Genomic DNA, 46347 nt, shown 5'->3' on the forward strand with positions numbered 1-46347 from the left:
GCCTCGATGTGACCGGGCTCACGATCCGCGACCGCGACGGCAACATCGCGCTTTCGGTGCCCGATGCCCGCGCCTCCCTCTCGTGGAGTTCGCTCATGCGGGGCAGGCCCGCGCTGGCGAGCCTCGTCGTCGAGCACCCCGATGTGCTCGTGACGCGCGCGACAGACGGCTCCATCACCGTCGCGGGCGTGCAGGTGCCGACCACTCACACCGGCAGCGACACCACGTTTTCGAATTGGGTGCTCACGCAGCGCGCCATCGTGCTGCGCGACGGCACGCTGCGCTGGCGCGACAACCAGCGTAAAGCCCCCGAGCTTGCCCTGCGCCACATCCGGGCGGCCATCTTCAACGGAGCCTTCGAACACCGCGTAGCGTTGCAGGCTCCGCCCGAAGGCACCGTGCTCAAGGGAGCGCTCGATTTTCGCGCGCGTTTTCGTCATCTGCCGCTGGCGGAAGTCGGCAAGCCCGCGAATTGGAATGGACAGGCCTATTTGTCGACGGGACCCGTCGAGCTGCCCGCGCTCGCGCGTTACCTGAAGATTCCGATGAAGCTCCATGGCGGGCGCATCGACAACGAAATCTGGGCGAACTTTTCGGGCGGCGCACTGCGTTCGGCGCGCGGACGGCTGCAAGGCGCCGATGTCGTCTTGCAGGTTCGGCCCGCGCAGCCACGGCTCGACCTGCCCGTCGCCCAATTCGAGTGGGCCGCCGATATCGAGCCGCAGCGCGACTACCGCCTGCGCTTGTCGAATCTGCATGCGGAACTCGGACAGCCGCCGCTCGCCGATGGCACGCCGGTCTCGCGCACGCTCTCGCTCGCCACGCTCACGGGCCGCTATCGCGTGCCCGATGTGGAGCACGGTCAGTTGATGAGCGTGGCGGGCGATCGCGTCGATCTGGGCGTGCTTGCGGAATTCACTCGCGCGCTGCCTGTGCCGGAGCGTTTTCGCGACGAACTCGTACGGTTCGACCCGCGCGGACTCGTCGCCAACTACGTGATCGAAGTGGAGCGCGCGCGCCCCGACAACGCGCTGGCTGCCAGCGAGCAGCGCGTCTCCGGCACCGCCCCGATCGTGCGCTACCGGTTCAAGGGCGACCTCGAAGGGATCAGCTTCGCGGCGCAGGAGCCGCCACCGGGGCTTTCGCCGGCCGGGCATCCGCGTGCGGGCCTGCCCGGCGTCGAAAACCTCTGGGGCTCGATCGATGCCGACGAAGCCCATGGCAGCGTCACCGTCGACACCGCCGATACGACGCTCACGCTGCCCGGCGAATTCGACGATCCGCGCCTCGCGTTCGATCGGGTGCGCGGCCGCGGCCAATGGACCGTCACCGCTGCGCCCGGCCAGCCGCACAAGGCCTTCGCGATCACCGTTCCCGAACTCAGCGTCGAAAACGCCGATGCGGCCGGCAGCGTCGTCGCGAGTTACACCAATCCGGGCCATGGGCGCGGCACCCTCGATCTCTCCGCGAAAATCGAACGCGCCAAAGTCCCTTCCATCCCGCGTTATTTGCCGACGAGCATCGGCGAACATTTGCGCCATTACCTCGGACATGGATTGCAAGACGGCATCGCCCGCAACGCGACCATCGAGGTCCATGGCGGGCTCGATCAGTTCCCCTACTCGCGCGATCCGAAAGCCGGCATCTTCCGCATCGTTGCGCCGTTCACGGGCGCGCGGTTCGATCCCTCGCCGTTCCCCGCCAAGACGCTCGCCAACGGCGCGCCCGATGTCTGGCCGGCGCTCGACGGCATCGATGGCGTCTTTTCGCTCGCCGAAAACGTGCTGCGTTTCGATATCGGTCGGGCGCGCTACAAGCGCGTCACGCTGGACCGGGTGACCGGACGCATCGACGATCTCGGCAACCACGGCTCGGACCTCGTCATCGAGGGCAAAGCGCACGGGCCTCTCGCCGATTTCCTCGACTATCTGAACGAAAGCGCGGCCGCCAGCCTGACTGATCATGCGACGCAAAAGCTGCGTGGGACGGGCCCGGCGACGCTCGCGCTCACGCTCACCGTACCGCGCGGACCCGAGCCTCACGTAAGCGTGGACGGCACGGTCGGGCTCGAGGGGAACAGCCTCGCACGCGAACAATGGCCACCGCTCGATGCGCTGACCGGGCGGGTGCGTTTCACCGGGCACACGCTCGCCGTCGAACGCGTGGCGGGACGCTGGCTCGGCGGAGAGATACGTGCAAACGGCGCGCTCGACGCCAAGGGCGCCTATACATTCGATATCGCGGGACGCATCGCCGCCGACAGCGCCCGCGAACTCGGCATAGAGGGTCCCGCCGGAACACTGCTCGGCCACCTACATGGCACAGCGCCTTATACGATCTCGGTGCGCGGCACGAGGAGTGGTCTACCGCAGATCGAAGCCCGTTCCGACCTGAGCGGACTCGGGCTCGACTTCCCGGCGCCGTTCGACAAGCCGCTCGGCACGCCGATGCCGTTTTCGCTCTCGGTCGACGCGGCGAAAACCGACGCCGACGTGCAGACCGGGGCGTTGGCCCGCGCCGAGCTGCAGTTGGGACCCGCGAGCGCGACTTACCTGCTGCGGCGCGGTGCCCGCGAACCGGGCGATCCGCAGGCGTTGGAGGTGGTGCGCGGCGCAATCGGCATCGGTACGGCCGCGCGCATGCCGGCCCAAGGCGTCAGTACGACGGCCGAGCTTGCGTCGCTCGACGGCGATGGCTGGCGCGCAATCGCTGCCGAGCTGCGCGCCGCCGCCAGGCCGATCCAAACGCCGCCTTCGGCACGAACCGCATCGCCGAAGGCGGCCGGCGGCCTCGCGAGCCAGTTCATGCCGACTCGCCTGACGGCGCATGTGGACACCCTCAAGCTGCTCGAGCGCGAGTGGACCCACGTCGCCTTCGATGGCACGGGCTCCGACGAGGACTGGCGGGCGCAACTCGCATCGGATCAGGTGACGGGCACGCTGTCGTGGCAACCCGGCACGCCGGCCAACCCCAACGGGCTGCTGACGGCGCGCCTCTCGAAGGCGGCCGTTCCCGTCACGGTGGGCAACGATCTCGTGCGGCAGATATCTTCGTCGACAACAGAACGGATGCCGGCGATCGATCTCGTCGTCGACGAACTCAGCGTGCGCGGGCGCGGCTTCGGCCGGCTCGCCATCCAGGCGCACAATACCGATGAAGACGGCGTGCCCGTCTGGCAACTCGACAAGCTCGATCTCGCGAATCCGGCCGCGCACCTGTCGGCGACCGCGAATTGGCGCACACTGCGCCGGCTCGGCGACGACATCGATCGGAATTCGCCGCGCCGCACGGCGATCGATTTCAAGCTCGACATCGCCAACGCCGGTGCGCTACTCGATCAGTTCGGCCTGCCGCGCACGGTGAAGGGCGGGGCCGGCACGTTGTCGGGCAAGGTGGGCTGGCGCGGCGGTCCGACGGCCATCGACTATCCGACGCTGCGCGGCCAGATGGCGCTCGATCTCCATCATGGGCAGATCCTCAAGGTCGACCCCGGCGTCGCGAAACTGCTTGGCGTGCTGAGCCTGCAAAGCCTCGCGCGCGTCGTCACGCTCAACTTCAGGGACGTCATCGGCGAAGGGCTGCCGTTCGAGCGCGTGACGGGCACAGGCCGCATCGCCGACGGCATCGGTCGAACGGACGACTTCCATCTCGTCACGGCGCCGGCGCGAGCGGACCTCTCGGGCACGGTCGATCTCGCGAAGGAAACGCAGGACCTGCGTGTGCAGGTGACCCCGACGGTCAATGCGGGCTCGGCCGTGATCGCGGCGACGATCGTCAATCCGTTGCTGGGGCTCGGCGCCTTCTTCGCCAATCTCGCCCTCTCGCAGTCGATCGCCCACGCGTTTGCCACGCACTACGCAATAACGGGGTCATGGTCGCAACCGCACGTCGAGCGGCTCACGGGCGATCGGGGTAAGATGGCTGCTCCAGCCGAAGCAACGGAATCGACAGGCAAGTGACGCACGCCGTGCGCCAGGCCCACCGGACCCCCATGAGCGATCCACACGCATTCCCGGCGCCTTTTCGCGTCGCAGCCGTCCAGATGGTCAGCACGCCCGAGCGCGAGCGCAATCTGCACGACGCCGGCCGTCTCATCGCCGAGGCGGCCGACAACGGTGCGCGGCTCGTCCTGCTGCCCGAGTACTTCTGCTTCATGGGCTTTCGCGACGCCGACAAGCTGGCCGTGCGCGAGCCTTACGGCGATGGGCCGATCCAGCGGTTTCTGGCCGATGCGGCACGCCGGCACGGTATCTGGATCATCGGCGGCACGCTTCCGCTCGCCGTCACGGATCCGGCGCCCGACGCCGAGCGCGTGCTGAACACGACGCTCGTGTTCGATCCCGAGGGCAACGAGGCCGCGCGCTACGACAAGATCCACCTTTTCAACTTCGAAAAGGGCGCCGAATCGTTCGACGAAGCACGCACGATCCGCCCGGGCCGCGACGTACGCACGTTCGAAGCGCCGTTCGGACGCGTGGGGCTCTCGGTCTGCTACGATTTGCGCTTTCCCGAGCTTTACCGGCGCATGGGCGATATGGCGCTCATCGTCGTGCCGTCTGCGTTCACCTATACGACGGGGCGCGCGCATTGGGAGACGCTGCTGCGCGCACGCGCCGTCGAAAATCAGTGCTACGTGCTCGCCGCGGCGCAAGGCGGCACGCATGAAAACGGCCGCCGCACCTGGGGCCACAGCATGCTGATCGATCCATGGGGCGAGATCGTCGACGTGCGCACCGACGAAGGCGCCGGCATCGTCGCGGGCGAAATCGACGGCGCGCGCATCGACGAAGTGCGGCGCAGCCTCCCCGCGTGGCGCCACCGCGTCCTCTCCTAGCCGCCATGCCCGACCGACCCATCGTTCGAACCCGGCCAGCCATTCCGACATTCACAGCCTCCTTTCTCGAACTATCCGCATGAATATCATCGAACCCGGCATTCGCAATCTCGCGACCGCGAAGGAAGTCTTGTTGGCCCCCTACGGTCTCGACGAGGCGCTGCTCACACGTACGCTCGCCGATATCTTCACGCACCGCGTCGACTATGCGGACCTCTACTTCCAGGCCACGCGCAGCGAAGCATGGAGCCTCGAGGAAGGCATCGTGAAGTCGGGGAGTTTCAGCATCGACCAGGGCGTCGGCGTGCGCGCCGTCGCGGGCGACCGTACGGCATTCGCCTACTCCGACGACCTCTCGCCCGAAGCGTTGCGTCAGGCCGCCGAGGCCACGCGCTCGATCGCCAAGGCAGGCGGCGGCAAGCAAAAGATCCAGGCGGCGAGTGTCCTGAAGGGCATCGCGGGCCGCGATCTCTATCTGCCCGCCGACCCGCTCGCCTCGCTCGACGCCACGGCGAAGGTCAAGCTGCTCGAGCGTGTCGAAAAGATGGCGCGCGGGCGCGATCCGCGCATCACGCAAGTCATGGCGGGGCTCGCAGGCGAGTACGACATCGTGCTCGTCGCGCGCAGCGATGGCGTGCTCGCCGCGGACGTGCGGCCGCTGGTGCGCGTCTCGGTCACCGTGATCGCGGAGCAAAACGGCCGGCGCGAGATCGGCTCGGGCGGCGGCGGCGGCCGCTTCGACTACGGCTATTTCTCCGACGACGTGCTCTCGAGCTATGTCGACGATGCCGTCAATGCGGCGCTGGTCAATCTCGATGCGCGGCCGGCGCCGGCAGGCACCATGACCGTCGTGCTCGGGCCGGGCTGGCCGGGCGTACTGCTGCACGAAGCCATCGGCCACGGGCTCGAGGGAGACTTCAACCGCAAGGGGTCGTCCGCGTTCGCCGGACGCATCGGCGAGCGCGTGGCGGCCAAGGGCGTCACGGTCGTCGACGACGGCACGCTACCGAACCGGCGCGGCTCGCTCAACATCGACGACGAGGGTAACGCCACGCAATGCACGACGCTGATCGAAGACGGCGTGCTCAAGGGTTATATCCAGGATTCGCTCAACGCGCGGCTCATGAAAATGCCGGTGACGGGCAACGCGCGGCGCGAATCGTACGCGGCGCTGCCGATGCCGCGCATGACGAACACCTACATGCTCAACGGCGACAAAGACCCGGCCGAAATCATCGCATCGGTCAAGAACGGGCTTTACGCCGTGAACTTCGGCGGCGGGCAAGTCGACATCACGAACGGCAAGTTCGTGTTCTCGGCCTCCGAGGCGTACATGATCGAAAACGGCAAGGTCACCTACCCTGTGAAGGGGGCGACGCTGATCGGCAGCGGTCCCGAATCGCTTAAGTACGTGACGATGATCGGCAACGACATGTCGCTCGATACCGGTGTCGGCGTGTGCGGCAAGGAAGGACAGAGCGTGCCCGTCGGCGTCGGCCAGCCGACGCTGCGCATCGAGAAGATGACGGTGGGCGGCACGCTTTGAACCGGCTTCGAATCCGCGCGGGCGCGCGAAAAATATCCGTTGTTCGGTCGCCCCGCGTGGATTTTTCGCTTTTTTCCCCTCCGACGGCTTGTCAGCCGTGCCGGCAGAGCGTATAAAGCCCGGATACCCGTTTCCAACGCGCTTTCCCCACTCATGAGCCCGAAGTTTTACTTTTACTTCTTTTGGCATCTCAGTCCGCCGGCGGATCGAGAGGGGTGTTAGCGCGTGACGCGAACCTGAATTCCCGAAAAACCGCCGGCGAGTCCGGCGGTTTTTTTTTCGCCGCGACCCGCCAGCCCTGCACCTTCACTGTTCGTCCGTCGTATCCGGAACCACGCGGAACCACGCCGAACGGAACGAGAGGTGCGCCCCACACCGAATCGACAAGGAGAAATACAGCATGGCCCCGCACAATACCGACGATGTCCGCATTCGCGAACTCAAAGAGCTCACGCCGCCCGCTCACTTGATTCGCGAATTTCCGTGCACAGAGCCGGTCGCCGATCTGATCTACGGCGCGCGCACGGCGATGCATCGCATCCTGCACGGCATGGACGATCGTCTGATCGTCATCGTCGGGCCTTGCTCGATCCACGATCCCGCGGCCGCGCTCGACTACGCGCGCCGGCTCGTGCACGAGCGCAAGCGCTTCGCGAGCGAGCTCGAGGTGGTCATGCGCGTCTACTTCGAAAAGCCGCGGACGACGGTCGGCTGGAAGGGGCTCATCAACGACCCCTACCTCGATAACAGCTTCAAGATCAACGACGGCCTGCGCGCCGCGCGCGAATTGCTCGTCGGCATCAACGAACTCGGCATGCCCGCGGGGACTGAATACCTCGATATGATCAGCCCGCAATACATCGCGGACCTCGTCTCCTGGGGCGCGATCGGCGCACGCACGACCGAGTCGCAAGTCCATCGCGAGCTCGCGTCGGGGCTCTCGTGCCCGGTCGGTTTCAAGAACGGCACGGACGGCAACGTCAAGATCGCGGTGGATGCGATCAAGGCGGCCTCGCAACCGCACCACTTCCTCTCGGTGACGAAGGGCGGCCACTCGGCCATCGTTTCGACGGCAGGCAACGAGGACTGCCATGTGATTCTGCGCGGCGGCACCACCCCGAACTACGATGCGCAAAGCGTCGATGCGGCGTGCTCCGCCATCGGCAAAGCAGGCCTCGCGGCGCGGCTCATGATCGATGCGAGTCACGCCAACAGCTCGAAAAAGCACGAGAACCAGATTCCCGTGTGCGCCGAGATCGGAAGGCAGATCGCGGGCGGCGACGAGCGCATCGTCGGCGTGATGGTCGAATCGCATCTGGTCGCGGGGCGCCAGGATCTGCAGGAGGGTTGTACGCTGACCTACGGCCAAAGCATCACCGATGCATGCATCGGCTGGGACGAAAGCGTCGGCGTGCTGGAGGGGTTGGCGGAGAGCGTCAAGCAGCGGCGCATCGTCCGCGGCGGCGGCAACTGAAGCATCGATGCGCCAATGCGGTTCCGGCCTCCGGTTCAGATCGCGCCGGAGCCGAACACCTCGGTGTGAATGCGTGCCGCGTCCACACCGAGCGCAATCAGCGCTTCGCGCTGCTGCTGCATGAACGGAACCGGCCCGCACAGGTAGTAGTCCGCATCGGGCAGAATCGCTCGATGGGCGATGCGCGAGAAATCGATGCGGCCCGTGAGGTCGTAATCGACACCTTCGCGGTCGGTCTCCGACACTTCTTCGTAAAACACTGCCCGCGAAACGTTCGCATGTGTCGCCATCGTCTGTGCAAGCCAGCTCTTGAACGCATGCACGCGACCGTTGCGGCAGGCGTGCACGAACGCGATGCGGCGCGGGCTCGCGGCGGCCACGAGCGTGGAGATCATCGACATCATCGGGGTCACGCCGACACCGCCCGAGACCAGCACGACCGGCGTCGTTTTTTCGAGATCGAGGCGGAACTCGCCCATCGGCGCCGTGACTTCGACGATCGAGCCGACCTCGACACCCTCATGCAGTAATGTCGAAAGGCGCCCGGCCGGCACGTCTTCCCGCCCCGCTTCACGCTTGACCGAAATGCGCAGCCATTTGCCGTGCGGCGCATCGGAGAGGCTGTACTGCCGCGGCTGGTCGACACCGAGGTCGCCGACATAGCGTTTGACCGAGACGAACTGGCCCGGCACGAACCCGCACGCAGCGCCGCCGTCAGCGGGCGTCAGGTAGAACGAGGTGATCTCGTCGCTCTCGACTTCCTTGCGCGAGACGACGAACGGGCGATAGCCGCTCCAGGGCGCGGCGCCGTAGAGCTTCGCCTCGGCGCCGATCATGATTCCCGCCAGTTGCGCATAGGCGGCGCGCCACGCCTCGAGCGTTTGCTCGTCGACCGCATCGCCCAATACTTCGACGACCGACGCGAGCAGGTTTTCACCGACGATCGGATAGTGCTCGGGGCGGATATTGAGGCTCGCATGCTTGTTCGCGATCCGGCCGACGGCCGAACCCAGCGCACCGAGATTGTCGATATTCGCGGCATAGGCGTAGACCGCATGGGCGAGCGTATGAGCCTGCGTGCCGCTCGCCTGGTGCGTCTGGTTGAACAGATTGCGCAGCTCAGGGCGGTTCGCGAACATCCGGCGGTAAAAATGCTTGGTGATCGTTGCGCCGTGCTCGGCGAATACGGGCGCGGTCGCCTTGACGCGTGCGATCTGGTCTGCGGTGAGGGGGGTCGTCATGTCGGGAGGGCTCCTTCTAAACATGGATCAAGAATACATCTTACGAGAGTGTATCCGACATACGACACTTTGTCGCACCGCAGCATGCTGCGAGCGCCCGCTGACCGGGTGGATCGGCGAGACTGCGTGGGCTATTTTTCGGGGCGCTGACGTTGCCACAAGACATCGCCCGTACCGCCGGCGCGGTTCAGCACCCGGGCGAGCACGAACAACAGATCGGAGAGGCGATTGACATATCGGCGGGGCGCGGCTTCCAGCGTCACCGTTGCGCCGAGCGCTACGATCGAGCGCTCCGCGCGGCGGCAGACCGTCCGGCACACATGCGCGAGCGCCGCCGCGCGGGTGCCCCCCGGCAGAATGAATTCGGTGAGCGGCGGCAACGCGGCGTTGTAGTGCGCGAGCCAGCCGTCGACACGGGCCAGATGTTCGTCGCCGATCATCGTATGGCCCGGAATGCAAAGCTCGCCGCCGAGATCGAACAGGTCGTGCTGCACGGCCGTCAGTACCTCGCGCAAGTCCTCGGGCAACGGCTCGGCCAGCAGCACGCCGAGCTGCGAATTCAACTCGTCGACGTCGCCGATCGCCTGGATTCGTGCATCGTCCTTGCGTATGCGGCTGCCGTCGCCGAGGCCAGTCGTGCCGTCATCGCCGGTGCGCGTGGCGATCTTGCTCAAGCGGTGTCCCATCGAGGTCTCCTTCGTAGTCGCTGCTCGTCGGCTCGCCGCCCTGGCGGCGGCCGAAACGGCCTCATTATAGGAGCCGGCTGAACGGCACGCTCCACCGGTCACCTCGGCACGTGCCTGTGCCGCGGCGGCGTAGAATGGCCAAAAACGATATCGGAGATGATATGGACCGTCCTCCCGCCGACGTTCATCCGCTGCATCCCCAAGAAGGACGTCCTGGCGCCGCTGCGCCGCGCCCGCGCCGGCCGTTTGCTCCCGAACTGTTCGCCGCGCTCGCGAGCGCTTTCGGTCAACGTGTTTCAACGGCCGAGGCGGTACGCGCACACCACGGCCGCGACGAGTCGCCGTTCGATCCTCAACCGCCCGATGCGGTGGTCTTCGCCGAATCCACCGAGGACGTGCGCACGACGATCGAGCTCTGCGCGCGCTACGGCGTGCCCGTCATTCCGTATGGCAACGGCTCGTCGTTGGAAGGGCATCTGCTTGCGGTGGAAGGCGGTGTATCGATCGATCTTTCCGGCATGAATCGCGTCCTGTCGATCGATGCGGAAGATCTGACGGCCACCGTCGAGGCCGGCGTGTCGCGCAAGGCGCTCAACGAAGCGTTGCGCGACACGGGGCTCTTCTTTCCGATCGATCCTGGCGCGGATGCGAGCATCGGCGGCATGTCGGCCACGCGGGCCTCGGGCACCAACGCCGTGCGCTATGGGACGATGCGAGAAAACGTGCTCGGCCTCACGGCGGTGCTCGCAGACGGTCGCGTCATCAAGACGGGCACGCGGGCGCGCAAATCGTCGGCCGGCTACGATCTGACCCGGCTCTTCGTGGGCTCGGAGGGCACGCTCGGCGTCATCACCGAAATCACGGTTCGGCTTTATCCGCAGCCGGAAGCCGTTTCGGCCGCCGTCTGCGCCTTTCCGTCGATGGGCGAGGCCGTGCGCACCGTCATCGAAACGATTCAACTCGGCGTGCCCGTCGCTCGCGTGGAATTCGTCGATATGCTCGCGATCCGCGCGATCAACCGTCACTCGAATCTGACACTTGCCGAATCGCCGACGCTCTTTTTCGAGTTCCACGGCACCGAGGCGAGCGTCAAGGAGCAAGCCGAGACGGTACAGGCGCTCGCCGCCGAACATGCGGGCAGCGGTTTCGCCTGGGCCACGCGCCCCGAGGAACGCAGCCGGCTCTGGAACGCACGCCACAACGCCTATTTCGCGATGCTGCAACTCAAGCCGGGCTGTCGCGCCGTCACGACCGATGTCTGTGTGCCGATCTCGCGGCTGGCCGAATGCGTGGTCGAAACGGAAGACGATCTACGCGGCTCGCCGCTGCCCTGCCCCATCGTAGGACACGTCGGCGATGGCAACTTCCACGTCGCGATCCTGATCGACCCGGCCCGGCCCGAGGAATTCAGCGAAGCCGAACGCCTGAACCGGCGTATCGTCGAGCGCGCGCTGCGCATGGGTGGAACCTGCACGGGCGAGCATGGCATCGGTCTGCACAAAATGGATTTCCTCATCGACGAGCATGGCAGCGATGCCGTCGATGTGATGCGCGCGCTCAAGCATGCGCTCGATCCGCGCAATCTGATGAATCCGGGCAAGATCTTCACGTACACGGCCTGAGACAGGCGAGGAAACCGATGGCAACCGCAGCCCAAACCGATCCGGCGATGTCAGCGGCGCTGCGCGAAGAGCGCCAGCGCGAAGTGGTCCAGGCGCTGATGGCCACGCTGCCCGCGCGCTGTCTGCTTTATCGTGATGAAGAGACCGCCCCATATGAATGCGACGGGCTCAGCGCCTATCGGCAACTGCCGCTCGCGGTAGCTCTGCCGGAAACCGAGGCGCAGGTGCTGCGTATCGTGCAGATATGCAAGCGCCTTGGCGTGCCGATCGTACCGCGCGGCGCGGGCACCGGACTGTCGGGCGGCGCCACGCCGATCTCGAACGGCATCGTCGTTTCGCTCGCGCGCTTCACGAGAATCATCGATGTCGACTCGTATGCGCGCACCGCCACCGTCCAGCCCGGCGTGCGCAACCTCGCCGTCTCCGAAGCGGCCGCGCCCTATGGGCTTTACTACGCGCCCGATCCGTCTTCCCAGATCGCCTGCACGATCGGCGGCAACGTGTCGGAAAACTCGGGCGGCGTGCATTGTCTGAAGTACGGACTGACCGTGCATAACGTCTTGCGCGTGCGCGCCGTCACGCTGGAAGGCGAAATCGTCGAATTCGGTTCGCTCGCGCCCGATACGCCCGGGCTCGATCTGCTTGCCGTCATGATCGGCAGCGAAGGCATGTTCGCGATCGTCACGGAAGTGACCGTCAAGCTGATCCCGAAGCCGCCGACGGCGCAAGTCGTCATGGCGAGCTTCGACGATGTCGTCAAAGGCGGCAACGCGGTGGCGGCCATCATCGCGGCGGGGATCATTCCGGCCGGGCTCGAGATGATGGACAATCCCGCGACGTGCGCGGTGGAGGCGTTCGTCGGCGCCGGCTACGATCGCGATGCCGCGGCCATCCTGCTTTGCGAGTCGGACGGCACGCCCGAGGAAGTCGCCGAAGAAATCGCACGAGTGACCGCCGTGCTGCGCGAACACGGCGCCACCCGGTTGCAGATCTCCCGCACCGAGGCCGAGCGCCTCAAATTCTGGTCCGGCCGCAAGAACGCCTTTCCGGCCGCGGGCAGGCTTGCGCCCGATTACTACTGCATGGACGGCACGGTGCCGCGCCGCAGCATCGGACCGCTGCTCGCGCGCATCGAGAAGATGGAAAGCACTTACGGTCTGCGCTGCATCAATGTCTTTCACGCCGGGGACGGCAACATGCATCCGCTCATTCTGTTCGACGGCAACGATCCCGACCAACTGCATCGCGCGGAGGCGTTCGGCGCCGAGATTCTCGAGGCCTGCGTGGAGCTGGGCGGCACCGTGACGGGCGAACACGGCGTAGGCATCGAAAAAATCAATTCGATGTGCGTCCAGTTTTCGCCGGCCGAATGCGATGCGTTCTTCGCAGTCAAGCGCGCGTTCGATCCGGACGGGCTGCTGAACCCGACCAAGGGCATTCCGACGCGCGCGCGCTGCGCCGAGTACGGAAAGATGCATGTGCGCGGCGGCCTTTTGCCTCATCCGGAGCTGCCGCGCTTTTAGCCCTCGCCGCGGCGCACCGCCACGCGTATAAACCCGTGGCTTGCCTGCCCCGGGTCGGCCGGTAGAATGAAGCCCTGAGGCAAAAGCGGCAACCGGATGAACGACACCATAAAGCGGGAAGCCATGCAAGACGACGAGATCCTCGGCTACTGGGCCGAGCGTATCCGCGCAGCCACGGCTGAAGAGCGCCCCTTGCGCATCCGCGGCTCGGGCACGAAAGACTGGTACGGCCAGGCGCTCAACGGCGAGATTCTCGACACCCGCGCGTATCGCGGCATCGTTTCGTACGACCCTGCGGAGCTCGTCATGACGGCGCGCTGCGGCACGCCGTTGACGGAGGTCGAAGCGGCGCTCGCCGAACACAACCAGATGCTCGCGTTCGAGCCGCCCCACTTCGGCCGCTCGGCCACGCTGGGCGGCTGCATCGCGGCGGGTATCGCGGGTCCGCGCCGCAGCTCGGCCGGTGCGCCGCGCGACTTCGTACTCGGCGTCACGATGATGGACGGCCGCGGCGAAACGCTGCGTTTCGGCGGTCAAGTGGTCAAGAACGTTGCGGGGTACGATGTCTCGAGACTGATGGCGGGCTCGCTCGGCACGCTCGGCCTGATGCTCGATGTGTCGATCAAAGTCCTGCCGTTGCCGGTGGCCGAAACGACGCTCAAGTTCGACATGAACGGCACCGATGCGGTACGCAAGCTCAACGAGTGGTGCGGCCGCCCGTTGCCGATCACGGCGAGCGCCTGGCGCAACGGCACGCTCGCGGTACGCCTCTCGGGCGCCGAGAACGGCGTGAAGACAGCCCGCAATACGATCGGCGGGGAAGTCGTGGATGCCGTCGAAGCCGAGCGCTTCTGGGCCGGCTTGCGCGAGCAGACCGATCCGTTCTTCGCGACGATTCCGCCGCGCTCGGCACTCTGGCGGCTCGCGTTGCCGTCCGTCACCGAACCGCTGCAGCTGCCGGGCGCGCAGCTGATGGAGTGGGGTGGCTCTCAGCGTTGGTGGATAACGGATACCGATGCGCAAACGGTACGTATCAGCGCCAAGCAGGCCGGCGGTCACGCCACCATTTTTCGCGCAGGCCGCGAGTTCGATCGCAGCGCCGGGGTCTTCACGCCACTGCCGGCGCCGATCATGAGGATCCATCGAGGCCTGAAAGCCGCCTTCGATCCGGCACGCATCTTCAATCGCGGCCGCCTCTACGCGGACTTCTGAGCCATCCCAAGACCCCGATCGACTGAGCGACGCGATGCAGACACAACTGGCGGACTTCATTCGCAATACGCCGGACGGCGAAGAGGCCGATGCGATTCTGCGCAAATGCGTTCATTGCGGCTTTTGCACGGCCACCTGCCCGACGTACCAACTGCTGGGCGACGAACTCGACGGCCCCCGCGGCCGCATCTATCTGATGAAGCAGATGTTCGAGGGCGCGCCCGTCACGCGCAGTACGCAGCTGCATCTGGACCGCTGCCTGACCTGCCGCAGCTGCGAGACGACCTGCCCTTCGGGGGTGCAGTACGGGCGGCTCGTGGAAATCGGCCGGCCACATGTGGATGCGACCGTGCCGCGCCCGCTTCGCCAGCGGTTGATACGGCGGCTGCTGGCGAGTCTCTTGCCCAACACCGCCGTATTCACGCCGCTCATGCGGCTCGGCCAGCACGTGCGGCCGTTTCTGCCGCGCAAGCTGCGCGACAAGGTGCCGCCGCGCCAGCGTCTGCTTCAGTGGCCCGCCAAACGGGCGGTGCCGCACGAACGCAAGGTGCTGCTGCTCGCCGGGTGTGTTCAGCCGGCGATGTTGCCGAACATCAACATTGCGGCCGCGCGCGTACTCGATGCGCTCGGCGTCGAGGCGATCGTGGCGCCGGAGGCCGGCTGCTGCGGCGCGATTCGCTTGCATCTGAGCTACCGCGAGGAAGCACTCGACGATATGCGCCGCAACATCGACGCATGGTGGCCGTATATCGAAACGGGTATCGAGGCGATCGTCATCGATGCCTCGGGCTGCGGCGCGACGATCAAGGAGTACGGGCACTTGCTGCGCGACGATCCGGTCTACGCGGACAAGGCGCGCCGCGTCGCCGAACTCTCTTGCGACATCGCGCAATGGCTGCAGGGCTTCGAACCGGAACTCACGGCGCTGGCGCGCCGCCGCGGCGTGCATACCGTTGCGTTCCATCCGCCTTGCACGCTGCAGCACGGGCAGCAAATCCGGGGCATGGTCGAACGGCTGCTGACGTCGCTCGGCCTCGAAGTGCGAGTGCCCGCCGACAGTCATCTATGTTGCGGCTCGGCAGGCACTTATTCGATCACTCAGCCGTCGCTCGCTTATACGTTGCGCGATCGCAAGATCGACACCCTCCGGGTACTCGAGCCCCAAATGATCGTATCGGCGAACATCGGGTGCATCACGCATCTGCAAAGCGGCACATCGGTACCCGTCGCGCATTGGATCGAACTCGTCGAGCATATGCTGGCTGCGTAAGACGGCGCGGCGGGCGCGGCGCCTCGAACATGACCGATCCGGTCCAGCAGAATATGCTGCGGCACGGCCCCGAAACGCCACGATCGCACTATTTCGCGATTTATTTGGCGAATCGGCCGAGGGTCGTTGCCCGGTAGCATGGAATCACCAACCGCTCCACGCTACCGGATACCGAATCATGTCGAATTCCTCGCTCGTCGAAGCCGATCGCAAACACCTGATCCACCCCGTCGTCAGCTATCGCGCGCATGAAGCGCGCGGCGTGACCGTACTCGAGTCCGCGCAGGGCGTCTTTCTGCGCGACGCAAACGGCCATGAACTGCTCGATGCGTTCTCCGGTCTGTGGTGCGTCAACACCGGCTATGGGCATCAAAGCATCGTCGAGGTGGCCGCCCGGCAAATGGCGCGACTGCCCTATGCCACGGGGTACTTCCATTTCGGCTCGGAGCCGGCCATCGAGCTTGCCGCGAAACTCGTCGAATTGTCGCCCGCGTCGTTGCAGCATGTGTACTTCACACTTGGAGGGTCGGATGCCGTCGATTCGGCGCTGCGCTTCATTACGCACTACTACAACGCCACCGGGCGCCCCACGAAAAAGCACGTCATCGCGCTCGAGCGCGGCTATCACGGCTCGTCGGCGATCGGTGCCGGGCTGACCGCACTACCCGTTTTCCATCGCCACTTCGATCTGCCGCTTGCGACGCAGCACCATATCCCGTCGCCGTATCCGTACCGTAGCGAACACGCCGACGATGCCGCCATCATCGCTGCCTCGGTGGCCGCGCTCGAGGCCAAAGTCGCCGAACTCGGCGCACAGCATGTCGCCGCGTTCTTCTGCGAACCGATCCAGGGTTCGGGCGGCGTGATCGTGCCACCCGCCGGCTGGCTGCGAGCGATGCGCGAAGCGTGCCGCAAACTGGACATTCTGTTCGTCGCCGACGAAGTCATCACGGGTTTCGGCCGCACCGGACCGCTCTTCGCCTGCGAGGCCGAACAAGTCGAGCCCGACCTCATGACCGTGGCGAAGGGGCTCACGGCGGGCTACGCGCCGATGGGCGCCGTGCTGATGTCGGATGCCGTCTATCAAGGCATTGCCGACGGCGACCCCACGGCGGCGATCGGCCATGGTCATACCTATTCGGCACACCCCGTGAGCGCCGCGATCGGGCTCGAAGTGCTGCGTCTTTATCATGAAGGCGGATTGCTCGCCAACGGCATCGCGCGCGGCCCCCGCTTCGCGCAGGGACTCGACGCGCTGCTCGCGCATCCGCTCGTCGGCGACGCACGGCATCGCGGCTTGCTCGGCGCGCTCGAACTCGTCGCGGATAAAACGACCAAACAGCGCTTCGATCCATCGCTCACGCTGCCCGAGCGCATCGCCACGGCCGCGTACGCGAATGGCCTCGTTTTCCGTGCGTTCGGCGACGGCGTCCTGGGGTTCGCACCCGCGTTGTCCTACACGGAAAGCGAATTCGATCTGATGTTCGAGCGCCTCGGAAAGACGCTCGACGATGTCCTCGCGCAATCCGAGGTGCGAGCCGCGCTCAAGGCATCGAGTGAACTGGGTAGCCGTGCTGCCGCGTAAGTTCGTGACGCATGATCAACGGTGTGTCCACAGGCGGCTGCGGTCCGCCTGTCGGCGCATCAGGCAAAGCGCGTGCTGCCCGTCGCGAGAGCGTCGCGCGCCCTCGCCTGCTGCAGGAATTCGGTGGGCGTGACGCCGCAAAAGCGTTTGAAATGGCGCGCCAAGTGGCTCTGATCGAAAAACCCGACTTCCGCGGCCACCACGGCGCCCGGCACGCCCGCGAGCAACAGCGATTGCGCGCGTCGCACGCGCACCCGGCACAGGTACTTGTACGGTGACAGTCCGATCCGCTGGCGAAACACGGTTGCGAAGCGAGAAACGCTGAGCGCCGACATTTCGGCCAATTCGGCGAGGCGCACGGACTTGTCGAAATTCGCTTCCATGTAGGCCAGCACATCGCGAAGTGCGCTGTCGGGTGCATCGACGATCTGCATGATCAGGCCTCGCTCGGCGAAAAGACGTCGGCGCTCGCCAGCGGCGCATCGGATGCCCTGCGCGCGAAGCGAGCAACGGAAAACGGTTCGAGCGCGATCTCGGTGCGGCCGGTGTCGAGCAGTTCCGCCAGCGTCTCTCCCACGCCGGGACCGATCTGAAAACCGGATCCGCTGAAGCCAAATCCATAGAAAAGACCGTCTGTCGTGGAACTGGCGCCGATGATCGGCTCCGCATCGGGCAGGTAGCTCTCGACACCGCTCCAGACGCGAATGACGTTCAGCGGTGTCATGGCGGGAACGAGCCGTCGAAACTGTGCGAGCTGGCGGACCGTGTTGATCGGCAGCACGCCGGCACGGCGCGTCGCCACGTCGGCCGGCCCCGGCGGACCGCCGCCCAATATGATGTTGCCGCGCGGAATCTGCCGGAAATAGACGCTCTCTTCCTTGATCGACGTATAGACGCCCATCGACGAGCCGAAGACGTAAGGCACCGGCTCCGTGACCGCCATCTGCGGACCGCGCACCACAAGCGGAACGGGCTCGCCGAATTGCGTCGACAGTGCGTTCGCCCATGCGCCGGCACAAATCAAAAGCTGCTGCGAGCGGTAGATATCGCCACGGGCGCTCTCCACGCGAAAACCACCCGCTTCTTTGTCGACACGCACGATCTCCGTGTTCTCGACGATGCTCGCGCCGAGCCGGGCCGCCGCCCGCGCGAATGCGGGCGCGGCAAGACGGGGATTCGCATGCCCATCGAGCGGCGAAATGGAGGCGGCCAGCACCTCCCTGCTCAAATACGGGAACCGCCGGAACATCGCCGCGCCTTCGAGCACCTCGAGATCGAGACCGTATGCACGCGCCTCCAACGCATAGCGATGAAAATACTCGGCGTCGTGCGCGTGGTAGCAAACGCGCGTATGCCCCGACGGGAGGAATTCGACGTCGTCGCCGAGCAATTCCCGCGAGCGTCGCCACGTTTCGAGCGCGCGATTGGCCATCGGCAGTTGCGCAAGCACCCGGCCCTGGCGACGGATCCCGCCGAAATTCACGCCGCTCGCCTGCTGGCCCGTGAGCCCACGTTCGAGCAACGTCACCGAGCGACGCCTGCGGCGCAAAAAGAACGCCGCCGACGTCCCGACGATTCCGCCGCCGATGACGATCACGTCGGCTCGGTTGCTCATTCGCTGAACTCCTGCGTGCATCGACCCGCGTGTTCCAGGGTCCTTTCAGCGTGGCACGCCGGCGCAATCGCCATCGGCAACGGCTTGACCGGCGCCTGAGCGCGCAGCCGCCCCACCGCTTCGAGCGGAACATGCGCTTCGGCAGCGATGACTTCGGCGCCCGCGTGCGCGCAAAAGCGGCCTTGACAACGCCCCATGCCGACGCGGGAGAACGCCTTCGCGCGGTTCGCTTCCGTCGCGCCCATCTCGCGCACGACGCGGCGCAACTCACCGGCCGTGATCGCCTCGCAACGGCAGACGATCGTCTCGTCGGGCAGCGCGGCCGCGAAACGCGCGGGCCACGGAAAGGCGCTGCGTAAGCCGGCTGCGAAGCGCGTGAAACGTCCGAGTTCGGCGCGCAGGCGCGCGGCACCTTCGCGCTGGATTCCGGCGTCGCTCAGGGCCGCCAACGCGGCGAGCCGGCCCGCGCGTTCGGCGGCGTCCGCGCCGCGAACACGCACGCCGTCGCCGGCGAGATAGACGCCGGCGATGCTGCTGCGGCCATCCTCGTCGATGCGCGGAAGCCACGTGTGCGTCGCATCGTCGAAATCGAAGTCGCAGCCCGCAAGGTCGGCAAGCTGCGTTTCCGAGCGCAAGTGATAGCCAAGCGCGACCGCGTCGCAGGGCACTTCGAGGGTCGTTGCATCGGCGAGCGTCACGCGCACGCCCGCCACGCCATGCTCGGGCGAACCGTCGATTTCCACGGGCGTGACGCCGCGATGAACGCGAACGCCCGCCTTCTTCAGCACGCGCATGAGCGCCATGCCCTTGCGCAGTGTCGAAGGGATTGCGAGCAATTGCGGCAACGCGCGCAGGCGCTGCGCAAAGGTCGACGTATCCAGTACGGCGCTCACCGTCGCGCCGGCTTTCACATATTGCGCGGCCACCAGGTACAGCAATGGCCCGGTACCCATCATCACCGTGCGCGCACCGATCGCGCAGCCTTGCGATTTCAACGCGACCTGCGCGCCGCCCAGGCTGAAGGTCCCCGCGAAATGCCACCCGGGTACGGGCATCAACCTGTCCGTCGCGCCGCTGCAAACGATCAACGCGTCGAACGCGATCTCCTCGTAGCGCGTGCCGCTGACGACATGGACCGCCTTCGCCTCGATGTTCCAGACCAGCGTGTCGGGGCGATAGTCGATGGATGCGCGCATCGCCTGGAAGTCGCTGTGCAGCGCGGCCGCCCTCGCCGCTTCGGTGCCATAGAGCGTCTCGTACGAGCGGGAAAACCCGTCGGGCTGCCGTCGATAGATCTGGCCGCCGTCCTTGCGGCCCTCATCGATTACGACGGGGCGCAATCCGGCTTCGACGAGCGCTTGTGCCGCGCGTACGCCCGCGGGACCTGCACCGACCACGACGACCTTCATCGCTTTCACATCCGGACGCGCGGCCATACGCCTTCCCCGACGAGCGCCGCGCGCGTGACGATCGACATACCCGGCGCGGCCGGGGTCGTACAGGCGCGTAGGCGCTCGCCCTCCGCTGTCCACACCCAGCAGTCCTGGCATGCGCCCATCAGGCAGAAACCCGCGCGGCGTCCGTCGCCAAATTCAGAATCGCGCAATGTGTCGTGCGTCGTCAGCAAGGCAACCATCAGCGTGTCGCCCTCGGCCGCCTGCGTGGGAACACCGTCCACGATCAGATCGAACGTCTTGCGTCCGGTTTCGGCGACCCTCACGAAGCGCGAACTCATGGCGCCACTGCTTCGGCTGTCTGCATGCGGACCAGATCCGCCGCCGAATGGTGGCATCGGATTTCGACGCCCGAGGGAAGCTTCGTCATCGAAGGCGGTGTGACGTTGCACTTCCCGTCGATACGGGCCGTACAGCGCGAACGGAAACTGCAAAGCTGGCCCGAATCGCTGGGCGCCCCCATGGCGGGCAGCGCGCCTGACGTCATGGCGCGGCGCGTATCGAGCCAGCCCGGACGCAGCGCGGGCACCGAGTCGACGAGCAAACCCGTGTAAGGGTGATAAGGGGGTGCGCTCAACGCGTCGCGCTGGCCCGCTTCGACGCACTGCCCCGCATAGAGCACGACCACTTCGTCGCAGATCGCCCGCACCGTCGAGATGTCGTGGCTGATGAACATGTACGAGACGCCGAGCTCGCGCCGCAATTCGCCGAGCAGCTCGAGGATCGCCGCACCGACCACCGTGTCGAGTGCCGATGTCACTTCGTCGCAGAGGATCAGTTCCGGATCGGCGGCGAGCGCACGGGCCAGGTTCACGCGCTGCTTTTGTCCGCCCGACAGGCCGCCGGGCTGGCGTTTCGCCACCGAGGCCGGCAGCTTCACGAGGTCGAGCAGTTCGAGCATGCGCTTGGTCGCCGCCGCGCCGCGCAGCCCGTGATAAAAGCACATCGGCCGAGCAAGGATATCGGCCACGGTGCGGCTCGGGTTCAGCGCCGTATCGGCGTTCTGGAACACGATCTGCACGCGCCGATACTGCTCGAGCGTGCGCTCGGACAGCTTCGCGGGCAACGATTTGCCGTCCAGCAGCACGTCGCCGCTTGCGCGGTCCACGAGCCCGGCAACCACGCGCGCGAGCGTGGTCTTGCCCGAACCCGATTCTCCGATGACACCGAGCGCGCTGCCGCGTGCGATCTTCAGGCTCACGTCGTCGAGCACCCGCACCGCGGGCAGTCCGTTCGAACCGACGCGCCCGTAGCCCGCGCTCAAATGGCGAATTTCGAGCAACGGCACGCTCGCTTCCGGCGCGGCTACGACGGGGTCGGGGTCGGGATGGCGCGTGGCGGCCAGCAACTGGCGCGTGTATTCGTCGGCCGGCGCATCGAGCACTTGGGCCGTCACGCCGTTTTCGCGCACTTTACCGCCGTTGAGGACGACGATGCGGTCCGCCATCTGCGCCACGACGGCCAGATCGTGCGAGACATAGACGGCCGTCGTGCCCAGTTCGCGGATGACCTTCTTGAACGCGGCAAGCACTTCGATTTGCGTCGTGACGTCGAGCGCGGTCGTCGGCTCGTCGAAGACGACGACGGCCGGGTCCGTGATCAACGCCATGGCCGCCATCAGGCGCTGCAGTTGTCCACCCGATACCTGGTGCGGATAGCGCGAACCGATCGTCTCCGGCCCAGGCAATGCGAGCGAGCGGAACAGTTCGATGGCCTTCGCGCGAGCCGCGGCCGGTGTCATCAGCTTATGCAGCAGCGCCGGCTCGATCACCTGATCCATGATCGTGCGGGCTGGATTGAACCCCGCCGACGCGCTTTGTGCGACATAAGCGACCGCGCGTGCACGCAACGCGCGCCGCCCTTTCTCGTCGAGCGACAGCACGTCGACGCCGCCGATCCTCACCGAGCCACCAGCGATCGAACACCCGCCGCGCGCATGGCCGAGCAGCGACAGTGCAATCGTCGTCTTGCCGGAGCCCGACTCGCCGATGAGCGCCAGCACTTCGCCCTTTTCGACGGTGAAATCGACGCCCTTCACGATCTCGACGACCGTCTCGGGCGCGATGCCCGCAACGACGCGCAGCCCCCTCACCTCGATCATGCTCATCGGCCACCTCCGTTAGCGCGCGCGCCGTGGCGCCGCAAGCTGTCGATCAGCAGGTTCACCCCGACCGTCAGCGTCGCGATCGCGACCGCCGGCATCAGCACGGCGGGTGCGCCTTCCGACAGACCGCCGATGTTCTCGCGCACGAGCGACCCCCAGTCGGCATCGGGCGGCTGCACGCCGAGGCCGAGGAAGCTCAGACCGCTCAACAGCAGCACGATGAACACGAAACGCAGGCCGAAATCCGCGAGCATCGGATGGATCATGTTGGGCAGTACCTCGACGCGGGCGATATAGAGCAGCCGCTCGCCGCGCGCCCTGGCGACCTGCACGTATTCGAGCGTCATCAGGTTGACCGCCAATGAGCGCGAGATGCGGAACGCGCCGGGAATATAGGCGAGCGCGGCGACCATGATCAGCATCGGCACCGACGAACCGAACGCGGCGATGATGACGAGGGCGAGCACCTTGCTGGGAATCGAAATCAGTGCGTCGAACAGACGGCTCAAGATTTCGTCGACCCACCTGCCCGACACGGCCGCGACGAGGCCGATGAACGTGCCGATACAGCTGGCGAGCACCGCCGATGCAAGCGCGAGCCCCACGGTATATTGCGTGCCGTAGAGCACGCGGCTCAGCATGTCGCGGCCGAGATAATCGGTGCCGAGCAGATGCGCAGAGCTGCATGCGCCGAAGATTTCCGTCGACGTGACCGCACCGCCCTTGTACGGCGCGACGAGCGGCCCGATGAACGCCACGCCGAGCCAGAATACGATGATCGTCAGCCCGATCAGGCCGAGCACCGAGAAGCGGCTCGCGAAACGGCGTAAAACGCTGCGCTTGACGGCCAATGCTTCGATGGGCACGTCCTGGAGCGCATCGGCGCAAGGCTTCGCCTCTTCGCCGGGCGCCGAGTACAGCACGGTGGTGCCGTGGGATGTGGCGGGTCGGTTCATCGTTGACGCAGCCTCGGGTTGGAGATGATTTGACACATATCGGCGATCAGCACGAGCACGAGATAGGCGGAGCAGAACACCATGACGCAGCCTTGCACGAGCGGCATATCGCGGTTCGTCACGGCATCCACCATCAGGCTCGCGAGCCCCGGATAGTTGAAGATCGACTCGACGATCACGACACCGCCGAACAGATACGACAAACTCAACGCGATGGCATTGGCAATCGGTCCGATCGTGTTCGGGAGGACATGACGCAAAACGATGCGTGCGGGGGACGCGCCCTTCAATCTCGCCATCTCGACATACGGTGCGTTCAACTGGTCGAGCACCGCCGCGCGCGTCATGCGGGCCATCTGCGCGACGATGACGCAGCACAGCGTCGTCACGGGCATCGCATAGATGCGCACGAGCGCACCGAACGACGTCACCTCCGACAGATACGACAGCGCGGGCAGCCAGCGCAGCTTCACCGCGAAGATCAGCACGGCTATCGTCGCGATCAGAAACTCGGGAACGGCGACCGTCGACAACGTCAACACGTTGAGCGTGCGATCGAGCAGCGAGCCGCGAAACATGGCGGACAGAATGCCGATCAAGAGCGCGACGGGAACCGACACCAGCGTGGTCAATCCGGCGAGCATGAGCGAGTTGGGCAAGCGCGTCGCAATGAGTTGACTCACGGGCATGCTGTTGGAGAGCGACGTGCCGAAGTTGCCCGTCACGACGTGCGCGAGCCACTCGAAGTAGCGCTGCAGCGCGGGCTGATCGAGGCCGAATTGATGACGCAAGGCGGCCACCTGCTCGGGCGTCGCCGCTTGACCGAGCGCCTGCTGGGCCGCATCGCCGGGCAAGAGCCCGGTCAGGCCGAACACGATGGCCGATACGATCAGCAACGTGATCAGCGCGAGACCGAGCCGAGCCGCAATGAGTCGTTGCGCGTGAACTTTCATCGGACGACATCTCCGGTTAAGAGTTGCGCGGCCGCCGCGCGCGGTGCCGAAACCTGCTGCCGTTTCGAGCCGCGCGCGGTGCCGCGCAGGTGGATCAGGTATCCAGCCATACGTTCTCGGCAAACTTGAAACCCATCAGGCCGGCAATCGGAATCGAGCCGAGCCCCTTGAGCTTCGTCGAATGCGCATCGATCGAGCTCAGGAACATCGGAATGCCGACACCGCCATCGTCATGCACGAGCACCTGCATATCGCCGTAAATCTTCTTGCGCTTGGCCTCGTCCGGCTCGCCGCGGGCCGCGACCAGCATCTGGTCGAACTGCGGGTTCTTCCAGTTGGCCTCGTTCCACGGAGCGTCCGACTTGAAGAACTGCGTGAAGATCACATCGGCGCTCGGACGCGCGTTGATGTTGCCGAACGTCAGCGGATGCTTCATCCAGTGATTCGACCAGTAGCCATCCGAAGGCGTACGCACCACTTTCAGATTCAGGCCGGCCTGCGGCGCGACTTGTTGCAACAGCATGGCCATTTCGACGGAGCCATCCGCGGCCGGCGAGGCGTAGACCTGCACCGGCGCGTTGCCGAGCTTTGCCTTTTGGAAATAGAACTTCGCCTTTTGCGGATCGAACGTCCGCTGCGGCAACCCCGCGAAGTAGTACTTGTTGGTCGGATCGATCGGTTGATCGTTGCCGATCGAGCCATAGCCGAGCAGCACCGTATTGCGAATCTGTTCGCGATCGAGCAGGTACATCAAGCCGCGGCGGAAATCGGCATTGCCCGTGATACCGCCTTCGTCACGCATGATGAGGTCCGTGTAGCCGCCCGTTTTCGTCTCCTGCACGGCGAAACCCGACGTCCCCTTGATGCGCGCGGCCGAGCGCGGATCGACCTGATTGATGAGTTGCACGTCGCCCGACAGCAGCGCGTTCACGCGCGCCGGCTCGTCGCCGATACCCACGAGCTCGATCTCGTCGAGATGCGGCAGTCCCGGCTTCCAGTAGTGCTCGTTGCGCACCACGACCGTACGTACGCCGGGCGAGAAATCCTTGAGCTTGAACGGGCCCGTGCCCACGGCCGTCTTGAAGTCGCTCGTCCCATCCTTGACGATCATGAAATGCGAATCGGCGAGGATCACGGGCAGGTCGGCGTTCGCCCCTTGCAACGTGATCGTCACCTCGTTCGGCCCCGTCGCCTTGACGTCCTTGAACTGGTCGGCGAGCGTCTTCGCCTTCGAAGCGGTAGCCGGGTCCTTGTGACGTGTCAGCGACCAGACGACATCGGCGGGCGCGAGCGCCTTGCCGTCGTGGAACTGCACGCCGTTGCGCAGCTTGATGACCCAGACCGTGGCATCTTTCGTATCGATCGATTGCGCAAGCGCCATCTGTGCGCCGAGATGCGAGTCGTACTCGGTCAGGCCGTTGTACAGCATGTTGGCCCGCACATAATCGGTCGAAACCGCTCCCTTGGCCGGATCGAGCGTATCGGTGGCGGACGACGATTGCGTCGCCACGCGAATCTTGCCGCCCTGCTTCGGCTTGCCCTGTGCGAGGGCCTGGCCGCTCATGGCGAGCAGCCCCGCGCCCGTCATCGACATCATGCCGCTCGCCATCATCGCGCGCAGAATGTCGCGCCGCGCGGCGCCGCGCCGTGTCAGTTCTTCCAGTCGTACGCCGCTGCCGGCTACGTCTTCGGGCGATTTATCGATGCTCATGAATCTCTCCGCGTGAGGTGGTCTTGTGGGGGAACGGCCGTTTTGGTCAATTGCTCGATACAGCGTCAATAAAAAACGTCTTTGATCTGGTAGTACGCGCCGACGAGCGGCAAAAACCAAGGCTTGCCCGTATGCCCGGGAATCGCGGGCCAGTCGAAATCGCGCCACGGATTGGCGGCCGGATTACCGCTCATCACCTCGGCCATCACCTGTCCCATATGCGTCGACATCTGCGTGCCGTGTCCGCTGTAGCCCATCGAAAACCATATGCCGCCATGCTGTCCGGCACGCGGCAGACGGTCGGCCGTGATATCGACGAGTCCGCCCCAGCAGTAGTCGATCCGCGCCCCTGCGAGGCTCGGAAAGAGCTGCGTGAGATTCGCGCGCAAAATGCGGCCGCTCTTCTCGTCGGATGGCTGCTCCGATGCCGTGAAGCGTGCCCGGCCGCCGAAGAGCAGGCGCGAGTCGGAGGTCACCCGAAAATAGTTGTGCATGAGGCGGCTCGTCGTGTATGACCGCCTCTTCGGGAAGAGGCGCGCGAGCGCCGCTTCGGGCAGCGGCTCCGTCACGACGATGAACGAGCCGACCGGTGCCAGCCGCCGCCGGTACCACGAAAAAGGACCGTGCCGCGACGGGCCCGTCGCGATCAGCACCTGCTGGGCCCGCAGGGTGCCCCGCGACGATTCCACGCGATATCCGGTGCCATCCTTCTCGATCGACGTCACGGCCGCATGCTCGAAGAGCTGCGCGCCATGGCGTGCCGCCGCATTCGCGAGCCCGACGGCGAACTTGCCCATATGCATCTGCCCGCCGCGTTTTTGCAGAAGGCCGCCGAAGAAGCTGTCCGAATCGACTTCGCTGCAAATCCGGTCGCGGCCGATGATCTCGACGTCGGGATCGACCTCGCGATGAATCAGCTCGGCCGTGCGCTGCAAGTGTTCGAGATGATGCGGCTTCGATGCGAGCTTCAGCTTGCCCGAAGCCAGGTAATCGCACTCGATCCGCTCCTCGCGAATCAGCCGCTCCACCGTATCGACGGCCGCCGCATAAGCGCGGTAGCAGCCCTGCGCACGCTCCACGCCCAGTTGCTGGCGCAGTGCGGCGTAATCCTGCGCCACGCCCGTGTTGCATTGACCGCCGTTGCGCCCCGATGCACCGCCTCCCATGCGCCCCGCATCGAGCACCGCGACGCTCGCGCCGCGACGACCGAACGCGAGCGCCGCGGAAAGCCCGGTGAAGCCGCCGCCGATGACCGCGACGTCGAAACTTCCCTGCGCCGGCCCCTCGCTTGCATAGACACCCGCAGGCGCGGTATCGAGCCAGTAGGAATCGAGCTTCATCGTGCAACCTCGGGGCTAAGCCGGGTGAAAGAACGCGAGCGCGACCAGTGATCGCTCACAGGCCAAGCTGCGCCGCGAGTTCGCCGATCGTCTTGACCTCGGTGTACTCGTAGTACGGCGTGCCCGGCTCATGGCCGCGATTGATGAACGCCTTGTGCTTGATGCCGAGATCGTGCGCCGTCATCAGGTCGTAGCGCAGGCTCGACGAAACGTGCAGCACGTCCTGCGGGTTGCAGTCCAGTTGGTCGAACATGTATTCGAAGCCCCGCATGCGCGGCTTGTACGACTGCGCCTGCTGCGCGGTGAAGACCCGATGGAACGGCGCGCCGAGCTTGTCGACGTTGCTCTGAATCTGATCGTCCGAGGCGTTCGACAAAATCACGAGCTTGTATTTTTTCGCAAGGCGCGAGAGGCCTTCCGGTACATCCGGATGCGGGCCCCAGGTCGGCACGGCGAGATAGAACTTTTCCGCTTCGGCTTCGTTGAATTCAACCCTCATACGCTCACACGTGCGGCGCACCGAGTTGACGACGACGTCGCGATAGGGTTTCCACGCGCCGAGCACTTCGTCGAGGCGATAGGCGGCGAAGAACGCGACGAACTTTTCCAGTTCCGCGCCCTTCAGACGATCACCATACATCTCGCGTGCCATATCCGCCATGCGGAATTTCGTCAGGGTGCCGTAGCAGTCGAAGGTGATGTACTTAGGCTCGAAGTCGATCATGATGACAATCCTTTTGTTTGTCTAATGAACCCGTTTTGGGCTCAGTGGCGAAAGACAGATAGAAAGCGTCTATACGAAAATTAAAGCAGTCCAAAATAAGCCGTGTCGTCGATTAGGGGCGGCTCGACGATACAAATCACTCGTTCGGGACCGCTGCGACAGCAGATCATGCTGGGGTGGCTGCGCGCCGATTCGTGCGGATTTACGGCGGCATCGTCAGCTCCGGGTATCGATGAGGACACTCTTGAAACGAAGGTGGGCTTCGTAGCCGAGCCGGCCAAGATCCTTGCCGATACCCGAGCGCTTGTATCCGCCCGTCGGCATCGCGAAGTCGTTCGTACGGCCGTAACGGTTGACCCACACCGTGCCCGCCTCCAGTGCGCGCACGAGGCGCAACGCGCGGCCGATATCCGCCGTGTGAACGCCGGCCGCCAGCCCGTAGTCGGGATGCGAGGCGAGCGCGAGCGCCTCCTCTTCCGTCTCGAACGTCTGCACGGTGAGCACCGGGCCGAAGATTTCCGCGCGCACGGCTTCCGTTTGCGGTGTGACATCGGTGAGGATCGTCGGCAGGTAGAACGCGCCGGGCACGGCCGCATCCGCGCGCCGGCCGCCGCATCGCACGACGGCGCCTTGCGCTGCGCTGCGCTCGACGATGGCCTCGATGCGCGCGGCTTGCGCCTCCGAAACGATCGGTGGCAGCGTCGTGCCCGCGGCCCACGTTGCGCCGGCACGCAGCGCCGCGAATGCCTGGCCGATGCGCTCCACCAGTTCCTCGGCCACGGCGCGCTGGACGAGCAGACGTGAACCCGCCACGCAGACCTGCCCCGCATTGCTCGAAATGGCCCGCGCGATTCGGTGCGCGACTTCGTCGATCTTCGGCGCGTCGGCGAAAACCAACTGGGGGCTCTTGCCGCCAAGCTCCAGCGTGAGCGGCTTCGTGCCGGACTCGGCGCAGGCCGCCATGATCTGGGCACCCGCGCGGGTAGACCCCGTGAACGTGACCTTGGCGATGCCCGGATGCCGCACGAGCGCATCGCCCGTCGTCGCGCCGTCGCCTTGCACGACGTTGAATATGCCCGCCGGTATGCCGGCCTCGATGGCGAGTTCGGCCAGACGCAGCACCGAGAAAGGCGTCATCTCGGAGGGCTTGACGACGACCGCATTGCCCGCCGCGAGCGCCGGCCCGATCTTCCAGGATGCCATCACGAGCGGGAAATTCCACGGCGCGATGGCCGCCACGACACCATACGGTTCGGCGATCGTCATGCCCAGATGATCGTGGTCGGTGGCCACGAGTTCACCCCCCACCTTATCGGCGAACTCGGCATAAAAACGGATGCCTTCGGAGGTGAACGGGACATCCCAGGTGTAGGCCTCCCGGATGGGCCGTGTGGAGCCGATCGCCTCGAGCGGCGCAAGTGTGCCGGCGTCTGCCGCAATCAGCTCGGCGAAGCGGCGCAGCACGCGTGCGCGCTCGCGCGGCGCCATGCGCGGCCAGCCGCTCTCGCGATACGCGCGCGACGCATTGTCGACGGCGCGATCCACGGTCTGGGCATCCGCGATCGGTACCGAGGCATATGCGGCGCCATCGGAAGGGCGCACAACGTCCCTTTGAGCGGTGCGCTGATCGATCCACTCGCCGCCAATGAAGTGACCGCTGCGTATGGCGACGGAGGAAGGCTCGAACTGATCCATGATATGAAGTCTTCGAACGGTTTCGATGACACACATCGTAGTGCGAGCGCCACCGCATATTTCGCCGACAAAATCTCGCCATCAGCAGATTCGATGCGTTATCGAGCGTCGTACGGTGCGTTTTGCAGTGCATCACATTTCGACACTGCAATGAGGCGACGACAGGAAGATCGTCCTAGTCAGCCGTGGGGCACACTGTGACAGTGAATATCCGATGTATGCGCACACAGAACAGGAGGCCGACGTGCTCGATCGAATCCCCAATAGCGGCATCAGTCTGCGCGAGTTTGCGGACGACGATCTCAGCGCCGGTCACGCGTTGTCCCGGTCGGTACGCTGGCGTCACCGCCCGGAGGACTGGCGGTTCGCCGCGCACACCGGCAAGGGGATCGTGGCGGTCGATGAAGCCGGAACGCTGGTCGGTTCGGCATTCGCCTGGCAGTTCGGCGGCGCTGCGGCCACGATCGGGATGCTGATCGTGGCGCCCGATCATGAGCGCCACGGCATCGGCCGCGCGATGATCACGCATTGGATGCACGCGCTGGAGCCGCGCACGCTGTTGCTCCACGCAAGCGACGCCGCTTTGCCGCTCGTCGAGCAGCTCGGCTTTCGGCGGCTGGGGCGAATCCATCAGCACCAAGGGGCGGCGTTTCATCCTCCGCTCGTGTCGCTGCCGCCCGGCGAACGGTTGAGACCGGTCGGCGCCAACGACACACCCCGGCTCGTCGAACTCGCTTCGCGTGCCAGCGGACTCGATCGACGGGAGCTGTTGCCTGCGCTGCTCGATATCGCGAGCGGGATCGCGCTCGATCGGGACGGAGAGCTGATCGGGTTTGCGTTGTTTCGGCGCTTCGGCGATGGGCATGTCATCGGGCCCGTGGTCGCGCCCGAGTCGACGGATTCGTGCCGGGCCAAAGCCCTCATCAGTCATTGGCTCGCGTCCAACGCGGGGATGTTCCTGCGCATCGACACGCCTCGCGAGTTGGGGCTTTCGGATTGGCTCGAAGACGTCGGGTTGCCGCTCGTCGATCATATCGAACGGACGGCGTACGGTGCGTCGGGTGCGGGAGCGCTGGCGGCCGATACGACATCGAAGCAGTTTGCGATCACGAGTCAGGCGGTCTGGTGAGCCTGAGGCGGTCGGCTGGCAGGCGCGCCGTATAATCCCCCAGTCGCTGCCCACCGCTTTTCGCTTCGCATCGCCATGTCCGACATCGCCCGCAATCTCGACGCCGTCCATCGCCGCATCGTGCAAGCCGCACAAGCGGCCGGCCGCGACAGCGCATCGGTCCGGCTGCTAGCCGTTTCGAAGACGTTTTCTGCCCAGGACGTGCGCACCGCATTTGCAGCAGGCCAACGCGCGTTCGGCGAGAACTACGTGCAGGAGGCCATCGGCAAAATCGAGGCGCTCGCCGAGCTGCGCGCCGATCTTGAATGGCATTTCATCGGCCCGCTGCAATCGAACAAGACGCGCCCCGTCGCCGAGCATTTCGACTGGGTCCATTCAGTCGACCGTCTCAAGATCGCGCAACGGCTTTCCGAGCAGCGCCCCGACACGCTGCCTGCACTCAACGTCTGCCTGCAAGTCAACGTGAGCGGCGAAGCATCGAAAAGCGGCGTATCGGCCGCCGACGCACCGGCACTCGCGCATGAGATCGCCGCGTTACCGCGGCTGACGCTACGCGGCCTGATGTCGATTCCCGAACCGGCGGCCGATCCCGATGCGCAACGCGTGCCGCACCGCGTCCTGCGCGCGCTGTTCGACGATCTACGCGCGGAAGGTCTCGCACTCGATACGCTCTCGATGGGTATGTCGGCCGATCTCGAAGCGGCCGTGCTCGAAGGCGCGACGCTCGTGCGGATCGGCACGGCCGTCTTCGGTGCCCGCGACTACGCTCACTGACTTCTCCTTCAGCACGAACCATCCACCATGAAAATCGCATTCATCGGCGGCGGCAACATGGCCGCGGCATTGATCGGCGGCCTCGTCAAACGGGGCACCGCAGCCTCGGACCTCTATGCCATCGACCCCAACGAAGACGCGCGCGCGCGCATTCACGCGCAGTTCGGCGTCAAGACCGGCGCGACAGCCGACACCGCATTGCGCGACTATGACGCCATCGTGCTCGCCGTCAAACCGCAAGTGATGAAAAGCGTCGCGGCCGCCTTGGCGCCCCAGTTGGCGACGCAGCTCGTCGTCAGCATCGCAGCCGGGATTCGCGGGTCCGACATCGCGCGTTGGCTCGACGGCTACACGCGCATCGTACGTGCGATGCCCAATACGCCGGCATTGATCGGCATGGGCGTCACCGGCCTCGTCGCGCTGCCGGGCGTCGATGCCGCGGGGCGCTCGCTCGCGTCCGATGTGCTGGGTGCGGTCGGCAACACGGTCTGGTTTGACGACGAAGCGAAAATCGATGCGGTCACGGCCATCTCGGGCAGCGGTCCCGCCTACGTCTTCTATTTCATCGAGGCTTTGCAAGAGGCCGCGCGCCAATTGGGGCTCGGCGACGAAGAAGGCCGCGCGCTCGCGCTCGCGACGTTCGCGGGCGCGGCACAGCTCGCGGTGCAATCGGACGAGCCCGCCGGCGTGCTGCGCGAGCGCGTTACGTCGAAAGGCGGCACGACGGCTGCGGCCCTCGCCTCGTTCGAGGCGCAAGGCGTCAAGGCTGCGATCGTCAAGGGCGTACTCGCCGCAGACGCGCGCGCCAAGGAAATGGGCGACGAACTCGGCAAGCAGTGAGAAGCAGTGAGCTGCGGCCGAATCGATGCGATCCGCAAGAAAGTGGTGGTTCGCGAGTCCCGCCTCAACGGCGGGACGATCGCCGCGCTATAGGCCGGCGATGACGTAATGCGCGGCGACGCCCGCGAAAAGTGCGCCGCCAAGCCAGTTATTGTGGAGAAACGCCGCGAAACAGGCCATGCGCTCGCGCTCGCGGATGAGCGTGTAGTGATAGGCGGCGCAGCCGAGCGCGACCGCCCAGCCTAACCAAAACGGCCAGCCGAAACCGAGCGCCGCGCCGATCGCCGCATAGATGCCGAACACGGCGGCATAACACAGCATGACGGCGGCGACATCGAAGCGGCCGAACGTGATCGCTGAAGTGCGAATGCCGATCTTCAGATCGTCATCGCGATCGACCATGGCGTACTCGGTGTCGTAAGCCACGGCCCAGAACACGTTGGCCAGCAGCATGATCCAGGCGAGCATCGGGACACGGTCCTGAATGGCGGCGAACGCCATCGGAATGCCGAAACCGAACGCGATGCCCAGATAGGCCTGCGGGATCGCGAAAAAGCGCTTCATGAATGGATACGAGCCCGCCACGAACAGCGCGACGACCGACAACGCTTTCGTCAGTCCATTGAGCGGCAGGATCAGCAAGAAAGAAACGACCGACAGCACGGCCGCAATCGCCAGTGCTTCCCACGCCTGGATCTTGCCCGAAGTCAGCGGCCGGTTCTCGGTGCGCTTCACGTAGCGATCGAAATCGCGGTCGGCGTAGTCGTTGATCGCGCACCCGGCCGAGCGCATGAGCACGGTGCCCAATGCGAAGATGACGATCAGCGACGGCGCGGGATGTCCGCCCGAGGCGATCCAGAGCGCGTTCAATGTCGGCCAGAGCAGCAGCAGACTGCCGATCGGCTTGTCCATGCGGATCAAGCGCAGATAAAGCGGAAAGCGGGCAAACATCGGTGCGGACATCGCGTGGGCGGAACTGACTGAAACCGGGATGCCGCTATTTTAAGACTGAAAACCGGCAGCCGAATGCAAAAGGGACGCCCAAACAGCGGCGTCCCCTTTTTATGTGCGGTGAGGTGCGGTGGCCGGCGGGTGCCACCGACGTGGCCTCAGGCGAGCATGGCGCGCAACATCCAGGCGGTTTTCTCGTGCGTCTGCATACGCTGGGTCAGCAAATCGGCCGTGGGTTCGTCGTGCGCCGCATCCGTCGTCGGAAAAATCGCGCGTGCGGTACGCACCACCGCTTCCTGCCCTTCGACCAGTTGGCGAATCATCTCTTCCGCGCTCGGCACGCCATCGGCCTCGGGAATCGACGACAGCTTCGCGAATTCCTTGTAGCTCCCCGGTGCGGGCACGCCCAGCGCACGAATCCGCTCGGCGATCGCATCGACTGCCAGCGCGAGTTCGGTGTACTGCGTCTCGAACATGAGGTGCAGCGTATTGAACATCGGCCCCGTCACGTTCCAATGGAAGTTGTGCGTCTTCAGATAGAGCGTGTAGGTATCGGCGAGCAGGCGCGAAAGCCCCTCGGCGATTTTCTTGCGGTCTTTGTCGGTGATGCCGATGTCGATTTGCGATGCGGTGTTTTTCTTTGCCATGGCGGTTCCTTGCAAAAGAGATGCGAACGGTGCGAGACGGCAGATGTCCTGCGCCAACCGAAGGCGCTCATGCTTCCCGCATCGGGCGAGCGCCAGTGTAGCCCACTCGAACGTTGCGGCGCCACCTTGGGGGCGCCGCATTCGTCATCGCTCGCTGTCCTTACTTCGCCCGGGCCGCGCGCCGGCGCTCGATCGCATCGGCCACGCCCGCGCCGTAGGCCGGGTCGGCACGCGAGAAATGCTCGAGCTGGCGTGCGACGATGTCCTCGGGCACGCCGTCGATGTGCCCCGCGATCGTATCGAACAGTCGCGCGCGCTGGCCCTCGTCGAACAGACGAAAGAGCGCGCCCGGCTGGCTGTAGTAGTCGTCGTCCTCGCGGTGATCGTAACGATCGATCGCGCCGGCCGCGAGCGGCGGCTCGAGGGCGCTGCGATCCTGCGCGAACTCGCCGAAGCGGCTCGGTTCGTAGTTCGGCGTGCCGCCGAGATTGCCGTCGGTGCGCATTGCGCCGTCACGATGAAACGCGTGTACCGGGCACTTCGGCGCATTGACGGGAATCTGATGATGATTGACCCCGAGCCGGTAGCGCTGCGCATCGCCGTACGAGAAAAGACGCCCCTGCAGCAGGCGGTCCGGAGAAAACCCGATGCCGGGCACCACGTTGGCCGGTGTGAATGCCGCCTGCTCGACGTCGGAAAAGTAGTTCGCGGCATTGCGGTTGAGCTCGATCGTCCCGACATCGATGAGCGGATAGTCCTTGTGCGGCCACACTTTGGTGATGTCGAAAGGATTGATGCCGTATCGCGCGGCATCGGCCTCGGGCATGACCTGCACGCGGAAGTGCCACTTCGGAAACTCGCCGCGATCGATGCTCGAGACGAGATCGCGCTGCGCGCTCTCGCGATCGCCCGCGATGACGGCGGCGGCTTGCTCGTTCGTCAGGTTTTCGACGCCCTGCGCGGACTTGAAATGGAACTTGACCCAGAACCGCTCGCCCGCGGCGTTGATGAACGAAAACGTATGCGAGCCGAATCCGTGCTGCTGCCGGTAGTTCTTCGGAATCCCGCGGTCGCTCATCAAAATCGTGACCTGGTGCAGCGATTCGGGATGGCGCGACCAGAAATCCCACGCCGCGATGTTGCTGCGCAGGTTCGTGTACGGGTCGCGTTTTTGCGAGTGGATGAAATCGGGAAACTTGAGCGGATCGCGGATGAAAAAGACCGGCGTGTTATTGCCGACGACGTCCCAATTGCCCTCGTCGGTGTAGAACTTGATCGAAAAGCCCCGCACGTCGCGCTCGGCATCGGCGGCACCGCGCTCGCCCGCCACGGTCGAGAACCGGATGAACAACGGCGTTTGCTTGCCAAGTTCCGAAAACACGGCCGCCTTCGTATAGCGCGTGATGTCATGCGTCACCGTGAACGTGCCGAATGCGCCGGAGCCTTTTGCGTGAACACGCCGCTCGGGAATCACCTCGCGGTCGAAATGCGCGAGCTTTTCGAGCAGCCAGACGTCCTGCAATGCGATGGGGCCGCGTGGCCCCGCTGTCATCGAGTTCTGGTTGTCGGCGACGGGGGCGCCTGCGGCTGTGGTGAGCTTGCTGTCGGACATAGCGGTTCCTTGGGTCGAGAGGGAGTCAGCGGCAAATCGCTGCGATCCATGGAGCCGAGCATATAGATAGCTATCGACAACAGCAAATTAATCGATTCAATCTATTCGATAGGGGCTAAAAAAACGAGGCGGCAGCGGCCGCCCCGTCATGTCCAAGCGGACATCTTCGGCACTCAGTTCACCACGGCCGGCAGATCGAGCTTGTCGACGCCGGGCAAGTCGCAGGCGGCAATCGCTTCGCTGATCGCATCGATGGCCGGCATGCGCGTGAAGCTCTTGCGCCACGCCAGCACGACGCGGCGATCGGGCACGGGTTCGTCAAAGGGAACATAGCTGAGTAGACCGGCATCGGGCCCGCCTGCGTGCACCTTCACCTCGGGCACCGACATACGCGGCAATACGGTAATGCCGACTCCGCTGGCCACCATATGGCGGATCGTCTCGAGCGAGGAGCCTTCGAACGTCTTCTGGATGCCGTCGGCCGTCTGCGAGAATCGCATCAGCTCGGGACAAACGCCCAGGACATGGTCGCGAAAACAGTGTCCGTTGCCGAGCAACAGCATCGTTTCCTGCTTGAGGTCGTCGGCGTCGATCTTCTTGCGCGACTCCCATGCGTGGCCGGACGGGAGCGCGACGACGAACGGCTCGTCGTAAAGCGGCCGTACCATGAGGCCCGTTTCGGGAAACGGCAGCGCCATGATCGCCACGTCGATCTCGCCTTGCTTGAGCAGTTCGATGAGCTTGAGCGTGTAGTTCTCCTGCAGCATCAGCGGCATCTGCGGCACACGCTTGATCATCTGCTTGACGAGCGTCGGCAGCAGATACGGCCCGATCGTATAGATGACACCGAGCCGCAGCGGCCCCACGAGCGGGTCCTTCCCCTGTTTGGCGATTTCCTTGATCGCGAGCGTCTGCTCGAGCACCCGTTGCGCCTGGGTCACGATCTGCTCGCCGATCGGCGTTACGCTGACTTCGCTCGTTCCGCGCTCGAAAATCTGCACGTTGAGCTCGTCCTCGAGCTTTTTGATCGCGACGGACAGCGTCGGCTGACTGACGAAGCACGCCTCGGCAGCGCGCCCGAAGTGTCGCTCGCGGGCTACCGCCACGATGTATTTCAGTTCAGTGAGCGTCATTGGGGGACAATCAAAACTTGGGAGTTGATAGGTTTAAGTTATACACCCGTCGCGCGAATTCGCCAACCGTATAAGCCCCAGTTTCGAGCCGAGCTCCATTCGCCCTGCCTTCGTTCAGGCCTTCAGGTACTGCTCGCGCCCGCCGAGCCAGCGCGCCAGATGCGCCGCCACGACATCGGGGTACTCGGCGACGAGCCGCGCCGCGGCTTCACGGGCAGGCTCGATCAGCCACGCGTCGTTTTGCAGATCGGCAAAGCGCAGCATCGCGGCGCCGGACTGCCGCGCGCCGAGAAATTCCCCCGGCCCCCGGATTTCGAGGTCCCGGCGCGCGATCTCGAAACCGTCCGTCGTCTCGCGCATCGTCTTCAGACGCGCGCGCGCCGTCAGCGAAAGCGGCCCGCCATAGAGCAGCACGCAGACCGAGGCGGTGCTGCCGCGCCCCACCCGCCCGCGCAATTGGTGCAGTTGAGCGAGGCCGAACCGCTCAGCGTGCTCGATCACCATCAACGACGCGTTGGGCACATCGACACCCACTTCGATCACGGTGGTCGCCACGAGCAATTGGACCTCGTTGCCGGCGAATGCCTCCATCACGGCCGCCTTTTCCATGGGCGGCAGCCTGCCGTGCACGAGGCCGACGCGCAACTCCGGCAGCGCCGCCGCCAGTTTCTCGAACGTTTCGACCGCCGTTTGCAGCTGCAGCGTCTCGCTTTCCTCGATGAGCGGACACACCCAATAGACCTGCCGCCCGGTCAGCGCCGCTTCGCGCACCCGGGCGACCACCTCGTCGCGGCGCGTGTCGGAAACGAGCTTGGTGACGATCGGCGTGCGCCCTGGCGGCAGCTCGTCGATCGTCGACACGTCGAGATCGGCGTAGTAGGTCATCGCCAGCGTGCGCGGGATCGGCGTCGCCGACATCATGAGCTGATGCGGCTGGAAATCGCTGGCCCCGTCCGCGGCCCGATGCGCCTTCGCCCGAAGCGCAAGCCGTTGGGCGACGCCGAAGCGGTGCTGCTCGTCGACGATCACGAGCCCGAGCCGCGCGAATTCCACGGTCTCCTGGATCATCGCGTGCGTGCCGATGACGAGTTGCGCCGTACCGCTGGCCGCGGCCTCGAGCGCCGCCCGTTTCTCCTTCGTCTTCAGGCTGCCCGCGAGCCACGCCACTGCCACGCCGAGCGGCTCGAGCCAGCCGCGCAGCTTGCGGGCGTGCTGCTCGGCGAGGATTTCGGTGGGCGCCATCATCGCCGCCTGATAGCCGGCGTCGATCGCCTGCGCGGCCGCCAGCGCCGCGACGACGGTCTTCCCGCTGCCGACATCGCCCTGCAAGAGCCGCTGCATCGGGTGCGGGGCGGTCAGGTCGGCCGAAATCTCGGCGACGACGCGCTCTTGCGCACCGGTCAGCGCGAACGGCAGCGCTGCCCGCAGGCGGGCACTGAGTGTCTGCGCGGCGGCTTGCGCGCCGTTCGAGGCAGCAGGCATCGGCGGGGCCGTGCGGCGACGCCGCTCTTCGTGAGCTCGTTTGAGCGAGAGCTGCTGAGCGAGGAGTTCGTCGAATTTGATCCGCGTCCACGCAGGGTCCGTACCGTCGATCAATGCCGCTTCGTCGGCGTCCGCGCTCGGATGATGAAGCGTGCGCACGGCCTGAGCGAGGGGCGGCAAGCCGAGCCGGCGCACGTAGGCTTGCGCAAGCGGCTCGGGCAGCAATTCCGGCAAGGGCGTGCGTGCCACCGCGTTGTCGATGGCCTTGCGCAGGTAGGCCTGCGAGACGCCGGCCGTGCTCGGATAAACGGGTGTCAGCGCCTGCGGCAGCGGCGTATCGGTGTCGACGGGACGCACGCTCGGGTGCACCATCTCGAGCCCGAAAAAGCCGCCGCGCACATCGCCGCGCACCCGCAGGCGCTCGCCGACGGCCATCTGCTTGACCTGCGAGCCGTAAAAGTTCAGAAAGCGCAGAATCAGCTCCTCGCCCGCGTCGTCCCGCAGCTTCACGAGCAACTGCCGCCGCGGACGGTAAGCGATCTCGTTGTCGAACACGACGCCTTCGGTCTGCGCCGTCTCCCCGGGCAGCAGTTCGCCGATCGGCGTGAGCGACGTTTCGTCCTCGTAGCGCATCGGCAGGTGCAAGACGAGATCGATGTCGCGCGTGAGGCCGAGCTTGGCAAGCTTGTCGGCGGACTTGGCCACCTTGGCCACCTTGGCCACCTTGGCCACCTTGGCCGCCTTCGGGGCCTTGCGCGGGCTCTCCACGACGGGTTCGGCCGCGGGAACGTCGTCCGACGGATCGGGCAGGTGCGGGCGTGGCAAGGGCATCGGTCCTCTTCGCAAGTACAATATCGGCTTTATCGCATGTAAAACCGCGTTCGCGATGTTTCGCGATCATAGCGGCTCGCACGTCTGTCGGGCCGCGCCGCTTCAGGCCGACCAACGCAGCATGTTCACGCTTTCCGATTTCGATTTCAATCTGCCGCCCGAACTCATCGCACAGCAGGCGCTGCCTGAACGCAGCGCGAGCCGTCTGCTCGAGGTGGATACCGCGGCCACCCCGGCGCGCCTCGTCGATCGCCGCTTCCTCGAGTTGCCCGAGTGCCTCTCGGCGGGCGATCTGCTCGTCTTCAACGATACGAAAGTGCTCAAGGCGCGGTTTTTCGGGCAAAAGGCCAGCGGGGGAAGAATCGAGGTGCTGATCGAGCGCGTAACGGGCGAGCGCTCGGCCCTCGCGCAGATCCGCGCAAGCAAAAGCCCCGCGCCGGGCACGATCCTGCGGCTAGCCGATGCGTTCGACGTCACGGTCGGCGAGCGTGTCGAACCGTTTTACACGCTGCATTTTCCCGAGAGCTGTCTCGATCTGATCGAGCGCCACGGCCGCCTGCCGCTGCCGCCTTACATCGAGCACGATCCGGACGCGACCGACGAGACCCGCTACCAGACCGTCTTTGCGCAACGTCCGGGTGCCGTCGCCGCGCCGACGGCCGGACTACATTTCGACGACGACGTGCTCGCCCGGCTCGACGCGCGCGGCGTCAGGCGCGCGACGCTGACGCTGCACGTGGGCGCCGGCACGTTCCAGCCCGTGCGCGTGGAGAACATCGCCGAGCACAAGATGCACAGCGAGTGGTACCAATTGCCGGACACGCTCGTCGACGCGATCGCCGAGACGCGCGCGCGCGGCGGCCGTATCGTGGCCGTAGGCACGACGTCGATGCGTGCGCTCGAAGCGGCCGCGCGCGACGCCGAAGCGGCGGGCCGGCCGCTCGCGGCAACCTCGGCCGAAACCGATATTTTCATCACGCCCGGCTACCGTTTTCGCATCGTGGATCGGCTCGTGACCAATTTCCATTTGCCGAAGTCGACGCTGCTGATGCTCGTATCCGCGTTCGCCGGCGTCGAGACGATCCGCACGGCCTACCGGCACGCGATCGCATCCCGCTACCGGTTCTTCAGCTATGGCGATGCGATGCTGCTCACACGCCGCGATGACTGATGCACCGGCGCGCCGCTCGAAAACGGCGCGCGCAGCCTTTTTCCGGAGTCATGCATGACCGAAGGTCTCACCCACGAACATCCGCCCGGCGAGGCGCCACCCGGCGGGCTCGCGTTCGAACTGCTCGCCACCGACGGGCAGGCCCGGCGGGGGCGCCTGACCCTGAATCACGGCGTGGTCGAGACGCCGATCTTCATGCCCGTGGGCACCTACGGGACCGTCAAGGCGATCGCCCCGCGCGAACTCGAGGAAATCGAAGCGCGAATCGTGCTCGGCAATACGTTTCACCTTTGGCTGCGTCCGGGCCTCGAGACGATTGCGGCGCACGGCGGCCTGCACGCCTTCATGGGCTGGCGGCGCCCGATCCTGACCGATTCGGGCGGCTTCCAGGTCTTTTCGCTCGGCGAGCTGCGCAAGATCACGGAAGACGGCGTCACGTTCGCCTCACCGATCAACGGCGACAAGCTCTTTCTGTCGCCCGAAGTGTCGATGCAGATTCAGAAGGTCTTGAATTCGGACATCGTCATGCAGTTCGACGAGTGCACGCCTTACGCCACGGACGGCGTACCGACGTCGCACGCCGACGCCGCGGCGTCGATGCGCATGTCGCTGCGCTGGGCAAAACGTTCGATCGATGAATTCGCGCGCCTCGGCAACCCGAATGCGCTATTCGGCATCGTGCAAGGCGGCATGTACGAGGATTTGCGCGACGAATCGCTCGCGGGGCTGGCCGAGATCGATTTTCACGGCTTTGCGGTGGGCGGACTGTCCGTCGGCGAGCCCAAGGAAGAGATGATGCGCGTGCTCGAGCACGTCGGCCCGCGTCTGCCCGCCGACAAACCGCATTATCTGATGGGCGTCGGCACGCCCGAGGACCTCGTGGCGGGCGTAGCGTCGGGGATCGACATGTTCGATTGCGTCATGCCCACGCGCAACGCGCGCAACGGCTGGCTCTTCACGCGCTTCGGCGACATCAAGATTCGCAACGCGACGCACAAGAATTCGCTTCGCCCGCTCGACGAATCGTGCGCGTGTTATACCTGCCGGAACTTCACGCGCGGCTATTTGCATCATCTACACCGGGTAGGGGAAATTCTGGGCGCCCAGCTCAATACGATCCACAATCTGCATTACTACCTGGAACTGATGCGCGAAATGCGCGAAGCCATCGAAACTAGAACTTTCGACGCTTTTCGGATGCGATTCGCCGAGGAGCGCGCAAGGGGCGTCGACTAGCGGCGCGGGCTGCCGGTCCCAATCCCGCGCTGCTCCGCCGTCGCCTCGAGCGGCGGTGGTAAAATACGCGGCCTTTTTTTCGATCTCTCAGATCGTTCCGATCGTACTTACGGAGAATTAAACGTGTCCTTGATTTCCAACGCATTCGCGCAAGGCGGAACCGGCGGCGCCGAGTCCAGCCTGATGAGCTTTTTGCCGCTCATCCTCATGTTCGCGGTGCTCTATTTCATCATGATCCGCCCGCAGATGAAGCGCCAGAAAGAGCACCGCAGCATGCTCTCGGCGATGGCCAAGGGCGACGAAGTCGTGACCACGGGCGGTGTCGTCGGCAAAGTGACGAAGGTGAGCGACGCCTATGTCGGCGTCGAAATCGCCGAGGGCACCGAAATCGTCGTCCAGAAGGCCGCCGTCACCACGATTCTCCCGAAAGGCACGATCAAGTCGCTCTGACGCGCCGCAGCACAGGCGAAACGCGCGGCTCATCGGGCGCCGCGCGCTCGTCGCCGAGCCTCGACGCCGCTTCCTACCGCGCCTTTACGCCCATTTCCGTTCGGCCCATCCCATGAATCGTTACCCCCTTTGGAAATATGTCGTGATGGCCGTGGCGCTTGCCATCGGCCTTCTGTACACATTGCCCAACTTCTACGGCGAAGCGCCCGCGGTGCAGGTGCTGAGCGGCAAGGCAACCGTCAAACTCGATTCGTCCACGCTCTCGCAAGTCGAAGCCGCGCTCGCCGCGAACGGAATCAAGCCCGACGACGTCACGTTCGATAACGGCGCGACCAATGCGAATATCCGCGTGCGCGTCAAGGACACGGACACGCAGTTGCATGTGAAAGACGCGCTGCAAAAAGCATTGAACCCCGATCAGTCCGATCCGCAATTCATCGTCGCGCTCAATCTGCAAAGCGCCTCGCCGCGCTGGCTGACCGCGCTGCACGCGTTGCCGATGTATCTCGGCCTCGATTTGCGCGGCGGCGTGCACTTCCTCATGCAGATCGACATGGCCGGCGCGCTGAGCAAGCGCCTCGATGCCGATGCCTCGGATGCGCGCACCAATTTGCGCGAGTCGAATATCCGCGACGGCGGCGTGAATCGCGTCGGTCAATCGGTCGTCATCCGCTTCGCCGAGGCAAGCGTGGCCGACACGGCGCGCACGCAGCTCACGCGCTCGATCCCCGAGCTGCAATGGAACTCGCGGCCGGCCGCGGACGGCGGCACCGAGCTCGTCGGCACGTTCTCGCCGGCTCAGCAGCGCAGCGTCGAGGAAGCGGCCGTCAAGCAGAACATCACGACCCTGCATAACCGCGTGAACGAACTCGGCGTGGCGGAACCGGTGATCCAGCAGCAAGGCGCGGACCGCATCGTCGTCGAGCTGCCCGGCGTGCAGGACACCGCCAAGGCGAAGGAGATCATCGGCCGCACGGCAACGCTCGAAGCGCGCCTCGCCGATCCCGTCAACACGCATCCGCAACCGGGCGAAGCGGTCCCGGCCGGCGACGAGCTGTTCACCGAAGGCAATCAGGTTCCGGTGCTGCTGCGCAAGCAGGTCATTTTCACGGGCGACAGCATCATCGACGCCTCGGCCGGCTTCGACGAACATCAGCGCCCCTCGGTCAGTATCCGCCTGAACTCGACGGCGGGCCGCGCGGTAGCAAGCGTCTCGCGCGACAACATCGGCAAGCCGATGGCGATGGTGCTGTTCGAAAAAGGCAAGGGCCAGGTGCTGACGGTCGCGACGATCCAATCCGAGCTCGGCGACCGGTTCCAGATCACGGGCCAGCCGACGCCGCAGGCCGCGGCCGACCTCGCGCTGCTGCTGCGCGCCGGCTCGCTCGCCGCGCCGATGGACATCATCGAAGAACGCACGATCGGCCCGAGCCTCGGCGCCGACAACATCAAGAAGGGCTTCGATTCGGTCGTCTACGGCTTCGCGGCGATCACGGTCTTCATGGTCGCGTACTACCTGCTCTTCGGCGTCGTTTCCGTCATCGGCCTGTCGGTGAACCTGCTGCTGCTCGTTGCCGTCCTCTCGATGCTGCAAGCCACGCTGACGCTGCCGGGTATCGCGGCTATCGCGCTTGCGCTGGGCATGGCGATCGACTCGAACGTGCTCATCAACGAGCGCGTGCGCGAAGAGCTGCGCAACGGCGCGCCGCCGCAGCTCGCGATTCAGAACGGCTATGCGCATGCGTGGGCCACCATCATCGATTCGAACGTGACGACGCTCATCGCCGGCCTCGCGCTGCTCGCGTTCGGCTCCGGCCCCGTGCGCGGCTTCGCCGTCGTGCACTGCATCGGCATTCTGACGTCGATGTTCTCGGCCGTGTTCTTCTCGCGCGGTCTCGTCAATTTCTGGTACGGCGGCAAGAAGAAGCTGAAGTCGCTCGCGATCGGCCAGGTCTGGCGTCCCGCGGGCGCCGGCGCGCCCTACACCGGCGCCGATGCCGAGACCGACACCGCGCAGGCGAGCGCTGCCCTCGCCTCGCCGGAGGCACGCACGCCGGCCAAGGGCAAGGGGGCACGCGAAAGCAAGCCTGTACTGCGCAACCGCGCGCGCGAAGGCGCCAGCGCGCCGCGCAAACCGGGCTCGCCCCGCTAACGGGCCGACCTAGGCTCCGGAGAGAAGAACATGGAATTTTTCCGCATCCATAAAGACATTCCGTTCATGCAGCGCGCGTTGATCTTCAACGCGATTTCGTTCCTCACGTTCTTCGCCGCGGTGTTCTTTTTGCTACACCGTGGACTGCATTTGTCGGTGGAGTTCACGGGCGGCACCGTGATCGAAGTGCAGTATCCGCAGGCGGTGCAGCTCGAGCCCGTGCGCGAGACGCTCGGCACGCTCGGCTACGCCGACGCGCAGGTGCAGACGTTCGGGACTTCGCGCGACGTCATGATCCGCTTGCCGCTGAAGGCCGGGCTGACGTCGTCGCAGCAAAGCACGCTGGTCATGGCTGCTCTCAAGCAGCACGACGCGGCCGCTCAATTGCAACGCGTCGAGTTCGTCGGGCCACAGGTCGGCAAGGAGCTCGCCACGAACGGCCTGCTTGCGCTCGCCTGCGTCGTGGCGGGCATCATGATCTACCTGTCGTTCCGCTTCGAATGGAAGTACGCGGTGGCCGGTATCGTCGCGAACCTGCACGACGTCGTCATCATTCTCGGCTTCTTCGCCTTCTTCCAATGGGAGTTCTCGTTATCCGTGCTGGCCGCGGTGCTCGCGGTGCTCGGCTATTCGGTCAACGAGTCCGTCGTGATCTTCGACCGGATTCGCGAGACGTTCCGTCGCGAACGGAAGATGAGCGTCATGGGGGTCATCAATCACGCCATCACGAGCACGATGTCGCGCACGATCATCACGCACGGTTGCACGCAGATGATGGTGCTGTCGATGTTCCTGTTCGGGGGGCCGACGCTGCATTATTTCGCGCTGGCGCTCACGATCGGCATTCTGTTCGGCATCTACTCGTCGGTATTCGTCGCGGCCGCGCTGGCGATGTGGCTCGGCGTGAAGCGCGAAGACCTGCTCAAGGAAACGCGTCCGCGCCACGATCCGAATGATCCGAACGCCGGGGCGGAAGTCTGACACTCGGCAGCATCGTTAACATCGAGAACGCGCGGCTCATCTGAGCCGCGCGTTTTTTCTGGTACACGGCCCCTGATGGCAGGGTCGCCTTCCATTCACCGCAAGCCAAGCACCCGCCGCGCCGCAATCAGCGCCGCAAAGCTCACCGCCGCCGCGAACATGAGATAAAAGCTCGGCGCGACCTTGTCGCCCGTTGCCCGGATCAACCACGCAATGATGAACGGGCCGAAGCCACCGAAGATCGTGACCGCGATGTTATAGGCGAGCGACATGCCGGTCGTGCGGGTCGCCACGGGAAAGAGCTCGGACAGCAGCCCTGGCAGCGCCGCAAAATACCCGGTCATCAGGAGTCCCAAGCCGATTTGCACGGCGATCAGCACGCCTGTCGTGGGTCGCTCCACGAGCCACGCGAAGGCCGGATACGCTAGCAAAAGCATGAGCGCCGCCGAAGCAGACATGATGCCCGTGCGCCCATACCGGTCGGACAGATGCCCGACGAGCGGTGAGCAAACCATCTGGATCGCGCCGGTCAACACGATTGCGGCGAACGAGATCGACGAAGGGAGCTTCAACTGCTTCACTGCGTAAGTCGGCATAAACAGCACAAGGTACGTCGAGACCGTGCCAAGCACCACAATACCAATCGCCACCGCCAGCCGCGTCTTGTGCGCGGCGAACGTATCGGCCAGCGGCGTGCGCGTCGTCTCGGCCGCGAGGAACTCCGGCGTTTCGTCGACATTCGAGCGGATGTAATAGGCAATCGGCCCCAGCAGCAGACCGAAGATGAACGGCACGCGCCATCCCCAGGTCGACAGTTGCTCGTGCGTGAGCGCGCCCGTCAGCACGGCACCAAAAACAGCGGCCAGCACCGTGGTAAGACCTTGGCTCGCCACCTGCCAACTCGCAAAGAATCCGCGCCGCTCGGGCTGGTGTTCGGCCAGAAACGCCGTGGCGCTGCCGAATTCCCCGCCGGCGGAAAAACCCTGCATGAGCCGCGCGAGCACCAGAATGAGCGGCGCCGCCACGCCTATGCGCTCGTAGGTCGGCAGCACGGCAATGATGGCGGTACCGACCATCATGAGCAGGATCGACAGCGTAAGAGCGGCTTTGCGCCCCGCGCGGTCCGCGTAGGCGCCGATAACGACGGCGCCAAGCGGGCGCATGAAAAACGAGACGCCGAACGTTCCGAGCGTGAGCAGCAGCGAGACGGTTTCGTTGCCCGCGGGAAAGAAAAGCTGGGCGATCAGAACGGCAAAGAATCCGTAGACGACAAGATCGAACCACTCGAGTGCGTTGCCGATGGATGTTGCAACGACTGCCCGCCACACGCCATTGCGCGCCGTGGCCGGTCGTGCCGTCAAAGTCTCGCCCATGCTTGCCTCCTGGGTTGTTTTAGGGGAGCAGTGCCGCGGC

Annotated in this window: 36 protein-coding genes (1 of these 36 running past the window's edge); 17 read left to right on the top strand and 19 right to left on the bottom strand. The window is 65.4% G+C overall.

Annotated elements, in window-relative coordinates; genetic code table 11:
• From VGL01_RS06150 to aroG, 4 genes are all read left to right on the top strand, one after another.
• On the top strand, positions 1 to 3959 hold the 3' portion of the coding sequence (locus VGL01_RS06150; protein ID WP_331567963.1) for a YhdP family protein. Its footprint begins 268 nt before the window's first position; only the last 3959 of its 4227 coding nucleotides appear in the window; its start codon lies off the left edge, out of view; the stop codon is at positions 3957 to 3959.
• Positions 3960 to 3991: 32 nt separating this feature from the next.
• On the top strand, positions 3992 to 4834 hold the full coding sequence (locus VGL01_RS06155; RefSeq protein ID WP_331567964.1) for a carbon-nitrogen hydrolase family protein: 843 nt from the start codon (positions 3992 to 3994) through the stop codon (positions 4832 to 4834).
• 79 nt (positions 4835 to 4913) lie between these two features.
• Positions 4914 to 6380 (top strand): metalloprotease TldD, encoded by a 1467-nt coding sequence (gene tldD / locus VGL01_RS06160; RefSeq protein ID WP_331567965.1) that lies wholly within the window; start codon positions 4914 to 4916, stop codon positions 6378 to 6380.
• A gap of 400 nt (positions 6381 to 6780) precedes the next feature.
• Positions 6781 to 7854, top strand: coding sequence for a 3-deoxy-7-phosphoheptulonate synthase AroG (aroG, locus tag VGL01_RS06165; protein ID WP_331567966.1), 1074 nt, complete (start codon positions 6781 to 6783; stop codon positions 7852 to 7854).
• Positions 7855 to 7889: 35 nt separating this feature from the next.
• Here the strand turns inward: aroG and hmpA are convergent, their stop codons facing one another.
• Positions 7890 to 9095, bottom strand: coding sequence for an NO-inducible flavohemoprotein (gene hmpA, locus VGL01_RS06170; protein WP_331567967.1), 1206 nt, complete (start codon positions 9093 to 9095; stop codon positions 7890 to 7892).
• Positions 9096 to 9226: 131 nt separating this feature from the next.
• Positions 9227 to 9781 (bottom strand): cob(I)yrinic acid a,c-diamide adenosyltransferase, encoded by a 555-nt coding sequence (locus tag VGL01_RS06175; protein WP_331567968.1) that lies wholly within the window; start codon positions 9779 to 9781, stop codon positions 9227 to 9229.
• A gap of 161 nt (positions 9782 to 9942) precedes the next feature.
• Between VGL01_RS06175 and VGL01_RS06180 the strand changes: the two genes are divergently transcribed.
• From VGL01_RS06180 to VGL01_RS06200, 5 genes are all read left to right on the top strand, one after another.
• Positions 9943 to 11403 carry an FAD-binding oxidoreductase gene (locus VGL01_RS06180; RefSeq protein ID WP_331567969.1) on the top strand — a complete coding sequence of 487 codons (1461 nt, stop codon included), beginning with the start codon at positions 9943 to 9945 and terminating at the stop codon, positions 11401 to 11403.
• A gap of 17 nt (positions 11404 to 11420) precedes the next feature.
• Positions 11421 to 12926 carry an FAD-linked oxidase C-terminal domain-containing protein gene (locus tag VGL01_RS06185; RefSeq protein WP_331567970.1) on the top strand — a complete coding sequence of 502 codons (1506 nt, stop codon included), beginning with the start codon at positions 11421 to 11423 and terminating at the stop codon, positions 12924 to 12926.
• A 123-nt stretch (positions 12927 to 13049) separates the two neighbouring features.
• Complete coding sequence (gene glcE, locus VGL01_RS06190) at positions 13050 to 14138, top strand: glycolate oxidase subunit GlcE (RefSeq protein ID WP_331568002.1); 1089 nt, start codon at positions 13050 to 13052, stop codon at positions 14136 to 14138.
• A gap of 34 nt (positions 14139 to 14172) precedes the next feature.
• The gene (glcF, locus tag VGL01_RS06195; RefSeq protein ID WP_331567971.1) at positions 14173 to 15408 is read left to right on the top strand and encodes a glycolate oxidase subunit GlcF; all 1236 of its coding nucleotides are present in this window, start codon (positions 14173 to 14175) and stop codon (positions 15406 to 15408) included.
• Positions 15409 to 15586: 178 nt separating this feature from the next.
• Positions 15587 to 16993 carry an aspartate aminotransferase family protein gene (locus VGL01_RS06200; RefSeq protein ID WP_331567972.1) on the top strand — a complete coding sequence of 469 codons (1407 nt, stop codon included), beginning with the start codon at positions 15587 to 15589 and terminating at the stop codon, positions 16991 to 16993.
• Between the two features lie 59 nt (positions 16994 to 17052).
• Here the strand turns inward: VGL01_RS06200 and VGL01_RS06205 are convergent, their stop codons facing one another.
• The 11 genes from VGL01_RS06205 to VGL01_RS06255 all read right to left on the bottom strand — a co-directional run bounded on the left by VGL01_RS06205 (position 17053) and on the right by VGL01_RS06255 (position 29545).
• Positions 17053 to 17427, bottom strand: coding sequence for an AraC family transcriptional regulator (locus VGL01_RS06205; RefSeq protein ID WP_331567973.1), 375 nt, complete (start codon positions 17425 to 17427; stop codon positions 17053 to 17055).
• A gap of 2 nt (positions 17428 to 17429) precedes the next feature.
• On the bottom strand, positions 17430 to 18608 hold the full coding sequence (locus tag VGL01_RS06210) for an FAD-binding oxidoreductase (protein WP_331567974.1): 1179 nt from the start codon (positions 18606 to 18608) through the stop codon (positions 17430 to 17432).
• The gene (locus tag VGL01_RS06215; RefSeq protein WP_331567975.1) at positions 18605 to 20044 is read right to left on the bottom strand and encodes an NAD(P)/FAD-dependent oxidoreductase; all 1440 of its coding nucleotides are present in this window, start codon (positions 20042 to 20044) and stop codon (positions 18605 to 18607) included. The genes VGL01_RS06210 and VGL01_RS06215 overlap by 4 nt, the downstream gene beginning before the upstream one ends.
• Positions 20023 to 20343 (bottom strand): (2Fe-2S)-binding protein, encoded by a 321-nt coding sequence (locus VGL01_RS06220; protein WP_331567976.1) that lies wholly within the window; start codon positions 20341 to 20343, stop codon positions 20023 to 20025. The genes VGL01_RS06215 and VGL01_RS06220 overlap by 22 nt, the downstream gene beginning before the upstream one ends.
• Positions 20340 to 22169 carry an ABC transporter ATP-binding protein gene (locus tag VGL01_RS06225; RefSeq protein WP_331567977.1) on the bottom strand — a complete coding sequence of 610 codons (1830 nt, stop codon included), beginning with the start codon at positions 22167 to 22169 and terminating at the stop codon, positions 20340 to 20342. Before VGL01_RS06225 ends, VGL01_RS06220 begins: the two co-directional genes overlap by 4 nt.
• Positions 22166 to 23122, bottom strand: coding sequence for an ABC transporter permease (locus VGL01_RS06230; RefSeq protein ID WP_331567978.1), 957 nt, complete (start codon positions 23120 to 23122; stop codon positions 22166 to 22168). The genes VGL01_RS06225 and VGL01_RS06230 overlap by 4 nt, the downstream gene beginning before the upstream one ends.
• Positions 23119 to 24075, bottom strand: a complete 957-nt coding sequence (locus VGL01_RS06235; protein WP_331567979.1) for an ABC transporter permease — start codon at positions 24073 to 24075, stop codon at positions 23119 to 23121. The genes VGL01_RS06230 and VGL01_RS06235 overlap by 4 nt, the downstream gene beginning before the upstream one ends.
• Positions 24076 to 24169: 94 nt before the next feature.
• A complete protein-coding gene (locus tag VGL01_RS06240; protein WP_331567980.1) occupies positions 24170 to 25786 on the bottom strand; it encodes an ABC transporter substrate-binding protein in 1617 nt (538 codons plus the stop codon).
• Between the two features lie 65 nt (positions 25787 to 25851).
• Positions 25852 to 27126, bottom strand: a complete 1275-nt coding sequence (locus tag VGL01_RS06245) for an FAD-binding oxidoreductase (RefSeq protein ID WP_331567981.1) — start codon at positions 27124 to 27126, stop codon at positions 25852 to 25854.
• 55 nt (positions 27127 to 27181) lie between these two features.
• A complete protein-coding gene (locus tag VGL01_RS06250) occupies positions 27182 to 27850 on the bottom strand; it encodes a haloacid dehalogenase type II (protein ID WP_331567982.1) in 669 nt (222 codons plus the stop codon).
• 216 nt (positions 27851 to 28066) lie between these two features.
• Positions 28067 to 29545, bottom strand: coding sequence for an aldehyde dehydrogenase family protein (locus tag VGL01_RS06255; RefSeq protein WP_331567983.1), 1479 nt, complete (start codon positions 29543 to 29545; stop codon positions 28067 to 28069).
• 214 nt (positions 29546 to 29759) lie between these two features.
• Here VGL01_RS06255 and VGL01_RS06260 point away from each other — a divergent pair, with 214 nt between their 5' ends.
• The 3 genes from VGL01_RS06260 (at position 29760) to proC (ending at position 32288) form a co-directional block, all read left to right on the top strand.
• The gene (locus tag VGL01_RS06260; protein WP_414720181.1) at positions 29760 to 30674 is read left to right on the top strand and encodes a GNAT family N-acetyltransferase; all 915 of its coding nucleotides are present in this window, start codon (positions 29760 to 29762) and stop codon (positions 30672 to 30674) included.
• Between the two features lie 75 nt (positions 30675 to 30749).
• Positions 30750 to 31448 (top strand): YggS family pyridoxal phosphate-dependent enzyme, encoded by a 699-nt coding sequence (locus VGL01_RS06265; protein ID WP_331567985.1) that lies wholly within the window; start codon positions 30750 to 30752, stop codon positions 31446 to 31448.
• Positions 31449 to 31475: 27 nt separating this feature from the next.
• Positions 31476 to 32288, top strand: coding sequence for a pyrroline-5-carboxylate reductase (gene proC / locus VGL01_RS06270; protein ID WP_331567986.1), 813 nt, complete (start codon positions 31476 to 31478; stop codon positions 32286 to 32288).
• 87 nt (positions 32289 to 32375) lie between these two features.
• Here the strand turns inward: proC and ubiA are convergent, their stop codons facing one another.
• From ubiA to recG, 5 genes are all read right to left on the bottom strand, one after another.
• On the bottom strand, positions 32376 to 33239 hold the full coding sequence (ubiA, locus tag VGL01_RS06275; RefSeq protein WP_331568003.1) for a 4-hydroxybenzoate octaprenyltransferase: 864 nt from the start codon (positions 33237 to 33239) through the stop codon (positions 32376 to 32378).
• A 158-nt stretch (positions 33240 to 33397) separates the two neighbouring features.
• Entirely contained in the window at positions 33398 to 33886 is a 489-nt protein-coding gene (locus tag VGL01_RS06280) for a Dps family protein (protein ID WP_331567987.1), read from the bottom strand.
• Between the two features lie 160 nt (positions 33887 to 34046).
• Positions 34047 to 35498: a catalase gene (locus VGL01_RS06285; RefSeq protein WP_331567988.1), complete on the bottom strand. Its 1452-nt coding sequence runs from the start codon at positions 35496 to 35498 to the stop codon at positions 34047 to 34049.
• A gap of 173 nt (positions 35499 to 35671) precedes the next feature.
• On the bottom strand, positions 35672 to 36631 hold the full coding sequence (locus tag VGL01_RS06290; protein WP_331567989.1) for a hydrogen peroxide-inducible genes activator: 960 nt from the start codon (positions 36629 to 36631) through the stop codon (positions 35672 to 35674).
• Between the two features lie 114 nt (positions 36632 to 36745).
• Complete coding sequence (gene recG, locus VGL01_RS06295) at positions 36746 to 38944, bottom strand: ATP-dependent DNA helicase RecG (protein ID WP_331567990.1); 2199 nt, start codon at positions 38942 to 38944, stop codon at positions 36746 to 36748.
• Positions 38945 to 39065: 121 nt separating this feature from the next.
• Here recG and queA point away from each other — a divergent pair, with 121 nt between their 5' ends.
• From queA to secF, 5 genes are all read left to right on the top strand, one after another.
• Positions 39066 to 40115: a tRNA preQ1(34) S-adenosylmethionine ribosyltransferase-isomerase QueA gene (gene queA / locus VGL01_RS06300; protein WP_331568004.1), complete on the top strand. Its 1050-nt coding sequence runs from the start codon at positions 39066 to 39068 to the stop codon at positions 40113 to 40115.
• 54 nt (positions 40116 to 40169) lie between these two features.
• Entirely contained in the window at positions 40170 to 41351 is a 1182-nt protein-coding gene (tgt, locus tag VGL01_RS06305) for a tRNA guanosine(34) transglycosylase Tgt (protein ID WP_331567991.1), read from the top strand.
• Between the two features lie 123 nt (positions 41352 to 41474).
• Complete coding sequence (gene yajC, locus VGL01_RS06310) at positions 41475 to 41801, top strand: preprotein translocase subunit YajC (RefSeq protein ID WP_331567992.1); 327 nt, start codon at positions 41475 to 41477, stop codon at positions 41799 to 41801.
• A 112-nt stretch (positions 41802 to 41913) separates the two neighbouring features.
• Positions 41914 to 43953 carry a protein translocase subunit SecD gene (gene secD / locus VGL01_RS06315; RefSeq protein ID WP_331567993.1) on the top strand — a complete coding sequence of 680 codons (2040 nt, stop codon included), beginning with the start codon at positions 41914 to 41916 and terminating at the stop codon, positions 43951 to 43953.
• A 30-nt stretch (positions 43954 to 43983) separates the two neighbouring features.
• On the top strand, positions 43984 to 44934 hold the full coding sequence (secF, locus tag VGL01_RS06320) for a protein translocase subunit SecF (RefSeq protein WP_331567994.1): 951 nt from the start codon (positions 43984 to 43986) through the stop codon (positions 44932 to 44934).
• Between the two features lie 95 nt (positions 44935 to 45029).
• On the opposite strand, the gene VGL01_RS06325 is transcribed toward secF, so the two are convergent.
• On the bottom strand, positions 45030 to 46307 hold the full coding sequence (locus VGL01_RS06325; RefSeq protein ID WP_331567995.1) for an MFS transporter: 1278 nt from the start codon (positions 46305 to 46307) through the stop codon (positions 45030 to 45032).
• Positions 46308 to 46347: the final 40 nt, after the last annotated feature.

The organism is Trinickia sp., assembly GCF_036503415.1.
GTDB lineage: Bacteria > Pseudomonadota > Gammaproteobacteria > Burkholderiales > Burkholderiaceae > Trinickia.

Excerpts from the sequence above, each read along its gene's own strand:
- VGL01_RS06155 (WP_331567964.1), top strand. The coding sequence starts at position 3,992 with ATGAGCGATCCACACGCATTCCCGGCGCCTTTTCGCGTCGCAGCCGTC.
- tldD (WP_331567965.1), top strand. The coding sequence starts at position 4,914 with ATGAATATCATCGAACCCGGCATTCGCAATCTCGCGACCGCGAAGGAA.
- aroG (WP_331567966.1), top strand. The coding sequence starts at position 6,781 with ATGGCCCCGCACAATACCGACGATGTCCGCATTCGCGAACTCAAAGAG.
- hmpA (WP_331567967.1), bottom strand. The coding sequence starts at position 9,095 with ATGACGACCCCCCTCACCGCAGACCAGATCGCACGCGTCAAGGCGACC.
- VGL01_RS06175 (WP_331567968.1), bottom strand. The coding sequence starts at position 9,781 with ATGGGACACCGCTTGAGCAAGATCGCCACGCGCACCGGCGATGACGGC.
- VGL01_RS06180 (WP_331567969.1), top strand. The coding sequence starts at position 9,943 with ATGGACCGTCCTCCCGCCGACGTTCATCCGCTGCATCCCCAAGAAGGA.
- VGL01_RS06185 (WP_331567970.1), top strand. The coding sequence starts at position 11,421 with ATGGCAACCGCAGCCCAAACCGATCCGGCGATGTCAGCGGCGCTGCGC.
- glcE (WP_331568002.1), top strand. The coding sequence starts at position 13,050 with ATGCAAGACGACGAGATCCTCGGCTACTGGGCCGAGCGTATCCGCGCA.
- glcF (WP_331567971.1), top strand. The coding sequence starts at position 14,173 with ATGCAGACACAACTGGCGGACTTCATTCGCAATACGCCGGACGGCGAA.
- VGL01_RS06200 (WP_331567972.1), top strand. The coding sequence starts at position 15,587 with ATGTCGAATTCCTCGCTCGTCGAAGCCGATCGCAAACACCTGATCCAC.
- VGL01_RS06205 (WP_331567973.1), bottom strand. The coding sequence starts at position 17,427 with ATGCAGATCGTCGATGCACCCGACAGCGCACTTCGCGATGTGCTGGCC.
- VGL01_RS06210 (WP_331567974.1), bottom strand. The coding sequence starts at position 18,608 with ATGAGCAACCGAGCCGACGTGATCGTCATCGGCGGCGGAATCGTCGGG.
- VGL01_RS06215 (WP_331567975.1), bottom strand. The coding sequence starts at position 20,044 with ATGGCCGCGCGTCCGGATGTGAAAGCGATGAAGGTCGTCGTGGTCGGT.
- VGL01_RS06220 (WP_331567976.1), bottom strand. The coding sequence starts at position 20,343 with ATGAGTTCGCGCTTCGTGAGGGTCGCCGAAACCGGACGCAAGACGTTC.
- VGL01_RS06225 (WP_331567977.1), bottom strand. The coding sequence starts at position 22,169 with ATGAGCATGATCGAGGTGAGGGGGCTGCGCGTCGTTGCGGGCATCGCG.
- VGL01_RS06230 (WP_331567978.1), bottom strand. The coding sequence starts at position 23,122 with ATGAACCGACCCGCCACATCCCACGGCACCACCGTGCTGTACTCGGCG.
- VGL01_RS06235 (WP_331567979.1), bottom strand. The coding sequence starts at position 24,075 with ATGAAAGTTCACGCGCAACGACTCATTGCGGCTCGGCTCGGTCTCGCG.
- VGL01_RS06240 (WP_331567980.1), bottom strand. The coding sequence starts at position 25,786 with ATGAGCATCGATAAATCGCCCGAAGACGTAGCCGGCAGCGGCGTACGA.
- VGL01_RS06245 (WP_331567981.1), bottom strand. The coding sequence starts at position 27,126 with ATGAAGCTCGATTCCTACTGGCTCGATACCGCGCCTGCGGGTGTCTAT.
- VGL01_RS06250 (WP_331567982.1), bottom strand. The coding sequence starts at position 27,850 with ATGATCGACTTCGAGCCTAAGTACATCACCTTCGACTGCTACGGCACC.
- VGL01_RS06255 (WP_331567983.1), bottom strand. The coding sequence starts at position 29,545 with ATGGATCAGTTCGAGCCTTCCTCCGTCGCCATACGCAGCGGTCACTTC.
- VGL01_RS06260 (WP_414720181.1), top strand. The coding sequence starts at position 29,760 with ATGTATGCGCACACAGAACAGGAGGCCGACGTGCTCGATCGAATCCCC.
- VGL01_RS06265 (WP_331567985.1), top strand. The coding sequence starts at position 30,750 with ATGTCCGACATCGCCCGCAATCTCGACGCCGTCCATCGCCGCATCGTG.
- proC (WP_331567986.1), top strand. The coding sequence starts at position 31,476 with ATGAAAATCGCATTCATCGGCGGCGGCAACATGGCCGCGGCATTGATC.
- ubiA (WP_331568003.1), bottom strand. The coding sequence starts at position 33,239 with ATGTTTGCCCGCTTTCCGCTTTATCTGCGCTTGATCCGCATGGACAAG.
- VGL01_RS06280 (WP_331567987.1), bottom strand. The coding sequence starts at position 33,886 with ATGGCAAAGAAAAACACCGCATCGCAAATCGACATCGGCATCACCGAC.
- VGL01_RS06285 (WP_331567988.1), bottom strand. The coding sequence starts at position 35,498 with ATGTCCGACAGCAAGCTCACCACAGCCGCAGGCGCCCCCGTCGCCGAC.
- VGL01_RS06290 (WP_331567989.1), bottom strand. The coding sequence starts at position 36,631 with ATGACGCTCACTGAACTGAAATACATCGTGGCGGTAGCCCGCGAGCGA.
- recG (WP_331567990.1), bottom strand. The coding sequence starts at position 38,944 with ATGCCCTTGCCACGCCCGCACCTGCCCGATCCGTCGGACGACGTTCCC.
- queA (WP_331568004.1), top strand. The coding sequence starts at position 39,066 with ATGTTCACGCTTTCCGATTTCGATTTCAATCTGCCGCCCGAACTCATC.
- tgt (WP_331567991.1), top strand. The coding sequence starts at position 40,170 with ATGACCGAAGGTCTCACCCACGAACATCCGCCCGGCGAGGCGCCACCC.
- secD (WP_331567993.1), top strand. The coding sequence starts at position 41,914 with ATGAATCGTTACCCCCTTTGGAAATATGTCGTGATGGCCGTGGCGCTT.
- secF (WP_331567994.1), top strand. The coding sequence starts at position 43,984 with ATGGAATTTTTCCGCATCCATAAAGACATTCCGTTCATGCAGCGCGCG.
- VGL01_RS06325 (WP_331567995.1), bottom strand. The coding sequence starts at position 46,307 with ATGGGCGAGACTTTGACGGCACGACCGGCCACGGCGCGCAATGGCGTG.